General features: G+C 33.4%; 59 protein-coding genes and 11 pseudogenes (2 of these 70 running past the window's edge). 23 read left to right on the top strand and 47 right to left on the bottom strand.

Annotated elements, in window-relative coordinates:
* The 22 genes and pseudogenes from ACZZ95_RS15980 to rpsF all read right to left on the bottom strand — a co-directional run.
* A protein-coding gene (locus tag ACZZ95_RS15980; protein WP_463469782.1) for an OmpA family protein crosses the window boundary here: on the bottom strand, nt 1–1,034 show its 5' portion. It extends 904 nt beyond the left edge of the window; the window shows 1,034 of its 1,938 coding nt (coding positions 1–1,034); it begins with the start codon at nt 1,032–1,034; the stop codon falls past the left edge of the window.
* Nucleotides 1,035–1,045: 11 nt separating this feature from the next.
* Nucleotides 1,046–1,979: pseudogene (locus tag ACZZ95_RS15975) on the bottom strand (PorP/SprF family type IX secretion system membrane protein).
* A 47-nt stretch (nt 1,980–2,026) separates the two neighbouring features.
* Entirely contained in the window at nt 2,027–2,923 is an 897-nt protein-coding gene (locus ACZZ95_RS15970) for a T9SS type B sorting domain-containing protein (RefSeq protein ID WP_463469781.1), read from the bottom strand.
* Nucleotides 2,889–3,614, bottom strand: coding sequence for a hypothetical protein (locus ACZZ95_RS15965; protein ID WP_463469780.1), 726 nt, complete (start codon nt 3,612–3,614; stop codon nt 2,889–2,891). Before ACZZ95_RS15965 ends, ACZZ95_RS15970 begins: the two co-directional genes overlap by 35 nt.
* Entirely contained in the window at nt 3,568–4,188 is a 621-nt protein-coding gene (locus tag ACZZ95_RS15960; protein WP_463469779.1) for an Ig-like domain-containing protein, read from the bottom strand. The genes ACZZ95_RS15965 and ACZZ95_RS15960 overlap by 47 nt, the downstream gene beginning before the upstream one ends.
* Entirely contained in the window at nt 4,154–4,909 is a 756-nt protein-coding gene (locus tag ACZZ95_RS15955) for an Ig-like domain-containing protein (RefSeq protein ID WP_463469778.1), read from the bottom strand. Before ACZZ95_RS15955 ends, ACZZ95_RS15960 begins: the two co-directional genes overlap by 35 nt.
* Nucleotides 4,875–5,150 (bottom strand): hypothetical protein, encoded by a 276-nt coding sequence (locus ACZZ95_RS15950; protein ID WP_463469777.1) that lies wholly within the window; start codon nt 5,148–5,150, stop codon nt 4,875–4,877. Before ACZZ95_RS15950 ends, ACZZ95_RS15955 begins: the two co-directional genes overlap by 35 nt.
* Nucleotides 5,134–5,697 (bottom strand): Ig-like domain-containing protein, encoded by a 564-nt coding sequence (locus tag ACZZ95_RS15945; RefSeq protein WP_463469776.1) that lies wholly within the window; start codon nt 5,695–5,697, stop codon nt 5,134–5,136. Before ACZZ95_RS15945 ends, ACZZ95_RS15950 begins: the two co-directional genes overlap by 17 nt.
* The gene (locus tag ACZZ95_RS15940) at nt 5,607–5,888 is read right to left on the bottom strand and encodes a hypothetical protein (protein WP_463469775.1); all 282 of its coding nucleotides are present in this window, start codon (nt 5,886–5,888) and stop codon (nt 5,607–5,609) included. Before ACZZ95_RS15940 ends, ACZZ95_RS15945 begins: the two co-directional genes overlap by 91 nt.
* Nucleotides 5,839–7,653 (bottom strand): immunoglobulin domain-containing protein, encoded by a 1,815-nt coding sequence (locus tag ACZZ95_RS15935; protein WP_463469774.1) that lies wholly within the window; start codon nt 7,651–7,653, stop codon nt 5,839–5,841. Before ACZZ95_RS15935 ends, ACZZ95_RS15940 begins: the two co-directional genes overlap by 50 nt.
* Nucleotides 7,654–7,687: 34 nt before the next feature.
* On the bottom strand, nt 7,688–8,467 hold the full coding sequence (locus ACZZ95_RS15930; protein WP_463469773.1) for a hypothetical protein: 780 nt from the start codon (nt 8,465–8,467) through the stop codon (nt 7,688–7,690).
* A gap of 60 nt (nt 8,468–8,527) precedes the next feature.
* Nucleotides 8,528–8,584, bottom strand: a pseudogene (locus ACZZ95_RS15925) (hypothetical protein); the annotation flags it as partial.
* Nucleotides 8,585–8,618: 34 nt separating this feature from the next.
* On the bottom strand, nt 8,619–8,897 hold the full coding sequence (locus ACZZ95_RS15920) for a hypothetical protein (protein WP_463469772.1): 279 nt from the start codon (nt 8,895–8,897) through the stop codon (nt 8,619–8,621).
* The gene (locus ACZZ95_RS15915) at nt 8,881–9,336 is read right to left on the bottom strand and encodes an immunoglobulin domain-containing protein (RefSeq protein WP_463469771.1); all 456 of its coding nucleotides are present in this window, start codon (nt 9,334–9,336) and stop codon (nt 8,881–8,883) included. The genes ACZZ95_RS15920 and ACZZ95_RS15915 overlap by 17 nt, the downstream gene beginning before the upstream one ends.
* Nucleotides 9,266–9,562 carry an Ig-like domain-containing protein gene (locus tag ACZZ95_RS15910; protein WP_463471696.1) on the bottom strand — a complete coding sequence of 99 codons (297 nt, stop codon included), beginning with the start codon at nt 9,560–9,562 and terminating at the stop codon, nt 9,266–9,268. Before ACZZ95_RS15910 ends, ACZZ95_RS15915 begins: the two co-directional genes overlap by 71 nt.
* The gene (locus ACZZ95_RS15905; RefSeq protein ID WP_463469770.1) at nt 9,447–9,839 is read right to left on the bottom strand and encodes an immunoglobulin domain-containing protein; all 393 of its coding nucleotides are present in this window, start codon (nt 9,837–9,839) and stop codon (nt 9,447–9,449) included. Before ACZZ95_RS15905 ends, ACZZ95_RS15910 begins: the two co-directional genes overlap by 116 nt.
* Nucleotides 9,839–10,630 carry an immunoglobulin domain-containing protein gene (locus ACZZ95_RS15900; RefSeq protein WP_463471695.1) on the bottom strand — a complete coding sequence of 264 codons (792 nt, stop codon included), beginning with the start codon at nt 10,628–10,630 and terminating at the stop codon, nt 9,839–9,841. The genes ACZZ95_RS15905 and ACZZ95_RS15900 overlap by 1 nt, the downstream gene beginning before the upstream one ends.
* Entirely contained in the window at nt 10,587–11,633 is a 1,047-nt protein-coding gene (locus ACZZ95_RS15895; RefSeq protein ID WP_463469769.1) for an immunoglobulin domain-containing protein, read from the bottom strand. The genes ACZZ95_RS15900 and ACZZ95_RS15895 overlap by 44 nt, the downstream gene beginning before the upstream one ends.
* A gap of 1,324 nt (nt 11,634–12,957) precedes the next feature.
* Complete coding sequence (locus tag ACZZ95_RS15890; protein ID WP_463469768.1) at nt 12,958–13,431, bottom strand: DUF6495 family protein; 474 nt, start codon at nt 13,429–13,431, stop codon at nt 12,958–12,960.
* A gap of 123 nt (nt 13,432–13,554) precedes the next feature.
* On the bottom strand, nt 13,555–13,995 hold the full coding sequence (gene rplI, locus ACZZ95_RS15885) for a 50S ribosomal protein L9 (RefSeq protein ID WP_095954778.1): 441 nt from the start codon (nt 13,993–13,995) through the stop codon (nt 13,555–13,557).
* Nucleotides 13,996–14,060: 65 nt separating this feature from the next.
* Nucleotides 14,061–14,357, bottom strand: a complete 297-nt coding sequence (gene rpsR / locus ACZZ95_RS15880; RefSeq protein ID WP_002987043.1) for a 30S ribosomal protein S18 — start codon at nt 14,355–14,357, stop codon at nt 14,061–14,063.
* Between the two features lie 5 nt (nt 14,358–14,362).
* Nucleotides 14,363–14,704, bottom strand: coding sequence for a 30S ribosomal protein S6 (gene rpsF / locus ACZZ95_RS15875; protein WP_007810575.1), 342 nt, complete (start codon nt 14,702–14,704; stop codon nt 14,363–14,365).
* Nucleotides 14,705–14,883: 179 nt separating this feature from the next.
* Here rpsF and ACZZ95_RS15870 point away from each other — a divergent pair, with 179 nt between their 5' ends.
* Nucleotides 14,884–15,582, top strand: coding sequence for a LytR/AlgR family response regulator transcription factor (locus ACZZ95_RS15870; RefSeq protein ID WP_095954777.1), 699 nt, complete (start codon nt 14,884–14,886; stop codon nt 15,580–15,582).
* Nucleotides 15,583–15,590: 8 nt separating this feature from the next.
* On the opposite strand, the gene priA is transcribed toward ACZZ95_RS15870, so the two are convergent.
* The 7 genes and pseudogenes from priA to nadC all read right to left on the bottom strand — a co-directional run bounded on the left by priA (nt 15,591) and on the right by nadC (nt 21,886).
* Nucleotides 15,591–18,038, bottom strand: a complete 2,448-nt coding sequence (gene priA, locus ACZZ95_RS15865) for a replication restart helicase PriA (RefSeq protein ID WP_463469767.1) — start codon at nt 18,036–18,038, stop codon at nt 15,591–15,593.
* A 49-nt stretch (nt 18,039–18,087) separates the two neighbouring features.
* A complete protein-coding gene (locus ACZZ95_RS15860) occupies nt 18,088–18,489 on the bottom strand; it encodes a PIN domain-containing protein (RefSeq protein WP_463469766.1) in 402 nt (133 codons plus the stop codon).
* Complete coding sequence (locus tag ACZZ95_RS15855) at nt 18,489–18,725, bottom strand: hypothetical protein (protein WP_095954774.1); 237 nt, start codon at nt 18,723–18,725, stop codon at nt 18,489–18,491. Before ACZZ95_RS15855 ends, ACZZ95_RS15860 begins: the two co-directional genes overlap by 1 nt.
* Nucleotides 18,726–18,804: 79 nt before the next feature.
* Complete coding sequence (bla-B1-FLAV, locus tag ACZZ95_RS15850; protein WP_463469765.1) at nt 18,805–19,551, bottom strand: subclass B1 metallo-beta-lactamase; 747 nt, start codon at nt 19,549–19,551, stop codon at nt 18,805–18,807.
* Nucleotides 19,552–19,563: 12 nt separating this feature from the next.
* Nucleotides 19,564–19,944 (bottom strand): DUF2147 domain-containing protein, encoded by a 381-nt coding sequence (locus ACZZ95_RS15845; protein ID WP_463471694.1) that lies wholly within the window; start codon nt 19,942–19,944, stop codon nt 19,564–19,566.
* Between the two features lie 54 nt (nt 19,945–19,998).
* A pseudogene (locus ACZZ95_RS15840) lies at nt 19,999–20,916 on the bottom strand (YihY/virulence factor BrkB family protein); the annotation flags it as partial.
* A 112-nt stretch (nt 20,917–21,028) separates the two neighbouring features.
* Nucleotides 21,029–21,886 carry a carboxylating nicotinate-nucleotide diphosphorylase gene (gene nadC / locus ACZZ95_RS15835; RefSeq protein ID WP_463469764.1) on the bottom strand — a complete coding sequence of 286 codons (858 nt, stop codon included), beginning with the start codon at nt 21,884–21,886 and terminating at the stop codon, nt 21,029–21,031.
* 314 nt (nt 21,887–22,200) lie between these two features.
* Between nadC and ACZZ95_RS15830 the strand changes: the two genes are divergently transcribed.
* The 8 genes and pseudogenes from ACZZ95_RS15830 to rlmH all read left to right on the top strand — a co-directional run bounded on the left by ACZZ95_RS15830 (nt 22,201) and on the right by rlmH (nt 27,931).
* Nucleotides 22,201–23,325, top strand: coding sequence for a DNA alkylation repair protein (locus ACZZ95_RS15830; protein ID WP_463469763.1), 1,125 nt, complete (start codon nt 22,201–22,203; stop codon nt 23,323–23,325).
* Nucleotides 23,326–23,592: 267 nt separating this feature from the next.
* Nucleotides 23,593–24,475, top strand: a pseudogene (locus ACZZ95_RS15825) (pirin family protein).
* A 3-nt stretch (nt 24,476–24,478) separates the two neighbouring features.
* The gene (locus ACZZ95_RS15820; protein WP_463469762.1) at nt 24,479–24,874 is read left to right on the top strand and encodes an OsmC family protein; all 396 of its coding nucleotides are present in this window, start codon (nt 24,479–24,481) and stop codon (nt 24,872–24,874) included.
* Between the two features lie 6 nt (nt 24,875–24,880).
* A complete protein-coding gene (locus ACZZ95_RS15815) occupies nt 24,881–25,165 on the top strand; it encodes a GNAT family N-acetyltransferase (RefSeq protein ID WP_463469761.1) in 285 nt (94 codons plus the stop codon).
* 236 nt (nt 25,166–25,401) lie between these two features.
* The gene (locus ACZZ95_RS15810) at nt 25,402–26,379 is read left to right on the top strand and encodes a hypothetical protein (RefSeq protein ID WP_463469760.1); all 978 of its coding nucleotides are present in this window, start codon (nt 25,402–25,404) and stop codon (nt 26,377–26,379) included.
* The gene (locus tag ACZZ95_RS15805) at nt 26,310–26,816 is read left to right on the top strand and encodes a hypothetical protein (protein WP_463471693.1); all 507 of its coding nucleotides are present in this window, start codon (nt 26,310–26,312) and stop codon (nt 26,814–26,816) included. Before ACZZ95_RS15810 ends, ACZZ95_RS15805 begins: the two co-directional genes overlap by 70 nt.
* A gap of 216 nt (nt 26,817–27,032) precedes the next feature.
* On the top strand, nt 27,033–27,335 hold the full coding sequence (locus tag ACZZ95_RS15800) for an antibiotic biosynthesis monooxygenase family protein (protein WP_463469759.1): 303 nt from the start codon (nt 27,033–27,035) through the stop codon (nt 27,333–27,335).
* Nucleotides 27,336–27,457: 122 nt separating this feature from the next.
* Nucleotides 27,458–27,931, top strand: a complete 474-nt coding sequence (gene rlmH, locus ACZZ95_RS15795) for a 23S rRNA (pseudouridine(1915)-N(3))-methyltransferase RlmH (protein WP_026982293.1) — start codon at nt 27,458–27,460, stop codon at nt 27,929–27,931.
* Nucleotides 27,932–28,018: 87 nt separating this feature from the next.
* Here the strand turns inward: rlmH and ACZZ95_RS15790 are convergent, their stop codons facing one another.
* Together ACZZ95_RS15790 and folP are read right to left on the bottom strand one after the other, a co-directional pair.
* A complete protein-coding gene (locus tag ACZZ95_RS15790) occupies nt 28,019–28,669 on the bottom strand; it encodes a hypothetical protein (RefSeq protein WP_463469758.1) in 651 nt (216 codons plus the stop codon).
* A 136-nt stretch (nt 28,670–28,805) separates the two neighbouring features.
* Nucleotides 28,806–29,629 (bottom strand): annotated as a pseudogene (folP, locus tag ACZZ95_RS15785) (dihydropteroate synthase).
* A gap of 223 nt (nt 29,630–29,852) precedes the next feature.
* On the opposite strand from folP, the gene ACZZ95_RS15780 reads away from it, so the two are divergent.
* From ACZZ95_RS15780 to tpiA, 4 genes and pseudogenes are all read left to right on the top strand, one after another.
* On the top strand, nt 29,853–30,395 hold the full coding sequence (locus tag ACZZ95_RS15780; RefSeq protein ID WP_053473476.1) for a DUF1599 domain-containing protein: 543 nt from the start codon (nt 29,853–29,855) through the stop codon (nt 30,393–30,395).
* 96 nt (nt 30,396–30,491) lie between these two features.
* Nucleotides 30,492–31,592 (top strand): BT_3928 family protein, encoded by a 1,101-nt coding sequence (locus ACZZ95_RS15775; protein WP_463469757.1) that lies wholly within the window; start codon nt 30,492–30,494, stop codon nt 31,590–31,592.
* A 463-nt stretch (nt 31,593–32,055) separates the two neighbouring features.
* On the top strand, nt 32,056–32,550 hold the full coding sequence (locus ACZZ95_RS15770; RefSeq protein WP_095954761.1) for a TlpA family protein disulfide reductase: 495 nt from the start codon (nt 32,056–32,058) through the stop codon (nt 32,548–32,550).
* Nucleotides 32,551–32,637: 87 nt separating this feature from the next.
* Nucleotides 32,638–33,391 (top strand): annotated as a pseudogene (gene tpiA / locus ACZZ95_RS15765) (triose-phosphate isomerase).
* Nucleotides 33,392–33,513: 122 nt separating this feature from the next.
* Here tpiA and ACZZ95_RS15760 read toward each other — a convergent pair.
* The 4 genes from ACZZ95_RS15760 to ACZZ95_RS15745 form a co-directional block, all read right to left on the bottom strand.
* Nucleotides 33,514–34,182 carry a hypothetical protein gene (locus tag ACZZ95_RS15760; RefSeq protein ID WP_463469756.1) on the bottom strand — a complete coding sequence of 223 codons (669 nt, stop codon included), beginning with the start codon at nt 34,180–34,182 and terminating at the stop codon, nt 33,514–33,516.
* Nucleotides 34,183–34,186: 4 nt separating this feature from the next.
* Nucleotides 34,187–35,377 (bottom strand): hypothetical protein, encoded by a 1,191-nt coding sequence (locus tag ACZZ95_RS15755; protein WP_463469755.1) that lies wholly within the window; start codon nt 35,375–35,377, stop codon nt 34,187–34,189.
* A gap of 493 nt (nt 35,378–35,870) precedes the next feature.
* A complete protein-coding gene (locus ACZZ95_RS15750; RefSeq protein ID WP_463469754.1) occupies nt 35,871–36,218 on the bottom strand; it encodes a hypothetical protein in 348 nt (115 codons plus the stop codon).
* The gene (locus ACZZ95_RS15745) at nt 36,199–36,921 is read right to left on the bottom strand and encodes a hypothetical protein (RefSeq protein WP_463469753.1); all 723 of its coding nucleotides are present in this window, start codon (nt 36,919–36,921) and stop codon (nt 36,199–36,201) included. Before ACZZ95_RS15745 ends, ACZZ95_RS15750 begins: the two co-directional genes overlap by 20 nt.
* 133 nt (nt 36,922–37,054) lie before the next feature.
* On the opposite strand from ACZZ95_RS15745, the pseudogene prmA reads away from it, so the two are divergent.
* From prmA to ACZZ95_RS15695, 10 genes and pseudogenes are all read left to right on the top strand, one after another.
* Nucleotides 37,055–37,889, top strand: a pseudogene (gene prmA / locus ACZZ95_RS15740) (50S ribosomal protein L11 methyltransferase).
* Between the two features lie 37 nt (nt 37,890–37,926).
* A pseudogene (locus ACZZ95_RS15735) lies at nt 37,927–38,203 on the top strand (ATP-dependent Clp protease adaptor ClpS).
* Between the two features lie 64 nt (nt 38,204–38,267).
* Entirely contained in the window at nt 38,268–39,539 is a 1,272-nt protein-coding gene (locus tag ACZZ95_RS15730) for a sterol desaturase family protein (RefSeq protein ID WP_463469752.1), read from the top strand.
* 36 nt (nt 39,540–39,575) lie between these two features.
* Nucleotides 39,576–40,226 (top strand): lysoplasmalogenase, encoded by a 651-nt coding sequence (locus tag ACZZ95_RS15725; protein ID WP_463469751.1) that lies wholly within the window; start codon nt 39,576–39,578, stop codon nt 40,224–40,226.
* A 49-nt stretch (nt 40,227–40,275) separates the two neighbouring features.
* Nucleotides 40,276–40,722, top strand: a complete 447-nt coding sequence (locus tag ACZZ95_RS15720) for a 2-dehydro-3-deoxyphosphooctonate aldolase (RefSeq protein ID WP_463469750.1) — start codon at nt 40,276–40,278, stop codon at nt 40,720–40,722.
* A gap of 635 nt (nt 40,723–41,357) precedes the next feature.
* Entirely contained in the window at nt 41,358–42,176 is an 819-nt protein-coding gene (kdsA, locus tag ACZZ95_RS15715) for a 3-deoxy-8-phosphooctulonate synthase (protein ID WP_463469749.1), read from the top strand.
* Between the two features lie 19 nt (nt 42,177–42,195).
* The gene (locus ACZZ95_RS15710; protein WP_463469748.1) at nt 42,196–43,092 is read left to right on the top strand and encodes a hypothetical protein; all 897 of its coding nucleotides are present in this window, start codon (nt 42,196–42,198) and stop codon (nt 43,090–43,092) included.
* 99 nt (nt 43,093–43,191) lie between these two features.
* Nucleotides 43,192–43,866: a YiiX family permuted papain-like enzyme gene (locus tag ACZZ95_RS15705; protein ID WP_463469747.1), complete on the top strand. Its 675-nt coding sequence runs from the start codon at nt 43,192–43,194 to the stop codon at nt 43,864–43,866.
* 86 nt (nt 43,867–43,952) lie between these two features.
* Nucleotides 43,953–44,405 (top strand): hypothetical protein, encoded by a 453-nt coding sequence (locus ACZZ95_RS15700; protein ID WP_463469746.1) that lies wholly within the window; start codon nt 43,953–43,955, stop codon nt 44,403–44,405.
* Nucleotides 44,406–44,409: 4 nt separating this feature from the next.
* Nucleotides 44,410–44,649 (top strand): hypothetical protein, encoded by a 240-nt coding sequence (locus ACZZ95_RS15695; RefSeq protein ID WP_463469745.1) that lies wholly within the window; start codon nt 44,410–44,412, stop codon nt 44,647–44,649.
* Nucleotides 44,650–44,787: 138 nt separating this feature from the next.
* Here ACZZ95_RS15695 and ACZZ95_RS15690 read toward each other — a convergent pair.
* The 12 genes and pseudogenes from ACZZ95_RS15690 to ACZZ95_RS15635 all read right to left on the bottom strand — a co-directional run.
* Nucleotides 44,788–46,183: pseudogene (locus tag ACZZ95_RS15690) on the bottom strand (M20/M25/M40 family metallo-hydrolase).
* Between the two features lie 168 nt (nt 46,184–46,351).
* Nucleotides 46,352–47,062: a discoidin domain-containing protein gene (locus ACZZ95_RS15685; RefSeq protein WP_463469744.1), complete on the bottom strand. Its 711-nt coding sequence runs from the start codon at nt 47,060–47,062 to the stop codon at nt 46,352–46,354.
* Nucleotides 47,043–47,801: a family 43 glycosylhydrolase gene (locus tag ACZZ95_RS15680; RefSeq protein WP_463469743.1), complete on the bottom strand. Its 759-nt coding sequence runs from the start codon at nt 47,799–47,801 to the stop codon at nt 47,043–47,045. Before ACZZ95_RS15680 ends, ACZZ95_RS15685 begins: the two co-directional genes overlap by 20 nt.
* The gene (locus ACZZ95_RS15675) at nt 47,764–48,273 is read right to left on the bottom strand and encodes a hypothetical protein (protein WP_463469742.1); all 510 of its coding nucleotides are present in this window, start codon (nt 48,271–48,273) and stop codon (nt 47,764–47,766) included. The genes ACZZ95_RS15680 and ACZZ95_RS15675 overlap by 38 nt, the downstream gene beginning before the upstream one ends.
* 27 nt (nt 48,274–48,300) lie before the next feature.
* A complete protein-coding gene (locus ACZZ95_RS15670; protein WP_463469741.1) occupies nt 48,301–49,074 on the bottom strand; it encodes a glycerophosphodiester phosphodiesterase family protein in 774 nt (257 codons plus the stop codon).
* Between the two features lie 98 nt (nt 49,075–49,172).
* Nucleotides 49,173–51,474: pseudogene (gene bglX, locus ACZZ95_RS15665) on the bottom strand (beta-glucosidase BglX).
* 51 nt (nt 51,475–51,525) lie between these two features.
* Nucleotides 51,526–51,771, bottom strand: a complete 246-nt coding sequence (locus ACZZ95_RS15660) for a prolyl oligopeptidase family serine peptidase (RefSeq protein ID WP_463469740.1) — start codon at nt 51,769–51,771, stop codon at nt 51,526–51,528.
* Nucleotides 51,710–52,201 (bottom strand): carboxylesterase family protein, encoded by a 492-nt coding sequence (locus ACZZ95_RS15655; protein WP_463469739.1) that lies wholly within the window; start codon nt 52,199–52,201, stop codon nt 51,710–51,712. The genes ACZZ95_RS15660 and ACZZ95_RS15655 overlap by 62 nt, the downstream gene beginning before the upstream one ends.
* 6 nt (nt 52,202–52,207) lie before the next feature.
* Nucleotides 52,208–53,582: pseudogene (locus ACZZ95_RS15650) on the bottom strand (glucoamylase family protein).
* A gap of 69 nt (nt 53,583–53,651) precedes the next feature.
* Complete coding sequence (locus ACZZ95_RS15645) at nt 53,652–55,115, bottom strand: RagB/SusD family nutrient uptake outer membrane protein (RefSeq protein WP_463469738.1); 1,464 nt, start codon at nt 55,113–55,115, stop codon at nt 53,652–53,654.
* A gap of 4 nt (nt 55,116–55,119) precedes the next feature.
* Entirely contained in the window at nt 55,120–57,363 is a 2,244-nt protein-coding gene (locus tag ACZZ95_RS15640; protein ID WP_463469737.1) for a SusC/RagA family TonB-linked outer membrane protein, read from the bottom strand.
* Nucleotides 57,335–57,671 carry the 3' end of a TonB-dependent receptor plug domain-containing protein gene (locus ACZZ95_RS15635; protein ID WP_463469736.1) on the bottom strand. The gene runs 455 nt beyond the window's last position, so only the last 337 of its 792 coding nucleotides appear in the window; the start codon falls outside the window, past its right edge — the gene reads right to left on this strand; the stop codon is at nt 57,335–57,337. The genes ACZZ95_RS15640 and ACZZ95_RS15635 overlap by 29 nt, the downstream gene beginning before the upstream one ends.

Genomic DNA, 57,671 nt, shown 5'->3' with positions numbered 1-57,671 from the left:
TTTTGATAAAATGGAAACACTTCGTTACCAATAGTATTAATTTTTGGTCCTAAATTTTGAGGCGAACTCATCGTTCCATCAGCGACAATTTTTACTACATACAAATCTGTTTCACCATATCCGCCCGGCATATCTGATGCAAAGAAAAGCCATTGCCCGTCTTCGCTTAATGATGGATGTCCTACGGAATAATCATCGCTGTCAAAAAATACTTTCTGCGGATTTTCTAATTTATTATCAACAATTGATCCCTTGATAATCTGGAAATTATTGACTTTAGCATCATCCACAACCAATTTATTTTTCTTTACAATATTTGTTGAATAATAAATGGTTTTTCCCTGAACATCAAAACTTGCAGTTGCTTCATGATATTTGGTCATTACATTTGGAAGAAATACACTTTCATTAAATAAACTTCCATCGGCTGGATTTCTTTCTGCTAAATACAAGTTCAAAAAAGGCTGATTGTTCCAAGTGTACAGTTTATCGATGAACTTTGTAGTATCACGAGCCGAAGTAAATACAACATTGTCTTTGAAGAAAGTTGCGCCAAAATCTGATTTACTGGTATTAATATCTAGATTTTTAATGGTATAAAGCGGTTTTGCTTTCGCTACGCTGTCCATATATTTCTTTTGGGCAACATATCTATTAATCTCCGCTTTATCTCCTTTTTTATCCAAATACTCTCTTGTGGTTTTATCTGCTTCGTCATAATCCATAACTGCTTTCATGGATTGGATGTAACGCAGATAGTAAATATCAGTCAAATTGTTACCTTGAACTTCATACAGTTTTTTATACCATTTAAGTGCATTTCTGGAATCAGAAATAAAATAGTACGAGTCTGCCGCGTTTTTAAGAGTCTGAGCTGAAGGGTCTTTTATGTTTTGCAAACATTCTTCATAGGCTTTAGAAGCATCTAGATAAGAAAAGTTTCGAAACAAAGCATCCGCTTTCTTCAAGTTTGTTTTTTGAGCGAAACTAAACGTAACGCTCAAAATCAAACATAGGATATATAGTTTTTTCATAGGTTTTATTTTTAGAAGAATCGAGGAGATTTAATTTTGCTTTGGTTTTTGACAAATTGATAACGCAAGATGATTTCGTGAGAACCATCATTGTATTTATTCAATTGGCTTACAGTGTAATCAAAAGAATATCCGAGATAAAAACTTGGTGAAATTTGAAAACCTGCCAGTATACTTACAGAATCATCTGTTCGATACGCTCCTCCTATAACAAATTTTTCCTGAATCATAAAATTTGCCGATATGTCTGCGGTAAGTGGTGCCCCGCTTACTGCTTTTACTAAAAATGCTGGTTTAAATTTCAAATTTGGATTCAAATCGAAAACGTAACCTCCCATTAAAAAGTAATGCAGACGATCATAATCAATAGATTCCTGAACATCGTCATAGTAATCACTTCTAATAAAACTTGGAACAGAAAGCCCTACATACCATTTATCTGTATAATAATAAACTCCGGCTCCTACTGCTAATTTCATTTGGTTGTTAATGTTCTGATTTAACAAAACATCATCATTGTCATAATATCTTCCTTTAGACCAATCAATGTTTAACATTCTCATTCCTGCTTTTAAACCGAAAGCAAGTCTTTGCTCATATCCCAATGGTATAGAATAAGAGAAGTTTCCATCAAGGTATAATTCATCTGAAGGACCAATTTTATCATTTACAACGCTCAATCCTAAACCGATTTTTTTCATTTCGAAGAGGAGAATGAATGGAAAATGACTGCGTTTCTGGTGCACCATCAATTCCAATCCATTGTGAGCGATATAAAAGTGTCGCTTCTATGGTGCCGGTAGACCCAGCATAAGCTGGATTTACCGCCATAGTATTGTACATATACTGGGTATATTGAGGATCTTGTTGTGCTGTGGCACAAACCGTGATAAAAGAACATATTAAAATGAAATATGTTTCTAATGATTTTATATATAGTTTCATAACGATACTTATTTAGTTTAATTAATTAGATGATTAATAGAAGTGGATTATCTCATAATAGACAACCAGCCTTTTTTAACCGTTCCATCTCCAATGGTTATCACATAAAAATAAGTACCTGTTGGCAAGATATCTCCTCTATTAACAACTCCAGATACATTTGCAGTTCCGTTCCAATCATTTTCATAATGTACTTTGCTGTACACTAATGCTCCCCATCTGTTGAATACTTTCAACTCGTTGTTTGGATAAGATTCGATACAATCAATTCTGAACAGATCATTTTTCCCGTCATTATTTGGCGTAAACTCATTGTAAACAGTCAAACAAATTGGCACTAAAGTTACTGAAGCTGAATTGTTTGATGCATCAACATCTAAAGGCGTTGAAATTTCGACAGTGGCCACACTTGTATAGTCGCCGCTTGGTAACACTTCTGCAACAATCGTCAATGTTACACTTTGACCAGCAACTAATGTCGGTATTGTCCAAATTTGTGCTATTGGATCGTATACTCCTGCAGATGTAGATGAACTTACTAATTCTAAACCACTTGGAATTAAATTACTAACATTTGTATTTATGAAATCTCCTTCGCCAACATTGTTAACCGTTATAGTAAATGTTACTTGATCACCAAAATTTGGAGTCGGGTTATCTACTGTATTAGTGATAGTTAAATCTGAACAGCTTGTTACACTAACATTTAATGTTTTAACTGTTCTTTCGTCACAATTGTTCACATAAGCAACAGTAACTGTTCCAGGACCAATATCAGACCAAGAAACTGTAACAGATCCATCGGCTGTACCTCCTCCTGTAACGATTGTTCCTCCATTAACTGTCCAAACATAATTCGATTTTCCATTTGCAATTGAATAGGTCACTCCTTTAAATACACATGGAGTATCATCTGTAGTTGCAATTTGAACAGCAAGCATCATTTTCGAATGTAACTATTATTCCCAATCTTGGTCCGTTATCACATCCATTAAATGTATTAGTTAATGAACTTGCATAGTAAGTTGTTGCAGTAAGCGACGTGTTCGCGACTAATGGTGTTCCGCCAGTTGCACTGTTATAGAAAACTACATTTGCTTCATTTACTAAAATATTAGCTAATGTTGGAGCTGCAGATAAGCAAAATGATTGCGTAGTTCTTGGAGTTGTAACTACACTTGGTGTATTTACATTTACCGTAACTGCTAATCTAACTGGATTTTCACAGGCAATTGCACTAGAAACTGCACCATAATAAGTACCATTTGCGAGAGCAGTTATCGCTGGAATTGCTGTTCCGCCTGTCGCTGTACTGTACCAAACCACATTTGCTTCATTTACTTGAATATTTGCAACTGTTGGTGAATTTAAAGTACAGAAATTTTGAGTTGTACTAGTCGTAGTTGGTGTCGGACTTGGATCACCTACTGTAACTGTTACCTGTAAACGTGTTGTGCTTTCACAGCCTGTTACAGGATCTACAATATTTCCGTAGTAAATTCCAGAAGTAAGAGCTGTAGTTGCCGGAATTGCTGTTCCGCCTGCGGCAGATGCAAACCATGTTACATTGCTCTCATTAACTTGAATATTAGCAATTGTTGGTGCATTTGCCGAACAGAAACTTTGAGCAAGCATTGTTCGTTGTTGGATTTATTGTGTTTCCAACTGTAACCGCTACCTGTAATCTTACACTGCTTTCACAGCCTGTTGCTGGATCTTTTATTGCTCCAAAGTAAGTTGCTGTTGTTAAAACTGCTGTTGAAGCTAAAACTGTTCCACCAGTTTGCGTTGTGTACCAAACCACATTACTTTCATTCACTTGAATATTAGCAACTGTCGGATTTGTTCCTGAACAGAAAGTTTGTGCTAACGAAGTAGTTGTTGGTGTTGCTGGATTGGTAACAATTACATCAACTGTTAATCTTGTTGCACTTTCACATCCAGTAGCTGGATCAGAAATCGCCGCAAAATATTGTCCTGTAGTTAAAGCCGTTGTTGATGGAATAACTGTTCCGCCTGTTAAAGCTGTATACCAAACAATATTAGTTTCATTAGTCTGAATACTCGCAAATGTTGGCGCGTTTACCTGACAGAAGTTTTGTGTTCCTGCTGTTACCAATGTCGGTGTTGCAGGATTATTCACAATCACGTCAACTGTTAATCTTACTGCACTTTCACAACCAGTAGCGGTGTCTGAAATTGCTCGCAAAATACTGTCCTGTGGTCAAGGCAGTTGTTGACGGAATGACTGTTCCGCCTGTTAAAGCTGTGTACCAAACAATATTACTTTGAGTTGTCTGAATACTCGCAAACGTCGGTGCATCGTCCTGACAGAAATTTTGTGTTCCTGCTGTTACCAATGTCGGAGTTCCCGGATCGTTTACAATTACATCAACGGTTAATCTTGAAGCGCTTTCGCAACCAGTAGCAGAATCAGAAATTGCCGCAAAATATTGTCCTGTTGTCAAGGCTGTTGTTGATGGAATAACTGTTCCGCCTGTTAAAGCTGTATACCAAACAATATTAGTTTCATTAGTCTGAATACTTGCAAATGTCGGTGCATCTTCCTGACAGAAGTTCTGTGTTCCCGCTGTTACCAGTGTAGGTGTCGCAGGGTTATTTACAATAACATCAACTGTTAATCTTACTGCACTTTCACATCCAGTAGCTGGATCAGAAATTGCCGCAAAATATTGTCCTGTAGTTAAAGCTGTCGTTGATGGAATAACTGTTCCGCCTGTTAAAGCTGTATACCAAACAATATTACTTTCATTAGTCTGAATACTCGCAAATGTCGGCGCGTTTACCAGACAAAAGTTTTGTGTTCCTGCTGTCACCAATGTTGGTGTTGCAGGATTATTCACAATCACGTCAACTGTTAATCTTACTGCACTTTCACAACCAGTAGCGGTGTCTGAAATTGCTCGCAAAATATTGCCCTGTTGTCAAGGCTGTTGTTGATGGAATAACTGTTCCGCCTGTTAAAGCTGTGTACCAAACAATATTACTTTGATTTGTCTGAATACTTGCAAATGTTGGTGCATCTTCCTGACAGAAATTTTGTGTTCCTGCTGTTACCAATGTCGGAGTTCCCGGATCGTTTACAATTACATCAACGGTTAATCTTGAAGCACTTTCACAACCAGTAGCAGAATCAGAAATTGCTTGCAAAATATTGTCCTGTTGTCAAGGCTGTTGTTGATGGAATTAAAGTTCCGCCAGTTAAAGCTGTATACCAAACAATATTAGTTTCATTAGTCTGAATACTTGCAAATGTCGGTGCATCTTCCTGACAGAAGTTCTGTGTTCCTGCTGTTACCAATGTTGGTGCAACTGGATCATTTACAATTACATCAACTGTTAATCTTACTGCACTTTCGCATCCAGAAATTGGATCTGAAATCGTCGCAAAATATTGTCCTGTTGTTAAAGCTGTTGTTGATGGAATAACTGTTCCGCCTGTTAAAGCTGTATACCAAACAATATTAGTTTCATTAGTCTGAATACTCGCAAATGTCGGCGCGTTTACCAGACAGAAATTTTGTGTTCCTGCTGTTACCAGTGTTGGTGTTGCAAGATTATTAACGGTAACTGTTACCGCTAATCTTACACTACTTTCGCAACCTGTTACAGCATCTGTTGCATCGCATAATAAATACCGTTCACTAAAGCGACAGTTGAAGCAACTACATTTCCTGCTGTTGGTGCATCGTACCAAACAACATTACTCTCGTTTACTTGAATACTAGCAACTGTTGGTGCATCTGCCTGACAGAAATCTTGAGTATCATCACCAGTTGTTGGTGTATTTGGATCACTAATCATTATTACTGCATCTTGTAATGTACCTGCAAGATTTTCACAAGTGTTTGTGCTTGAAACAGCCACATAATAAGTAATCGGACTCATTGCTTTTGTTAAGCCTACAGCAGTCAATACACCTGCAAGCATCTATCGTATAAGTAACAGAGTTTATAGTTGCTCCACTTGTAATTGGCTGTGTTTTAGCCGCATCTAAATACCAAGTAAATACTGGACTAGATAAAGCTGGTGCGCTTGGTGTTAATGATACTGGCAAACTATGACACACTGTTACGTCATCTACTAAAATATCATTTACAGTTGAAGGAGGCAAAATTGTGAAAGTAATTTGTTTTCTATCTGCTACTGCAGTTTCACAAAATTGATCTGAACTCACTCCAACATAGTATGTATAAGTTCCTGGAGCTAATCCGTTTACTACTAACTGTGCAGTTGTTTCACCTGGAATTAACTGACTTGTAGTTCCATTAAAACTATACCAAGAATAAACTGGATTTGTTACAACTGGTGTTCCGCTTAAACTTGTTGCTAATGTTACATTTCCAGAAACAGAACAAACTGAAGTTGCTGTTCCTCCATTTAAAGTAATATCTGTTAAAGCATTTATTGGAGCAGAAGCTTTAACTTCAACAGTTACTTCTCCTCTTGCAAATGTTGCACAACCGTAACGTACCGGTTGTACGTAATATTTATAAATTCCTGTTGCTAAATTTGCCGGAACTGTAAAAGTAGGACCAGTAGCAACTGAGTTTCCTCCTGTTTCAGCATCATACCATATATAAGTTGAACATCCATCTTCAGGAATTTGAAGAGTAATATCGGTTCCTGGACAAACTATAATTTTATTTTGAGGATCTGCTCCAGTAACAGTTGTATTTGCAGTTCTTTCTACAGTATGAACTCTTAAGAAATCCAATACACTCGCAACTCCTCCAAATCGAATTCTAACTCTATCGTAAATTTCTGTTGGTGAAGAAACTAAAACCACCGCCAAAGAATTTCCCGGCAATAATCTTAAGCTTAACAATTGACTTGTATTTTGAATTGGATCTCCTACAGCTATATTTCCTAAGTAACGCTGAATAGTAAAACCAGTAAGTAAATTAACATCTAAAAGTGCTCCTGGTTTAGAAATTACTATTCTTAAAGAATCACTTATTACTGATGGTGTTTTAAACTGGACTGTTAAATCTGCAATTGCTAAAACTCCTGCTCCACTATACATTGTAGCGAAAGTAGAAATATCATTATCTGCCACATTAAAAGCATCACTAACACCAACCAAAGCAGTAGCCGCTCCTATTCCAATATCTGTAGCTCCATAAAATACATCTTGAATATCTCCTGGAGTACAAGTTACACTTGTAACAGATCTGTTATAATAAGCATCAAACACTTTTGTATTTTGAGCTAGACTTAAAACGGAGGCAGACTGAATTCTAATTCCGTCATAATCTTGAGGTCCTGATGCATCTGATGGAACAAAAGTAAACTCATACGTATTATCTCCAGAGATTAGGTTTAATAATGAACCCGATACAGATTGCATGGTTCCAATATCAACTCCTGCTTTAGTTCCAATAACTGATAAATTTTGACCAACAGCTAACAAACTGTATTCTGATCCTAATTTTACCGTTACTGGAGTTCCTTTTACGATATTAGCTGGCCAAGTTAAATTCTGCCAAGTTGTACCAACACCTAATAATCCTAAACCTGTTGTAATTGTTGAAAATGTTTGAGGATTTCCGTCAATAGCATTTCCAGGATTAGAAACTCCCCCTGTAAGTATATTTCCAGCTGACTGACCATTTGCATATACTCTTTCGTTCAAAGATTGGCAATTGCTCAAATCAATCACATTTATAATTTTTGTTGCAGTTGCACTACAAGAACCAGCCGCTTACAACCACAGTATAAGTATAAACTCCAGGAGTGTTTAATTGTCCTGTTGAAAATACTGGTCCTGCTAAAGCATTTCCTTGAGGGTCAAACCATGCAATCGTCGCTCCTGTTGGCGTTGGCGTTGCAACTAAAGTAACGGTTGTTCCAATAGCAACTGATTCTGAAGGATCTGTTACAATCACGCTTGGCAAAGCATTAATTGTAACATTGACAACAGCTTTCTCCGAAGTACAAGTATCCCCATTTACTTGCGATGTTATAAAGTAATCACCAGCAACAGTAATATTTGTCTGCTGCATTGCAGATATTTCTACATCTGTCGCATTATAAAACTTATATGTTGTATTTCCTGATGTATCAAAACTTGTAATAGCATCTGCTAAATTAGCACTTCCACAACCCACTAATGTCGCATTTACAGCTGGCGCAGGAGTAGTAGAAGGGAAAGTAACAGTAACTTGTTTTAATGTTCCGTTTATATTTTCGCAAGTCCCTCCATTTAAAGTCGCTATATAATAATTATATGGTGCACCTGAAGTTGCTAAACCAGAAATAGTAAGTGCACCTGTTATTGCATCTTTTGCAAATGATGCTGTCCCAATTATAGTTCCATCTACAATTTCTGTTGTTTTTACCTGATCTGTATAATATTTAAATTGAGCTCCCGCAATATTCGACGTAGGTGCTAAAACCGCCCCGCCAACACAAGTAGCCGTTACTGAATTTGCAATATTAATATCTGCATCTGTTGGAACTTGCAATACTGTAACTGTAACAGGTTGACGAACACTATTAGTACACAGACCTCTTACTTCTTCTATATAGTAAGTTGTTGTAGCTGTTAAATTACCTGTATCATAAGTATTTGTATTGGCGACTAAAGCTGTTCCTCCACTTGGGACACTATACCAGCTAAGAGTACCTCCAGCCGTCGTTGCTTGCGACTAATGCTGTTGACTGTCCAGAGCAAATTGGCGTAGCAGCACCTGTAATAGTCGCTTCTTTAAATTTAAATGAAGCTCCATAAATATCTAACTCTGTTAAAAGTGAAACAACTCCTCCCAAGCGTATTTGAACTCCTGAAAAATTGGCTCCAGCTATAAAACTAGCTCTAAATCGATTACCGCCTAATAGCTGTACATTCAAAATATTATTTATCGCCCCACCATCGCCATTACTTGCTCGCTCCATTATAACTCTCTAAAGAAATATAAGAAAGAGCACTGATATCCAAAGCACCTGGTAATCCAAGTTCAACTTCAATTACATCTCCTGCAAATCCTAGATTAGAAAAATCAAGTTTTTGTTGTACATAAGCTCCTAGCCCAATAGTGTTTTGAAGTCTGGTTGCTGTATTATAATCCGCATCAACAGAAAGTCCCTCAGTACCTGAAACTGCTCCACATAATGCACACAAACCTCCACTATTTGAGATCGTTTGAGTAAAAGGTCTTAAACATGACGTAATTGTAACTGCTGGTGTAATAACAACAGTAATTGCTGTCCTTACAGTACTTACACAATCTGAGTTATTTCTAGCAGAAATATAATATGTCGTATCAGTTGTTAAAGCAGGTGTAGTATAACTTGTTCCAGTAAATAAGAATGTTCCGTCTGTTGCAAGCATCATACCAATCATAAACTACTCCAGCAACAGGATTCGTAACTTGTAAAGTCACGATTTGTCCAGAAGGAATAACAACTACAGAAGAAGCTACCGTAGGAACTGAAGGTACTGGATTAACATTTACTGAAGCTTGAAAACGTGTACTGGAACAATTTCCAATAACAGCTTCCACATAATAATCCGTAGTTGTTGCTAATGGTGGCGTAGTAAATGAAGTACCTGTAAATATTAAATTTCCACCTGTTGCAAGCATCATACCAATTATAGGTAGTACCAGCAACTGGAGACTGAACAGTTAAAGTAGAAGTTTTTCCACTGCAAAGATTTAATGGAAGAGCGGTAACAGAAGGCGCTACAGGATCAGTAACTAATACCTGAACTGGATTTCTCTCGCCGTTAACGCATCCATTTCTTGTTATTTCAGTATAATAAGTTGTATCTGCTGTTAGAACAGGAGTAGTAAATGTTGCGGTAGTCGCTAACGAAGGTCCTCCCGTTGCAAGCACTATACCAATTTACTGTTTCTCCTGCGAGCAAGAGCGACAGTTATTGCCGCAGTTTGTCCACTGCAAATAGTTGTATTACCCGAAATAGCTGGGGCTTTATATCTGTATGAAGCTTGATAGATAGTAACCCTTGTCAATAACGTTGCTAAGCCGCCTAATCGAACTTCTACACGATCAAAATTAGCTCCAGCAACTACACTAGCTCTGTAGCGGATTCCGCTTAATAATTGTAGATTAATTAAACTATTATTTACTGGTGTTCTATCATTATTAAAAGTCGCTCCATTATACGTTGCTAAACTAACATATCCAATTAAAGAGACATCTGCTAGTCCGCCTGGAAATTCTAGTTCAACATCTACAATATCACCGGCTCTTCCAGGATTTGCAAATTGTAAGGTCTGCTGAACAGATCCTGTAAGCAAACCAATAGGAACACTAAGTCCACTTCCCGTCGCAGGATTTCCATCAACAGCATTATTTGGATTTTCAAAGTCGCAAGCTAGACATAAACCATTTACAAGAGTCTGCTCACTACCAGCCTCAAGACATCCAACAAGAGATGCTGGCTGAACATTTACTATCACTGGTACTCTAGTCGCGCTCACACACCTTCCATTTGGACTTTGTGCTTCAACATAATATGTTTTTGTAGCCGTTAAAACGGGAGTTGTAAAAGTTGCTGTATTTGTTGCCACTGGTGCACCTCCTACAGTAGTTTCATACCAATTTAATTGCGCTCCTACTTCAGAAGTTGTTGCATTTAAAGTCGCATTTTGACCTGATTGAATTGTGACACTTTGAGTTAGAACTGTAGGCGTTTCCGGAACCGCTGTCGAAACAACACTTATTCCTGTACGTGTACTTGTACAGCTTCCAATCGATGCTTCTACAAAAAATGGAGTAGTTCCTAAAGGCACCGTTGGTGAATAAGTCGTACCAGTTGCTAATGCAGTTCCACCCGTTGCAAGCAGAATACCAAGAATAAGTAGTTCCTGGAACAGGATTTAAAACTGATAGATTCGTTTGCCGCGTAGCTCCCGTAGAACAAACATTTTGACCCGTGTTATTAATTGCTGGAGCAACGGGATTAGACACATTTAAAACAACTGGTACACGAACATTTCCTTCGCATCCAGCTGTTCTTGAGATTCCAATGTAGTAAGTTGTATTAGCAGTCAATGCAGGAGTAGTAAAAGTATTTCCTGTTGCTAATGCGGTTGTAGAAAATTCTGAACTATACCAAGCAAGTGTAGTTCCTGCTGCTGGAGCCGCAGTAAGAGTAGTTGGAATACCAGCACAAACTGTTTGTGTTAAACCTCCAGCTACTGTTGGCTGTGCAAATTCTAAACGGATATCATAAATCCTTAAGTTCACCAGCAGACTTACTAGTCCACCGACTTGAACTTGAATTTGATTTGCATCTCCACTCAAAGTGTATCTCGCCACTGCAACTGTATTACCACTTAATAAATTTAAGTTCAGAAGCGGACTGTTTAACGATACTCTGGAACCTACATCGGCACCCGAATTTTTTGCTTGAACAGTTGCGTTCGATAACAAGCTAACATCCAGCAGGCTATTACCTGTACCAAAGTAAATAGCAATTTGATCACCGGCCCTCGCCGTCTGATTCAAGGTTACTGTTTCTTCAGCAACACATCCTAGCAACCCAATACCATTTGTTAAGGTTGCAAAAGTAGATAAGCCAGCACTGTCAAAAGCATTGGCCGGATTATTAACATCTACTCCTATACACAAAAGTCCTCCTCCCGCACTATTTGTCTGAGACACAGGTCTACAAATAGTTTGAGAAAATGCATTAGTGCATAAAAAGAATAAAGTTAAAAGTCCTAATAATCTCATTCGATGTTTGAGATTACAAAAAGTAAAATTTTTTTTCATAATTTGGAAGATTAGAAAATGGACAATAAAACACCTCTCGCAGTAAGTGCAAGCACCTACGCAATTAAACAATCAGTTAAAAATCAAATAGTTAAATCAAAATTTAAAAACTAAGAAATCAGTCTTTAAACTACGTTTATTAAAAAAATTTATGTTGAATTCGGCATATCGAAATATGCCAGAGAACAAATCCTATCTAGAGATAAAAAAAGTTCCAGTTTTTGTGAGGAAAAATGATTGTAGTCATTTTTCCAAGAGGAGTGATTTGATGCAGGTCTAATTTTCATAATGAAAATTTTTAGTTGACGTAGAATTGGGGGAATTCTCTTTTTATATATTTAAGTTCAATATTCTAAAGAAAGGTGATTAATCATTCTTTACAACCTTTTGTAATAAGATACTTAAGACTTGAACAATACTTATTGTCAATATAAAAGATTACGGTTCTTTATCAACTTCCGAAACGGGCTGAAAAAGAACGGTAAAATAAAAATGAAAATATCAGATAAAAAATTAGATTTAGTTATCACATAACCAGAAGGCTCATTATTGAGACGAAGTAAGCTTAATAGAATAAATAATAAAGCTAAAATAAAATGAACAACTAAAGTAAATTTGATGAAGAAAGTAATTGTCAATTCCATACGCAGATTTATTAAATTATTTTATAGTTTAAAAATTTCAATCTCAATAAACATACTTTGAAATATGAGTTTATAAAAACTATTTTAAGCCATTATGTTTTTGAAAAATACTAAGCAAAACTTTGTTTAACTTTCGTATTTTAAAATTAGAAAAAACACAAACACAAAACAAGAATAAAATTCCTATAATTTATTTCTTAAATAAAAACATACATCTTTGTAACCTCTGAAAATATCAGAAAAACCTACAGTTTTAACAAAATTAAGACGTAAATAATTTCTTAAATAAAAGTTCAACAAAAAGTGTTAAATAGAACAAAATAAAGTATAATCCTACATTACAACAAATTTTATCGACCAAATTATCCGTAATCCAGACCAAATACATCATAATTGTAAATTTTGATATTTATTTTTAAAAACATTGAAAGATTCAAAAAAAACAAGTATAAATACGGGGTAAAACTTTAATTAAACTTTAAACAAAAGTTAAAAAAATAAAAAAAAGGCAAACAATTAACAATCAATTGTTTGCCTTTTTAAAAGTAAAAAAGTGAGTTTTTAATAAATTATGACTCGATAATTGTATTGATCTGATTAAATAACTGTCCGTCGCTTAAAAATGCTCCCTGTTTAATCAATTCAAAAATGGAACTATTTCTCTCTTCTGTAAATACTTTCTTTCCAACTTTCATTTCGATAGTATCTGTAAACATATTATCGCTTAACCATTGGAGTCCTTCTTTTGTTAAAAAATCAGTCTCAGGAGAAAGCGATTTCAAAACAATTGATTGGATATAGGTATCAAAACAATGAAACAAAAAGATATGATTTTTAGAAAAATGCTCCAGATATTCTGCCCTGTTTAACACGCCTTCCCAAATTAAATCTGAAAAAACATCTAACTCCTGCTCAGCAACCTCTGGCTTATTCACTTTAAGCTCTTCCCATTCTTTTCTATCAATTGCCTGCGTCGCCAAAAAACTTGCAAATTCAGCATGCAATTCATCAAACTGTTCTTTTGTTAATCTTGCGTATTTCATTTCTTTTCAAGCTTTACGCTGTAAGCTATAAGCAGTATATGGCTTAATAACTTAAAGTCTAAATTATTTATTGTAAAAAAAATCCCGATTTGCATCGGGATTTAAGTATAGATTTTAAAACTATTACTTTTCAGCAACAATTTCGTATGGTAATTCAACAATTACATCTCTGTGTAAACGGATGCTAGCGCTGTATTTTCCTGTACGTTTAACAATACCACTAGTGATGAATTTTCTATCGATAGCATTTCCAGATTTCTCTAAAGCTTCAGCAATATCGATATTAGTGATAGAACCAAAAAGTTTCTCTCCACCAGCTTTTGCAGTAAGTTTAATTTCAAGAGCTTTTAAAGTTTCAGCTAATGCTTTTGCATCAGCAACAACTTTAGCTTCTTTGTGTGCTCTTTGTTTTAGGTTTTCAGCCAAAACTTTCTTTGCAGAAGGTGTAGCTAAATGCGCGAATCCTTGAGGAATTAAAAAGTTACGACCGTAACCAGCTTTAACTGATACTACATCATCTTTAAATCCTAAGTTTTGTACGTCTTGTTTTAAAATAAGTTCCATGTTGTTGTCCTTATATTTTAGAAGTTAGGTTCTGCATAACAGAAACCAGCGACTAGAGTTTTTAATTATTTTAATAAATCGGCCACGTATGGCATTAAAGCTAAGTGACGAGCTCTTTTTACAGCTACAGAAACTTTTCTTTGGTATTTTAATGAAGTTCCAGTTAAACGACGAGGAAGAATTTTTCCTTGCTCATTAACGAATTTCAATAAGAAATCAGCATCTTTATAATCGATATATTTGATTCCTGATTTTTTGAAACGGCAATACTTTTTAGTTTTGTTAGTTTCAATGTTTAAAGGCGTTAAATATCTGATATCTCCGTCTTTTTTTCCTTTTGCAGATTGCTCTATTGTAGACATAATAATTAAGCTTTAGTAGATTTTAATTTTGCTCTTCTTCTTTCCGCCCATGAAATAGCATGCTTGTCTAAACTTACAGTTAAGAAACGCATAACTCTTTCGTCACGTCTAAATTCAGTTTCAAAAGCAATTAGAACTTCTCCAGCTACTTTGAATTCGAATAAGTGATAAAAACCACTTTTTTTGTTTTGGATTTCGTAAGCCATTTTTTTCAGACCCCAATCCTCTTTCGACACCATTTCAGCTCCTCTACTAGTAAGAAATTCTTCAAATTTCGTTACTGTTTCCTTCACCTGAACCTCAGATAAAACGGGATTTAAAATGAAAACAGTTTCATAATGATTCATAAATACGATATTTATTTGTTAAAATTGGGTGCAAAAGTAATCATTATATTTAAATACACAACACTTTTTTACTTTTATTCGTCATAATACAAAAAATGTGCGTTCATTTTAGTTTTTTTTTCCAAAAAAATAATACATTTACTACTGCTATCCTGAATTTATTCTAAATTTAAAAAGTTATGAAACTAAACTGTGTTGTTGTAGATGATAGTTCTATACAAAGGACAATTATTGCCAAACTGGTTAATAATCACCCAGGCTTGCATTTAATCGGTGACTTCTCTAATGCTATTGAAGCAAAAAGCTGTATCTCATTAAATAATATTGATCTTATATTCCTTGATATAGAAATGCCTGTTATTAACGGTTTTGACTTCCTTGACGGACTAAAAACAAAACCGCAGATTATATTTATTACTTCTAAAGCTGAATATGCCTTGAAAGCTTTCGACTACGACGCTACAGATTATCTGCAGAAACCAATTGCGGTTGACCGCTTTAATGCTTCTGTTAAAAGGGCTATCGATATGCATCTTCTTAAAAAAGATGTCAAAGAAGAAGAAGGCGAACATATTTTCATCAAAAGCAATCTTAAAAAACTTAAAATTTTCACTTCAAAAATAAAATGGATTGAAGCTTTTGGAGATTACGTAAGAGTCGTTACAGAAGATGACAGCAACCTTGTTCTTTCTACAATGAAATCTTTTGAAAATGACTTATCAAAAGATAAGTTTATTCGTGTACACAAATCATATATTATTAATATAGATAAAGTAGAGCGTTTCAATAGCAAATTTGCTGAAATCGGTATTACTAAAATACCGTTAAGCCGAAACAAAAAAGAAGATTTAGTAAGAGCACTTTCTACGTCTTCTTAATTTTACAATTAATAGAAATCTACGTTAATCACAACTTTTATAGCTCTGTATTGAGCAACAGCTTCAAAACTATTCAATATTTTCTGAATAGTTTTTTTTGTGTTTCCTAAATGCAGGTTATTCGGAATCTTAACCAGGATAGTTCTTATATATTCATTCCTGATTCTGCTTATTGCAGGTTCTTCAGGTCCTAATACAGGCATTCCAAGGTTTTGACTCAAAACTTGATACAGCCACATCGATCCTTCTTTGAGCTTCTCAAATTCTTTGTGTTTTAAAGTCAGTTTTATAATTCTGAAATAAGGCGGATATTTATAGATTTGTCGATCGTACAACTGCTCCTTATACATACCTATATAATTATGGTTTGTAACTTGCTGAATTGTATTATGATCTGGATTATAGGTTTGAATAACAACTTTTCCTTGCTTTTCAGATCTTCCAGCTCTTCCTGCAACTTGTGTCATCATTTGAAAACTGCGTTCAAAAGCCCTAAAATCGGGATGATGCGGCATATTATCTGCATTCATAATTCCAACCAGACTAACATTATCAAAATCCAAACCTTTGGCCAGCATTTGTGTTCCGACCAAAATATCGATTTCTCTATTTTTAAATGTATCTATAATCTTTTCAAAACCATATTTTCCCCGGGTTGTATCCTGATCCATTCGCGCCGTTTTTGCCTTTGGAAAAAGAGATAACAACTCCTGCTCGATTTGTTCCGTTCCAAAACCTTTTGTAGTCAAATCTATACTCGAACAGCTGTGACAGTTGGTAGGCTTTGCAATAGAATAACCGCAGTAATGACAACGAAGCTGATTTTTGTGTTTATGATACGTTAAACTCACATCGCACTGCTGGCAATGCGGCACGTGTCCGCAAGTCAAACATTCTATTATAGGCGAATATCCTCTTCTGTTTTGAAATAAAATTACCTGCTCGCCCAAAGACAAAGCTTCTGCAATTTCTTCAATCAAGAGGTCACTAAAATGCCCTGTCATCCTTTTCCTGAAATGCTTGTCTTTCAAATCAACCAAAAGAACCTCGGGCATGCGAACATTTTTATAACGTTCTGAAAGTGTAATTAGCCCATATTTTTCATTTTGAGCATTAAAATATGTCTCAATACTTGGAGTTGCAGAACCTAATAAAACTTTAGCATTATGAAAATTAGCCAAAACAATTGCCGCATCTCTGGCGTGGTATCTCGGCGCAGGATCTGTCTGCTTAAAAGTCTGTTCGTGCTCTTCATCAACAATCAATAAACCCAAATCATTAAAAGGCAAAAACAAAGCAGACCTTGCTCCTATTACAATTTGTGCTTTTTCTGAATTTTCGAGCGTTTGCCTCCAAACCTCAACACGTTCATTATTACTGTATTTAGAATGAAAAACAGCCACTTTATCTCCAAAATGAAGTCGTAAACGAGAAACCAATTGCGTTGTAAGTGCAATTTCAGGAAGCAGATACAAAACTTGTCTTCCTGTCTGCAGATATTCTTCAATTAATTTGATATAAATTTCAGTCTTTCCGCTTGAAGTTACGCCATGAAGCAAAGAAACTTCTTTCTCTAAAAAACTCTCTTTTATGGCGACAAAAGCATTTTCCTGAGCTTCACTTAACCGAAGTTCTTTTTCTGTTTTCTCTCCGTTAAATGTAATTCGGTCTTGCTGTAAATAATATTCTTCGAAGATTTCATTCTTAACCAAAGTTTTGATGACAGCCGAAGTACATCCTGAAACTTCTGCCAATTTTTTATCAGTGATAGGTTTCTTTTCGGAAGCACTGAGTTGAAAGTAATTCAAGACAATTTCCTTTTGCTTATCTTTTTTTAGTACTTCCAGCAATTCTTGCAAGCCTTGATCTGTTTCGTATTGCGAATGTAATTTTACATATCGAACCAATTTCGGCTTATAAACTTCTTTTATTTCTTCTTCTAAAACAATAATATCTTTCGCTATTAATTTTTGAAGAATAGGCAGAATGTTTTTTCTATTTAAAATGGAAGCAATTTCCTGAACCTTAAGCGAACTTTGATGCTGTAGTGCTTCATAAATCAAAAACTCGTCATCAGAAAGTTCAGAATCATTAACGAGAACTTCTGATTTATGCGAAACAATTGTTTCACTTTCCAATAATAATCCTGTTGGAAAAGCACCGCGATAAACATCGCCAATACCGCACATATAATAATTGGCAACCCAAAGCCAGTGTTTAATCTGAATTTCGGTTGCTATTGGATTTTCATCTAAGATTTGATGAATTTCTTTTGCTTCATATAATGTTGGTGCGTTCTCATGTATATTCAACACAAGAGCCGTATAAATTTTGTTTTTACCAAAAGGCACCGCAACCCTCATCCCTTTTTTAATATAATGGAATTCGGCCTCAGAAACGCGATATGTAAAGGTTTTTGCTAAAGAAAGCGGTAAAATAACTTCGATAAAAAACATGTTGATATTTATAAAGATTGAAGAAATGAATTTGAAAAATCAAAAATATTTACCTTTCAAACCAGTTCTCCATTTGAATTCCGTCCAAAAGCTTAAAATCTTTAGTATTATCGGTAACTAAAATTAATTGATTTTCAATCGCAGTTACTCCAATTAAAAGATCGAATTCATCATTGATGGGCTTTCCTAACTTTCTAAGTCTTACTTTCTCAACAGCATATCTTTTAATTGAACCAAAAATTGGCAGTATAATTAATCCTTTTAAGAAAACATCAACAGCTTTATTAGATTTTACGGGATCATCACTATTTTCTGCTCCAAAGCGTAGTTCAGCAACTGTTATTTCAGAAATATAACAATTCTCCAAACCAATCTCCTTTAGCATTTTATCAAGATTAAGTTTTCCTCTAAGAAAGAAAACACAAATACTTGTATCTAGTAAATATCCCATTAAAACTTAATTTCCTTATTCTTAAAGTTTCTATTAGCTTTTATTTCAGAAACAATTTCTTCTGCAGATTTTTCGGATGCAAAAGCTCCAAAAGATTTATAAAAATTATTCTCTTTCGATTTATTACCTTTAATAGATTTTGTCAGTCTTTCTATAAGCTCAATCTTATTAGAAAAACTAAGCCCCTCAAATAAGCTTGAGTAAGCCTCCAGGATATTTTTATCTGTTACAGTCATTCTATTTCTCTTTATTATTTTGAATTACAAAATTAAACTATTTTTAGACTTTAAAACATGAATAGTTAACATTAAAAAGTTACTTTTTTTCTGAAGATTTTTGAGCCAAATACGAATTAACTAATTCCAAAGTATGATTTAAAGAATTCGTATTTTTCCAATCATCATGACCTGCAATAATATAAATTGGATTTTTAAATTTTGATTTCACTTTACCAATCGATTGTTTCCATTCTTTCACATTAGAATCACCCAAATACCCTAAATCTTTTGCTTCGGCACTTTTTATAAAACAACCTCCATAAAGCACTTTTTCTTTATCAAACCAAGCCACAATATTATCTGATGCATGTCCTTTTCCTGGATAATACACTTCAAAAGTATGTTGTCCAACTGTAAAAGTTGTGTCATTCGGAATTATAAATTCGGCTCTCGGTTTCTTTTCTTTTTTAAGAATATCATCTGTCAACTTAATCGAATAGGTTTTCACACCTTTCTTTCTGTAAAAATCAAATCCGCCGGCACGATCATCATGCGAATGCGTGGCAAAAAGCATCACAACTTCTTTATTATGTTTCGCTTTTATACTGTCTAACAATGGCTGAAACTGTGTTTTGTCCCAAGGTGCATCAAACAAAACAACACCTTTATCTGTAACCAGATACATGGCATTGGCAGAAATTTTAGTGCCTTTGTAATCGCTAAAAGTTCTATAAACATAAAAGTCACCCGTAAGATGACTTATTTGTAATGGCGAATTCTTAGATTGTCCAAAACTATTTGAAACTAGGACTAAAAATAAAATTATCGAAGCTAATTTTCGCATGTATTATTTCAATTAATTTTTTACTCGAGTCCAGTATTGTGTTCTTCCCATTATAGAAACTCCCACATAACCGCGAAGTTTTAATTTGTCTGCAGATTCTAATGCGATATAACATTTGTATTTTTTCCCGCTTGTTGGGTCTAAAATTGTTCCGCCGTTATATTCTGAACCGTCTTTTTTAAGATCGTTGATAATTACCATTCCTAAAATCGGCTTATTTTTATTTGCCCCTTCACATTTTACACATGCATCTTTTTTGTGGTTTTCGCGAAGAATTTCTATGACCTTACCATATATTTTTCCAGACTTTTCGTAAATCTCTACAATAGATTTTGCTTCACCTGTTTCATCGTCAATTGTTTTCCATTTTCCAATTACACTTTGACTTTGCATGGTCAAGGCAAAGAAGAACACTCCGATAGTTAGCATCAAATTTTTCATATTATTTTTCTTTTTTTGTTTTAATTTTCTGATAGAAGCATTCAATTCGAACCCTAAAAGCAGAATCATACAGTTTATCCAAATATAAAACATTAGAATTAATAATGTTCCAATAGAACCATAAAGTTCGTTATATTTCGAAAATTTTATAACCCAAATCCCAAAAAAGAACGAAGATATAACAATTAAGATCGTCGTAAAAACAGATCCAATACTTATAAAAGGAACTTTATTATACTGTTTTGTACCATAACGTAATAATATTGAAGACGTTATCAATATCATCAAGATAACAAACAAATATCGACCCAAAATAATCAACGGAATCCTGTCGCTCAACACATCCTGAATAATTGTTTTTTGAATAAATACCTCAAAGACCACAATTGTAGCTACTGTGACAAACAAAATAATAGTCATAACAAGCGAAATGGCAAGCGCCACAAGATATTGACTAAAAAAACCACGTTTATCAAAAACATGCTTAGACGATTCAAAACCACTCAAAATTCCATTAATACCATTTGCCATTAAAAAAATGGAAAGTAAAAATCCAGATGATAATAACCCGGAGTGACTATTATTCAAGATATCACTGATAATTTTACTAATTGCATCATATGTATTTGGAGGTACTCCCTGCTGTACAAACTGTAGAAAATCTTCTTGAAAATTATCTATCGGAATAAACGGAATTAAGTTTAAAATAAATAAGGCAAAAGGAAACAAAGCCATAAAAAAACTGAAAGAAACCGCACTGGCATGATACGAAAATGCCCCTTCAAGAATCCCTAAAGTATACATTTCAAGCAAATCATACAAAGAAAATCCCTCTAACCAAGGGAGTTTTATTCTCTTTAAAAAGCGAGCCAGGTTGCGTATTACAGGCAGTTTTTCAATCCGAGCTTCTATCTCTTTCGACATATTTTTTTGATTTTAGTCCCGAATCCTCGGGATTGAGAGTTTAGATTATAGCTTTTAAGAGCTTTGAAATAGAATTTTTAAACTCAAAACTTACAACTCACAATTACTCATTTTAAAACGCTTTAAGACTCAAATCCATGTTGTAGACAGAATGTGTTAACGCTCCAGACGAAATATAATTTACACCGCACAAAGCATATTCGCGAATGGTTTTTTCATTGATATTTCCTGAAGATTCTGTCTGGCATTTTGAACCAATTAGTTTTACTGCCGTTTTGGTATCTTCATAATTAAAGTTGTCAATCAGGATTCTATGAACGCCGTCGCTCAATAAAATCTCTCTTATTTCATCTAAATTACGAGCTTCAACAATGATTTTTAAATCAAGATTATTTTCTTTCAGATATTCTTTTGTTTTCGAAATAGCACGCGTGATGCCGCCGGCAAAATCGATATGATTGTCTTTTAACATCACCATATCATAAAGTGCAAAACGATGGTTTTCGCCTCCTCCTATTTTTACAGCCCATTTTTCTGCCGCTCTAAAATTTGGAGTTGTTTTACGAGTATCTAATATTTTAGCGCCAGTTCCTTCTAAAAGCTGTACGTACTGATTGGTCTTTGTTGCAATGGCAGACATACGCCGCATCGTATTTAAAACCACTCTTTCTGCCTTTAAAATAGATTGAGAACTTCCTGAAACTTCAAAGACAACTTCTCCGAATTCTACATGCGTTCCGTCTTCGATAAAAGTTTTTACTTTCAATTTCGGATCTACGTATTCAAATATCATTTTGGCAACTTCAACACCAGCAATAATCCCTTGATCTTTTACCAATAATTTTGCCTGACCATGAGCAGTTTCTGGAATACAGGCCAGCGAACTGTAATCGCCTGTACCAACATCTTCTCTAATGGCATTGCTTATCAAAAGTTGTAATTCTGCTTGAAATTGGGCTTCACTAATCATTTTTCTATTTTTATAATATGCTAAATTAGGATATATTTTATGGATTTGAAAGTTTACTTTCTGCAAAAAGTTTCTTATTAACTTAAATTTATAGGTAAAACGCGTATTTTTTTTAAAACACATAGAAGCATAGATTTTGTAAACTTCTAAGAGGCGTTTACTTGTATCAATGCACTAAGTTGAACAGGATTAGCTATGTGTTAAAAGCTATATTTTTAAAATCACCTTCATTACTATAATTTTAAAACCTATGTTTCTATGTGTTTAAAACTTCACACAAAAACTATAATTTTAATTGTAAACATTAAATATCTTTGAAATTCAATCAAGCAAAATTTATGGGATTAATTAAAGACATTTATTCGGTTTCTTTTTACGAAAAATTTAGTCAAGCTGTCGCCGAAGTGCATCCGGCATTCGACAAACAAAAATTTATTGAGACGATTTACGAAGGTGATTTTGCACAAAAAGAATGGAAAGAAAGAATGAAACATACAACCATAGTGTTTCACCAATTTATGCCTCAAAGTTTTCCCGAAGCCGTTGCTTTAATTGATAAAATCATTGAAAATTTAAAGAAAAATAAATTTACAGAAGGAAATCTGGCTTTCATATTCTTTGCTGATTATATCGAAATATATGGTTTAGACGATTTTAAAACTTCGGCGAAAGCCTTTGTTTCTATAACCCAATTTATAAGCTGTGAATTTGCCGTCCGTCCTTTTATTCTAAAATATAAAGAACAAATGATTGCCGAAATGGTAAAATGGTCTTTACACGAAAATCATCACGTGCGCCGTTTAGCGAGCGAAGGTTCGCGCCCGAGATTACCGTGGGCAATGGCAATTCCATTTCTCAAAAAAGATCCCGCTTCTATTCTTCCTATTTTAGAAAATCTAAAAAACGATCCTTCAGAATATGTTCGTCGAAGTGTTGCCAATAATCTCAATGATATTGCAAAAGATAATCCGCAGATTGTTTTAGAAATCGCCAATAAATGGAAAGGGCAAAGCAAAGAAACTGACGGAATTATTAAACACGGATCCCGAACTTTACTAAAACAAGGTCATCCTGAAATTTTAAGTCATTATGGTTTAGAAAGTAACAATATTGAACTTTCTAATTTTGAAATTAAAACGCCTGTTGTAAAGATTGGTGATTATCTGCAGTTTCATTTTCACTTAAATAATAAAAATGAAGAAGCAAAAACCATTCGTTTAGAATATGCCGTTCATTATAAAAAGGCAAAAGGACATTTGGCTAAAAAAGTCTTTAAAATTAGTGAGAAAATCTATCAGCCAAATCAATTAACTAAAATTGAGAGAAATCAATCTTTTAAATTGATTACAACGAGAGTTTTTCATACGGGAGCGCATCAATTGTCGATTATTATTAATGGATCTGAGAGTGAAGTTTTGGATTTTGAATTGATTGAGTAATACTGCAATTTCAAAGGATAAATAATATTCATCAATTGTCAGACTGAGCGAAGTTGAAGTCACTCATGCAGAATCACTTTGCGGGACTTCGACTTCGCTCAGTCTGACAAAAATTACACTCATTTTACAATAACGAAAATGAAATGAATTATTCGTTATTTTCCTTACTTTTATAATTCAGAAAAATCCAAAAACAAGTTTCTTAATCTAAATTAAGTTACAGACACGCACGCCTGCTGTAATTTTGTTTTCAAATCAAATATAACCATGTCAAATATCAGTTTAATAATCGAAGAACGTGCTCGCCAATATTGGCAACTTTATGGTGGGGCGTTTATTGCCTTTCCGTGAAAAAAGAGCCGTTGGACCATTTGTATTTATCGACCATATGGGGCCAGCGCATTTAAGTGATCATGAAAATATGGATGTTCCTCCGCATCCGCATATCGGACTTTCAACACTTACTTTTTTGTTTGAAGGAAGCATTATGCACCGCGATAGTTTAGGAACAGAATTAGAAATAAAACCAGGTGCCGTAAACTGGATGACGGCCGGAAAAGGAATTGTACATTCTGAAAGAACTCCAGAATATTTACGACATTCAGACAAAATGCTTCACGGATTGCAGATTTGGGTGGCGCTTCCGAAAGAGTTAGAGCAAATGGATCCGAATTTTACGCACGTTGAGGCAGATGATATTCCGGCTTGGGAAGAAGACGGCGTTTCATACAAATTAATTGCAGGAGAAGCTTTTGGCAAAAAATCTCCAGTTCCGGTTTACAGTCCGTTGTATTTTATTGAAATTAAAAGCACTGAGGCTAAAAAAATCAACATCGGACATCATTTATTTGGCGAAAGCGGTTTGTATATTTTAGAAGGAAGTATCAAAAGCGGTGAACACGTTTACGATCCGAAACAAATTTTGATTACAAACGACAGTACGCTTTGTGAGTTTGAAATTGTCGCAAATTCTACGGTTTATATCTTCGGAGGACAGCCATTTCCTGAAGAGCATTTTATCTTTTGGAATTTCGTTTCTTCGGATAAAAACCTAATCGAAAAAGCCAAAACAGACTGGACAGCGCAGACTTTTCCAAAAGTTCCCGGCGAAACTGAATTTGTTCCATTACCAGAACCAAGAATCAAATAATTTATGGATACCATTAAAGCAACAATCGATACAAGAAAATATCGTACTGAAATAACATCTAAAACGGGAAATATTCTTATCTCAGATGAACCGCAGGAAATGGGCGGAAAAAATTTAGGTTTTAGTCCGTTTGAACTTCTCGCTTCATCTCTGGCTTCCTGCACTTTAATCACATTGCGAATGTATATTGACCGCAAAGGCTGGGATGTTTCAGAACTTAGTATCTGGGTAGATTTTGACAAAAATGAAGAACATACCGTTTCATTGTTTTCAACGAAAATTTTAATTAATGGAAACGTAGACGATGCTCAAAAACAACGAATTTTAAAAATTGCAAACAGTCGCCCTGTTCATAAAACACTTGTAAATACAATTAAAATAGAAACTTCATTAGTATAAATTATCATGGAAATAAATCAAATAAACGACATAAAAAGAGGCTATTTTGAAGCCACAGAAGATGGGAAAGAAGCTGGAAAAATGACCTACACTTGGGCTGGAGACTCAAAATTCATAATTGACCACACAGAAGTTAACGAAGAATTCAGCGGAAAAGGAGTTGGAAAAAAACTACTTATGGCAACAGTAGATTATGCGCGAAATAACAATCTAAAAATTATTCCGCTTTGTCCTTTTGCAAAAAGTGTTTTTGATAAGAATGAAGATATTAGGGATGTTTTGTTTTCCTAAAGGTTCTAAGGTACTGAGATGCTAGGTGCTAAGTTTTTTTTTTACCGCAAAGCACACAAAGAATTACGCAAAGTTCGCAAAGTTTTTTAGGCAAAGCTTTGCGAACTTTTGCATTTGTATTAATCTATGTCTGGGATAAAACCTTGCGTTCTTTGCGTTAAAAAACAACACAAAGAAATTCGATTTTCAAATCTCCTCGAAAACTCGTATATTTGCATGTAATTTAAACTTAGAGTATGACAAGGATAATTACGCTTTTCTGTATTTTTATAGCACAAATCGGCTTTTCTCAATCGGCTGAAAGTTATTTAGAAAAAATCAGAAATAATGAAGCTCTCTTAACAGCTTTTTTTCAACAAATGCCAAAAGGAGGCGATTTACACCATCATTTTTCAGGATCAGTTTATGCAGAACCTCTTTTAGAAAGAGCCATTGCAGAAGACTTTTATTTGAATTTAGAAACCATGGCTGTTTCTAAAACCAAACCTGAAAACGGAAATTGGCAAACCTTCTCTTCTCTTAAAAACAACGGAAAATTAGATTATTACGAACAACAGATTATGCAGACTTGGTCAGTTAAAGATTATAACGGTTCTGTTCCGTCTGATGATCAGTTTTTTGATTCTTTTATGAAATTCGAACCTACTATTGCAGGTCATTTTGCCGAAGGAATGCTCGAATTAAAAAAACGTGCCATTGCAGAAAATGTTACTTATATCGAAACGCAATTATCTACGATTCCTTGCGACATGAATGTTTCTGATTTGACTGATTTTAATGCAAAATTGCGTCAGGCATCTGCTCAAAAAGACGAAAAAGCGGTTTTGAAACTTTTAGACGATTTATATAAAGCACTTCAGAAAAAAGATGCTAAAAAATATGCTGATGATTTCAATACCAATTTCTTAGCAAAACTTCATAAAGATTTAAAAATTGATGATGAACGCTTTACGATGCGTTATCAAAACTTTGTTCTTCGTTTTATGGAACCGGTTGATCTATTCAAAAACTTAGTGATTGCTTTTATTTCTTCTAACGAAAGTAAACTTACTGCCGGCGTTAATATTGTTTCTCCAGAACACGGATCAACTTCAATGAAAGATTATTGGCTTCACATGGTGATGTTCAAATACTGTCACTTTAAATTTCCAGAGGTAAAATATACGCTTCACGCAGGCGAATTGGCATTAGGTTTGGTGCGACCGAAGATTTAACGTGGCATATTAACGACGCCATTTATATTGCAGGGGCTAACCGAATCGGACACGGGGTTGATATTGCATATGAAGCCAATTCATATGATTTATTGAAATACATGTCAAAAAACAATATTCCTATTGAAATCAATTTAGTGAGTAACGAATTCATTTTGAAAGTAAAAGAAAACAGACATCCGTTTACACTTTACAAAGAATTTAATGTGCCAATTGTAATCAGTACAGACGATGCGGGAATTTTAAGAAGCAACATGACGGAACAATATGTTTTACTGGCTAAAAGATATCAGGATGTTTCGTATGCAACCATAAAGCAATATGTTTACAACAGTATTAATTACAGTTTTATTCAGGATGAAGCGGTTAAAAAGCAATTATTGAAAGATTTGGATGCGAGGTTTAAAACTTTTGAATCTAAATTTTCTAAAAACTAAGTGTCTTATCTTTGCGAAATTACACGCAGATTTTAAACAGATTTAAGCAGATTAACGCAGATTTTTATGGTAAAATGTCAAAAATAATATCTGCAAAATCTGCGTAAAAAATACACTTCACGGATTTTAAAAAAAAATAAAAAAATCTGTTAAATCTGCGAGAGATAATTCTTTTCCCGCAGATTAAGCAGATCAAGCAGATAAAAAAATCACATTATGATTCTAGAAGCCGCATTCCTATTTATAAAATCAGAATTAGCAAATCAATTTGAAAATGATTTTGCAAAAGCAAGTCAATACATTTCATCAATTGATGGTTATTTAGGCCATCGTTTAGAAAAATGTTTGGAAGTCGAAAACAAATATCTTTTATTGGTCGACTGGAACAAACTTGAAGATCATACCGTAGGTTTTAGAAATTCTGAAGCGTACTTGGAATGGAAAAAGATTTTACATCATTATTACGAACCATTTCCTATTGTAGAACATTTTGAAACTGTTTTTGAGAATAAAAAATAGTGTTTTAGTCGCCACAGATTTTACAGATTAAAAAATCATTTTAAATCCTATAATCTGTGGCAAAAAAAAATAAACTTAAATTCGTGCAAATTCGTGTGATTCGTGGCAAAAAAATATAATCAATGAATATCAAACTTATCGCCATAGGCAAAACAGATAATAAATCGCTTCAGACTTTGATAGACGATTATACCAAACGTTTATCATTTTACATCAAATTTGATTTGGAGATTATTCCCGATATCAAAAACGTAAAAAACTTATCTGAAAGTCAGCAAAAAGAAAAAGAAGGCGAATTGATTCTGTCTAAACTTTCTCCAACCGATCAATTGATTTTGTTGGATGAAAACGGAAAAAACTTCTCCAGCGTAGGTTTTTCAGAAGAACTACAAAAGAAAATGAATTCGGGAATCAAAACGCTTGTTTTTGTAATTGGCGGACCTTACGGATTCTCTGATACGGTTTACAGCAAAGCGCAGGGAAAAATTTCGCTTTCGCTGATGACATTTTCACATCAAATGGTGCGTTTATTTTTTATCGAACAATTGTATCGCGGGTTTACGATTTTACGCAATGAACCTTATCATCATCAGTAACGTTTAATTGGTTAATCGTTAAATCGTCGATTTCGTTAATTGGTTATTGGTTAATTGGTTATTGGTTATTGGTTAATTGTAAAACTGTTAGTAGATATACTCTTTTCCTTCATTTATAAAAACGAATGGAATCTTTTGATCAACTATCGTTTTGACCAAGATTTTACATTGAATATAATCTCCGTAAAGCATCTTTTTATCATAAGAAAATATAATTTCAGCTTTTGGATTTATTACTAGACTATCTAAAAAAGGTTTCAAATTATTTTTAGGAAAATCATAGGTTTTTCTGCCTCTATATTCTATCATTCCGTTTCTTCTAAAATACAATTGACTGAGATTTTTACTGACATTTTCCATTTTATAATACACTTTCGTGAAAGGTAAAAACGCCAAATTCTTCCCGATGGAATCTGCATAGGAATAATAATTTTCGGCATTTTCGTTTTTGTGGGCGCTGTCGGCTCTCTTTTTTTCCTGCAGTTTCATTACCTCCGGAATTACCAGTTTTAATGGCAGACGTTTGTCAATATTCAAAATCCAATTGGTTGAAATGATACTGCTTTTTCGATTTACATCAGCAATTGTATCTTTTCCCTCAGTTTTAAAAAAGATGTAAATAGGCGAAAGATCCTGTACATCTTTTACAATTGTTACGTTTGATTTTGGAAGTAAAACGTCTTCTTTTTTACCGCAGGAGAATAAAAGACAGATTATAATTAAGCTTATGTATTTCATATTTATTTATTTTTTGAATGAAGTTTGTCATTTCGACGAAGGAGAAATCACACTAGTATTCCTTAAGAAAATCGGCAATCTTTGCAGAGTTTCGAGTGTGATTAGTCGAAATGACAAACCAAGCGATTATTTATTATTATAAATATAGTTTATCAAACAAAGTCACACATTCCACAGCCTCTTTCACATCGTGAACACGTAATATTTTCGCTCCTTTTGTCAAAGCAATTGTATTTAGAAAAGTTGTGCCATTTAAAGCTTCTTGTGCCGTAGTATTAAAAGTTTTATAAATCATCGATTTTCTTGAAATTCCAGCTAAAACAGGTAATTCTAAAATATTAAAAAGTTCCATTTTTTGCATTACTTCATAATTCTGATCCGTTGTTTTGGCAAAACCGAAACCAGGATCTAATATTAAATCATTAATCCCTAAAGCTCTTGCTTTTTTAACTTTTTCAGAAAAATAAAAAAGCATCTCTTTTATAATATCATCATAATGCGTCAAACTCTGCATCGTCTGCGGATTGCCACGCATGTGCATCATTATATATGGGACATTATATTTTGCAATTACCTCAAACATTTTATCGTCAAGTTCTCCCGCCGCAATATCGTTTATAATCGCCGCACGCTTTCTATGCTTGCTTTTGCAACTTCGGCTCTAAAGGTATCAATCGACAATAAAGCTTTGGGAAAATGCTTTAAAATCAATTCAATGGCAGGAACAATTCGGTCAATTTCTTCTTGTTCCGAAACAAATTCTGCGCTTGGTTTGCTTGAATAGGCACCTATATCTATAAATGCCGCGCCTTCAGAAAGCATTTTATCAACCTGAGAAATAATTTCGTTTTCGTTTTTATATTTTCCTCCGTCAAAGAAGGAATTTGGCGTAACATTTAAAATTCCCATTACTTTAGGAATCGATAAATCTATAAGTTCGCCTTTGCAGTTAATAAACATTTTGTTTCAAGTTTTATTTGTTTCAAGTTTCAAGTTGATTTAGATTGCGTAAGTTCTCCCACTTGCAACCTGAAACCTGAAACTTGAAACATAATTTTCAGTTTCAAGTTATCTGCATTAACACTTTGTTTAGAAAAAACTTGAAACAAAGAAAACCCGAAACTTGAAACTCTTTAATTTAATCCTTATTTTTGAAGAAATTTTAGCAAATATACAGCAATAAATGAAGAATACTTCCCTTGAATTTGATAATGTAATCACGGTTTGCAGAACCTTATTTATCAATAAAATGAAAGATTACGGCAGTGCATGGAGAATTTTAAGGCTTCCGTCATTGACTGATCAAATTTTCATAAAAGCACAAAGAATCAGAAGCTTACAGGAAAACGATGTTCGTAAAGTTGATGAAGATGAAAAAGGAGAATTTATCGGAATTATCAATTATTCTATCATGGCTTTAATTCAATTGGAATTGGGCGTTGTTGACCAGCCAGATTTAGATGTTGAAAAAGCAACCGAATTATATGATGCTAAAGTAAAGTTAACCAAAGACTTAATGGAAGCTAAAAATCATGATTACGGTGAAGCATGGCGCGATATGCGCGTAAGTTCATTAACCGATTTGATTCTGCAGAAACTACTTCGCGTAAAACAAATTGAAGATAATAAAGGCCTGACTTTAGTTTCTGAAGGCATTGACGCTAATTATCAGGATATGATTAATTATTCTGTATTTGCTCTAATCCTAAATCCTATAAACAAATAGAAATTCCAAATTCCAATTCCAAATTCCAATTCTCCCACGAGATTTTGGAATTTGGAAATTAAAAAAATTGGAAATTAAAATTTTAATACTTTCCCCATGAAAAACATCATTACTCAATTCTCCCGCTTATTTGTCGGTGTATTATTTATCATTTCTGGATTAATTAAACTAAACGATCCCGTTGGTTTCTCTTATAAATTAGCAGAATATTTTAGCGAACCAGTTTTCAATATGCCATTTTTAGAGCCATTGGCTTTAGGTTTAGCAATTTTCTTGGTTATTTTAGAAGTAGTTTTAGGTGTAATGTTATTGGTTGGATACAAATCAAAATTGACAATCTGGGCACTATTGCTTTTAATTGTTTTCTTTACCTTCCTTACCTTCTACTCCGCTTATTTTGATGTAGTAAAAGACTGTGGTTGTTTTGGTGATGCTTTACATTTAACACCTTGGCAGTCATTTACAAAAGATGTTGTTTTACTTTTCTTTATCTTGATTTTATTCATTAATCAAAAATTAGTAAAACCTTTATTTTCAAAATTAGGTACCAATATCATCACTTTGATCAGTATCGTTTTATGTGTGTTTATGGCAGTTTGGGTTTTAAATCACAATCCGATCAAAGATTTCCGTCCGTATAAGGTGGGAACAAACATTGAAAAAGGAATGGAAATTCCAGAAGGCGCTCCAAAGTCTGTTGTGGAAATGATTTTTATCTACAAAGTAAATGGCGTTGATAAAGAATTTACAGAGAAGGATTTAATGAATATTCCAGAAGGCGCAACTTTCGTTGACCGTAAAGACAAAGTAATTATAGAAGGTTACGTACCACCAATTCATGATTTTACAATGACAAAAGATGATTCTGATTATAAAGAAGAATTATTAAAAGAACCTAAATTGTTGATTTTTGTTACTTACGATTTAACTTTGTCAAATCCTGAGGGAATGAAAAAGTTAGCAAAAGTAAGCGCAGATGCAAAAGCAAAAGGGTATAAAGTAATCGCGATGACAGCGTCTGGAGCTGATGAAATTGCAAAAGCTAAAAAACAATATAATCTAGATACAGACTTCTATTTCTGTGACGGAACAGCTTTAAAAACGGTTGAAAGAGCAAATCCAAGTATTGTTGTAGTGCATGACGGAACAATTATTCAAAAAGTTCATTATAACGATGTGGATGATTTGAAATTGTAATACATAGATTAAAGTCTTTATAAAATATATAAAAAGCTGTAATATAATTGCGGCTTTTTTTACGAAAAGAAATTATTCCCTTACGAAACAATCGAAAATTTTAATTTACTTTCTACTACTCTTTTATTGCGTTTTAAAATTTTAAAATAAAAGGCATTAAGACCTTCGATAATATAAAATTTATTGAAGGCTTTTTTATTTAAATCTGACTTTTTTTTGCCTTTAAAATTAGTCTTTCATCCAAAAAATCAATTCTTTTTTTGACACTAAAAAAATGCATTCAAAAAAAGACCCTATTGTAGAGCCAACTATTACGATTTCATTCGTTATTTTCTAACCGAAAATCTTTGTTTTGTTACAAAATGAGTGACTCTTCAAATTTTGTTAATCTCCATTTGGCTTTCAATTTGTTTGTTTAACTTTGTGAATTCAGTACTTAATAAAAAATTAATTTAATTTACATATGAAACAAATTGCTCTTGCTGTAATTGCATTTATCACTTTCTCATGTTCACAAGCTCAGAAAACAAACTTTTCTAAAGAAGCTTTATCTGAAAAACTATTAGGAACAGACGATAGTCAGACCACTTTTAAAAACATCTTAAAAAAATACAAAGGAAAAACATTAGTAATTGAAGTTTGGGCTTCTTGGTGCGGCGACTGTGTAAAAGCAATGCCGAAATTAAAAGAATTACAAGCCAATAATCCTGGTGTTTCTTACTTATTCATTTCTGCTGATAAAACTGCTGATAAATGGAAAGCAGGAATCGAAAAACATGAACTAAAAGGAGATCATTATATGATGAATGATGGAATGAAAGGTCTTTTTGGAAAAGCCATAGATTTAGACTGGATTCCGAGATATATCGTTGTGGACAAAACTGGAAAAATTGTGCTTTACCGCGCCATAGAAACTGATTTTGCTAAAATAGAGGAAACTTTAAAAGGTTTAAAATAAAACAACAATAGCAATGACAACTTCAAAATTAAATGTCCATGCTATATTCAAAAAACAAAAATTAAAAAAATAATAAAAACTACCAAAATGAGAAAATCGATTGTTGCAGGAAACTGGAAAATGCATAAAAATGTCGCTCAAACTGAAGAATTATTGAACGAATTAATTGCTAAAATTCCAGCAAAAACGAATGCACAAGTAATTGTAGCTCCAACATTTGTAAACTTACAAGTCGCATACTGCAAAATTAAAAAATACAACTATCGGTGTTTCTGCACAAAACGTTCACCAAGCTGAAGGCGGTGCTTTTACAGGAGAAATTTCTGCAGATATGTTAACAAGCATTGGTGTTAATACAGTAATTTTAGGTCACTCTGAGCGTAGAGCTATTTTTAATGAAACTGACGCTTTAATCGCAAATAAAGTGGATACTGCATTGAAACATGATATGACTGTAATTTTCTGTTTTGGAGAAGAATTAAAAGATCGTCAATCTGATAATCATTTCAATATTGTTGAGAATCAATTACGTGATGGAATCTTCCAAATCGCAAAAGAATCTTGGTCAAAAGTTGTTTTAGCTTATGAGCCAGTTTGGGCAATTGGAACTGGAGAAACTGCTTCACCAGAACAAGCACAAGAAATGCACGAATTCATTAGAGAAACTATCCGTAAAGCTTTTGGAGCTGAAATCGCAGACGAAGTTTCTATTTTATACGGTGGTTCTGTAAAACCAGAAAATGCTAAAGAAATCTTTGGTAAACCAGACGTAGATGGTGGTTTAATTGGAGGTGTCGCTTTAAAAGCAGATGATTTCTTAGCAATTGTAACTGCTATCTAATTTTAGATTTTAGTCCCGAAGCCTCGGGATTAGATTTTAGATTTTAGATTTTAGATTTTAGATCTTAGATTTGAAATCTTGCTTATATAAAAAAGCGTTCGCTGTGCGAACGCTTTTTTAGTTTAATTTAAAAACTCCCTTAACAATGGACAATCATATTTTTTAAAAGTTTCAGTTGATTTATAGATGGAATAAAAATTACTTAATTCCTCAATGCCTTTAAATTTTTCATTTTTCTCAGTATCAAAATGATCTCTATAATAAAATTCATAATAAAAAGGATAATGAGTTTGAATAAAATTGTAAACAGGGAAATAATTCATCTCATAAGAATTGAAACCTGAAAAGTTATATCTGTAGTAATTGCATTCGAAAATCATTAAACTTGCCAGTGCTTTTTCTTCATTAGTTTTTGCCATTTTTAAAGCTTTTTGATAATACATTCTGGCCGTTGTTAAATTGTAATAATTTCCGTTTTGATATTTAGCTTTCAATTCTTGATTATTATCACGATATTCATATCTGTGATTATAAACACTGAACTTATCATAAGCAATCATTGCCCAAGAATTTCCAAAATAAGAAGTATTATAATAGGCATTTGCCAATTGCATGTTACTCGCGACAGTATTCTGCTTTTTTAATTGGATAATTTTAGATACAAAATCTGCTTTGTTAAAATTGTAATTGTATATCCTCTCTTTTGGTTTTACTAGAACTTTAGGGTGGAATGGGTTTTCATTCAAAAGTTCTTTAAATATTTCATTTTTACTCCAAAAATGTCGTGGCATAGATTTAAATACTTTCGCAGACAAATTCTAAATCATTATTTCTAAAAGCAATTGTTCCTAATAAATCCTTATATAGATTCACATCTTTTTTCATTGTTTGTGAAGTAATGAGTTTTTCAAAAGATGATTTTTTGTTTTTTTGATGTAATGCAATTAAGTAATTCACGTTTTTTATATCGGCATGGCGCTCAAAATAACCAATATAATCGAAATCAAAATCAAAATAATCAGAATCATCATTCGCTAATTTTGCTTTGATAAAAAGTAATCCTGCAATGGCTTCTTCGCCTTGTTTTGAAAATTCTTCACTTGCGAATGAATATAAACTATAAAGACATTTAGAAAGTTTTACATCTTTTTTTACCAAATTTTCGACTGAGCTAAAATATACAGCAAGTTGATTTTGAACCTTTTTATCACTCAAATCATTTTGCTTTAAAGAGATAAGAGCTAACTGAATACTTTTTTGCATTTGAATAGATGCATTTGCATTCTCTGTAATCATACTAGTAAATGCCTTGCCTTTATCAATTTCATTATCAATAAAATAAAGCTGTGCAATTGTCGCTGCTATAAAATCTTTTTGTTCACCAGAAGTTCGGTTACGCAGATCAATTAAAAAGCTTCTGAGCTTTCTTAAATATAAAATATCTTTTACGTAATTCTCTTTTTTTGCTTTTTCGTAATCTCCATAAGCATAAACAACACTGGAAATATAATTTGTATATTTAGGTGTAAAAATCCAATCTTCAATTTTATTTACTTCTCTTCCAATTAAAAATGCTAAAAGAAAGTTATTTGGACTTAATCTCGCTATTTTTTTTATTTCGTTTAAACACTGCCCAGGATTACGAAAATTATCAATTGCTATATCAACACTTTCCACACTATTATTTTCGGCTAACGAAACCTCATGAAGAGTTGCTTTTACATCCTTATTATGTATAATCATGGAGGGTTTATAGCGGTAAGAAATTAAAAAATCATATAACGAATAATAGCTAGAACTTGTTTCGTTTAATGTTTGAGGACTATAATCCAAGGCCCAAAACTCTAAAACTGTATTTAGATTTTTTCCAAAATAAGTATTGTATAATCGTGATACTTCCTTTGAATTTTCCTTATAGAAATAATACTTTAAAAGTAAGAAAGCATATCGATGCCTTAAAAATGTATCTTTAGTATTCAAAAGCATTTGTTTACTTTTTGCAATATCAATGGAATACGTTTCAAAACCCCAACGGTTATTACTATATTCTATTTTTTTTGCAAATAGAACACATTCTAAAAATTCTCTATTTTCGTGTAATAGCAAATTATTTATAAAAGTATTTCTTTTAAATTTTTTACCTAATGTTTTTGTTTCATAAGCTTTTATAAATTCATTTGAATCTGTTTTATATAAAATAATATAAATATCATTTTCCTTAATTTGATTACCTAATTTTTTTCTCCATTCCTGACAATTTAAATGCCGAAGTTCGCTGAAAGAATCGTCAGTAAAAAAATCTGAATCTGGAAAACCAGATCCCGAAGTATAATAATAGAGGTCTGCTGAATAATAAAAAGGCGAAAGACCTGAAAACCCAGCACGTTTTGCCTCAAAAAGTGCTATTCTTACATTTTCAGTTACATTGTAGCCAATGCAGGCAAATGAAAACTGAAAAGTCAACATTAAAATTAAACTACTAAAAACGCGCATAATATTTTGATACATTTTGAATTCCGTAATCGTTTATAAATTTTTTATCAAATGAGAAAAATGTGATTTTGGTTTGATTATCAACTTCAATTTTATTTTTTACTATTGAAATCATTTTTTCTAATTCTTCGTCTGAAATTTTTTCGATTCTAATGGCATCTCCATTTCTTAAATATGTTTTACCGGCCACAACATCTTCTTTTAAAACATATTTATTCGCTGATAACTTCTTATGCTTTATACTATCATTTATTAATTTGCCGTAATCAGATATAATTCCTTTATATTGATTTCCTCTAAAAACAACAGCCCAACTATAAATTGGCGTACGCAATATCTAGTTTGAGTTTATATTTATTGTGCGTTATATATTGAGCTAATTCACTACTGGTTCCTATAGAATTTTCAGTTTTAATATCATTTGGCTTAGTGATATTGTAACACATTAATAATCCTTTATCAACTGGGGGAGTTCCTGCTTTTGTAGCATATTTATATTGCCAAAGTCTTATAGTTGCAGAGATTTTTTTATTCGGTAGCCTTTTTTTGATTTGTTGTAATAAGTAAAAATAATTGTCTTTTGATTTTGGAGACCAATCACAATCGATTAAAATCTCTTTAAAATTAACTTTAGAATAATCTGCTTTTTTAATGCCCTCATTAATTCTGTTTTCTGCTATTTCTTTTATGCGTCTTATAATACGAGCCGCTAAAGTGTCTAATTGACCTTTGTTTGTTTTTAAGAAAACTTCATTCGTAATAAAAACACTTGGCGTAACTTCGAGATGACTTTTATTGAGATTAATATTTCGAATATTTGCAACTGGAAGGGACTCATTTTCATATGAGTTCCAATCGACATCGAAAAAACGAATGTACATATGCCGCACATTTATTTTTTCGATTAAAGAATCATCTTTCTTATCAAAATTTAAATCCGTTTTCCAATAACAAAAAGATCGGATTACTTCATTCTTCTTACCACATGAAAGCAGTAATAGAAAACTAAACATCAAGATAAAACCGATTTTTTTCATTTGATCAAACTAAATAAAATAAAATATTTTCCTACAAAAATATGAAGAAATCATTAATTTTATGTAAATCATTCTTATTTTATTTTTAACGCAACTTTTGCTTTGTATTCTTACCTTTGCAAAAAAATTATTTATGTCGAATATATATTTAGGATATCATTTTACGGTTGAGCCAAAAGAACCTGGTTCAGAAATTTTAATTGCTGAATTAGGCGAAAAAGCGTTTGAAACTTTTACAGAAACAGAAAACGGAATTTCGGCTTTTGTGAAGAAAGATTTATGGGATGAGAATATTCTGGATGATATTTATATTTTACAATCGGAAGAGTTTAAAATTGAATATACTATTGAAGAGATTGATCAGGTAAACTGGAATGAGGAGTGGGAAAAGAATTTTGAACCTATTGATGTTGATGGAAAATGCCACGTTCGTGCTCCATTTCACCCAAAAACTAATGCAGAGTTTGATATTGTAATTGAACCAAAAATGAGTTTTGGAACTGGACATCACGAAACAACTCACATGATGATTCAGCACTTACTAGAAATGGATGTTAAAGGTCTTAAAACCTTAGACATGGGATGCGGGACTGCAATTTTAGCAATTTTAGCTGAAATGAAAGGTGCAGAACCAATTGATGCTATTGATATTGATAATTGGTGTTATTTAAATTCTATCGAAAATGCCGAACGCAATAATTGCAAGCACATCAGCGTTTATGAGGGCGATGCTCGCATTATTAGCAGGCAAAAAATATGATTTAATTATTGCAAACATCAATAGAAACATTTTATTGAATGACATGCAGGCCTATGTTGATTGTTTAAATCCAAAAGGGATTATACTTTTTAGCGGTTTCTATGAAGAAGACATTCCATTTATTGATGCATCTTGCGTTGAAAAAGGATTGACCTATGTTAAAAAGTTTCAGAGAAACAACTGGGTGTCACTAAAATACGTAAATTAGTTATTAATAATTACATCAGTACAAAAACTTAAAAAAAATGAGTACTAAAGAAAAAGTTAGAGAAAGAACTCGCGAAAAAAGAAGCAACGGGTTTCAATAACGAAATTATCGTTTACAATGATGACGTAAACACTTTTGATCACGTAATTGATACTCTTATGCGTGTATGCGACCATACGGCTGAACAAGCAGAGCAATGCTCTTTGATTGTACATTACAACGGAAAATGCACTGTAAAAACAGGCCCGATGGACAAATTGAAACCTCAATGTACACAACTTTTGGAAGCTGGACTTAGTGCCGAAATCGTTTAGTTGAAAATATTTTAAAAAACATTCTATTTTATTCTATATTTGAATGAAATAGAATGTTTTTTTTATGGAGGAATATGGAAAAATATTGATTATTGCGATGCCTATTTTTTTGACCTTAATTATCATCGAAAAAATATACGGCATTTATACAAAAAACGATACAGTTCCTCTCATAGACAGTGTATCGAGCATTAGTTCTGGAATAACCAATTCTGTAAAAGATGTTTTGGGCCTCAGCATTACTTTTCTCTCTTACGAATGGCTGGTTTCTAAAATTGCATTACAGCATTTAGAAGTTAATGTACTCTCCTACTTCATCGCTTTTTTTGTAATTGATTTTTATGGTTACTGGAGCCATCGACTGGCACATCAAATAAACTTTTTATGGAACAAACATGCTATTCATCACAGCAGTGAAGAATTCAATCTCGCCTGCGCGCTTCGGCGACCTGTTGCGAGTTTGGTCAATCTATTTACCTTTTTACTAATTCCTGCAGCTTTATTGGGCGTTCCTGCTTCTGTAATTGCAATCACGCTTCCTATTCATTTATTTTTACAGTTTTGGTATCATACCAAGCACATCAAAAAAATGGGTTTTGTGGAGCATATTTTGGTCACTCCTTCACATCATCGCGTCCATCATGCGATTAATCCAGAGTATTTAGATAAAAATCATTCGCAGATTTTTATTTTTTGGGATAAACTTTTTGGAACTTTTCAGGAAGAATTAGATGATGTTCCACCAGTTTTCGGAATCACCAGACCGGCAAATACTTGGAATCCGGTAAAGATAAATTTTCAGCATTTAAGTTTATTAATTAAAGATGCCTGGCGCTCTCCTAAATGGAAAGACAAATTAACAATCTGGTTTAAACCAACTGGCTGGCGTCCTGAAAACTTTGAAGAAAAATATCCTGTAAACAAAATTGAAAATGTTTTTGATTTTGAAAAATACGGTACACATAATTCGAAAAGATTAATTTACTGGTCTGTTATTCAAGTCTTAATAACGTTGTTATTTGTGAGCTTTTTGTTTGAAAATATTGCCAAAATTGGTCTTCCAAATATGTTTGTTTATGGCTTTTTTATTTTTGTGACGATATACAGTTATTCCGAATTAATGGACAAAAGCAGATTTGCTTTTCTATGGGAAGGTATTCGATTAGGAATGGTAATCTGTATTATTGGATATTTGGGCGATTGGTTTGGCTTAAATCGTGTAATTCCAATTAGTAATTATATTATTTTTACGTATTTAATTCTATCTTTTGTACTATCAGTATATTTTGTGAATTTTGAATTCAAAACCAACCAAAACCAATATATCAATTCATAACCCCTATTATGAGAAACACTTATTTTTTTAAAATTTATGCGGCTGTTCAGCATAGTATACCTGATAATATTGTTATTAGGTTATGAGCGTTTTGATCTTTTTTTAAAACCCATTTTAATACCAATTATTGGGTTTGGAGCTTATTTTTTTAGAAAATTTCCAACTAAAAATACGTTGTTAACCGCACTTCTATTTTCGTGGATTGGAGATGTCATTTTGCTTTTTACAGATCTTGGTGAAATCTATTTTATTCTGGGTTTAGTCGCTTTTTTAATAGCTCACATTATCTATTGTATCTTGTTTAATAAACAGGATAAAATAAGAAAAAAACAAAATAAGTCCATTTTTGTATTTGGAAGTATTTTAATCGCATTGTATTTAATCGGAATGGTTTCTTTTTTAATGCCGTATTTAGGAGATCTTGAGATTCCGGTTACTATTTATGCTTCTATAATTTCTATTATGCTTTTATTTGCTTTTAACGGATTATTGGTGTGGGATAAACCAGGCAATTTGCTCGTTTTTTTAGGTGCATTTTTCTTTGTTGTATCGGATAGTATTTTGGCAATTAACAAATTTTACAGTCCAATTCCGAAAAGCTCATTTTTTATTATGCTGACTTATCTTCTGGCACAATATCTGATTGTAACTGGTATTTTAAAACTAAATCCTAAAAAAGTACAATAATAAACAGAATCACCAGACTTAAACTAACTTTACCACAATATTATAACTCATGAAAAAATTAGCTCTTTTTATTATTCTATTACTAACTGCTTCTTCTTGCGTAAGTACAAAATCGACTTTAAAAAACGTAGATGATTACGCTCCCGATTTGGTTTTGAACAAGAATAACACGTTTGTAATTACAGAATTTGCAAAAGACAAAAAATACGGTTACGACCCTGATTATCCCATTAATCTTTTCTTTCAAAACACCAATAATGAAACTTTAAATGAATCCCGTTTTCTGAATGCTCTAGCAGGGCCGAGCGGTGAAAAAATCACGTACACAAAATTAGAAACCTGTTGTCCGTTTCCATCTAAAAGGAGCAATATGGGCGCTGGATTTTTAAATGTGTATGAGCTGAAATGGGAAGGACAAAAAAAGCCGGTTAAACTTTATTTGAATATTTACGAGAAAGGAATTTTAATGGTTCCTATGGGATTGAGACTGAAATAAGGATTTTGTTATGATGAAAACAAAATCTGCTTTTATAATCTTCTTAATTTTGGGTATAGTGATTTTTCCGTACCAAATTACTATTCTTATCAACAATTCTGACTTATTATCATCTATTGTTCCTGGCTGGAATACAACTATTATTCCAGGCCAGATTATTTCTAATTCCATTAGGTTTTTCAGTCTGGCTGTAACTGTAATTTGTTATTGGAAACTTTCTAAAATTTTTAATCAAATATTACTTAAGAATTTTCTAATTCATTTTTCACTTACTATTCCAGCGGTATTAATTGGAAAGATAAATCTTTATGAAATTATTTTCTCTAGCGCTTTTAATCCAGAAGATTTAACAAATAGAATTTTGATAATAGTGCTTATAAATACTTGCTTAAATGTTTTATTTTTTACGGGACAAATTATTTTTTGGAGGTTTTATTTTAAATCGAAAAGGCAATTTTTAAAAATTTAACTGGAACATATTAGATAATTCAAAGTTTTATAAATTAACTTAATTTTTCCAAATTTGGCTAAACTCTATGGAAGCGGATAGCAGGATTGGCTTCATAAAATAATCTTAAATCTTCATCTGGTATTCATAAATCATGACTACCTTTGCACTGTCAAAAAATCATATTATGAATTTACAACATATTCCACAAATTAAGCATACTGACAGCGGAAATTTCTTTTTATTGGCGGGGCCTTGTGCCATCGAAGGTGAAGAAATGGCTCTTAGAATTGCTGAAAAATTAGTTGGTATTACCGACAATCTTCAGATTCCTTACGTTTTCAAGGGATCTTTTAAAAAAGCAAACCGTTCTAGAATTGACAGCTTTTCTGGAATTGGTGACGAAAAAGCTTTAAAAATCTTAAGAAAAGTTTCAGAAACTTTTCATATTCCAACTGTTACAGATATCCATACTAACGAAGATGCTGATATGGTCGCGCAATATGTAGATGTATTGCAAATTCCAGCGTTTTTAGTTCGTCAGACTGATCTTGTTGTTGCTGCGGCAAATACGGGAAAAGTGGTAAACTTGAAGAAAGGACAATTTATGAGTCCAGAGAGCATGAAACATGCGGTGCAAAAAGTATTAGACTGTAATAATGAGAATGTTATGGTTACAGATCGTGGTACTATGTTTGGTTATCAAGATATGATTGTTGATTTTAGAGGTATTCCTACTATGCGGCAATATGCTTCTACAGTTTTGGATGTAACGCACTCTTTGCAACAGCCAAATCAAACTGCCGGTGTTACAGGCGGAAGACCAGACATGATCGAAACCGTAGCTAAAGCTGGTATTGCAGTTGGTGTTGATGGAATTTTTATCGAAACACATTTTGAACCTGCTAATGCAAAAAGCGATGGTGCTAATATGCTTCATTTAGACTATTTTGAAGGTTTGATGAACAAATTGGTAGCTATTAGAAAAACGGTTAACGCATTTTAATTTTATAATACTAAGTTCTTTGAAAACAAAAATTTTATTTTTCCTTCTGACTTGTGTTTCGTTAAACACTTTTGCTCAGGAAGAAATACCAGTACAAAAATATGTCGCGCATAATAAAGGAAAATTCTTTGTAATGTGGGGTGGAAATAGAGAAAGTTACTCTAAATCTGATGTAAATTTCAGAGGTAAAGATTACAACTTTACAGTAGAAGACATGAGAGCTCATGATAAACCTAAAGGCTGGCATGTTGACTATATTAATCCTGTTAATATGACTATTCCTCAAACTAATTTGAGATTAGGTTATTTTTTTAGCGATCATTATAGCGTTACAGTTGGTGTTGACCACATGAAATACGTAATGTCACAAAACCAAATTGCAAATGTAAATGGAAACATCAATTTGCCCGAAAATGACCCTGGTTATATCTACAATGGAGAATACATTAACAGACCTGTAGACATGTCTCAAGGTGGCGCTATGGAAGGCGGTATGCCAGAAGGTAGCACTACTACTCCATTTTTAATTTACGAGCATACTGATGGTTTGAATTATATTAATACTGAAGTGGCTAGATTTGATGATGTTTCTAAATGGTTTGGCTTACCAAATATTGATAAAGTTCAGATAAACTTAACTGAAGGTTTGGGCGCAGGTGTTTTATATCCTAAAACCAACACAACACTTTTAGGAAAAGAACGTCATGATGATTTTCACATATCTGGTTATGGTGTTTCTGCAAAAGCGGGTCTGAATATTACTTTTTTCAAACATTTCTACATTCAAGGAGAGTTAAAAGGAGGTTACATCAATATGCAGGATATTAGAACTACTACAAGTAGTGAAGATAAAGCTTCTCAGCATTTTACCTATTTTCAGCGTATTATTGCTGTTGGAGGTATATTTAGAATCTAATATTTCGTAAAATATATTTATAAAATAGCTGTCATTTTATTTGGCGACTATTTTTTTTATTATTTACTTTGTACTTCAAAGTACTTTAATTTATACTTTATGAAAAGCAAAAAATATTTATTTCCACTAATCACTTTCGTTATAAGTTTTGGATGTGCGCTGTTTGTTTCGTTAAAGGTTTTTCCGAACAATCCTTTTACGGGAACTGCACCCGAAAAAACTACAGCGAGTAAGTATAAAGATGGTGATATTATTTTTCAGACTTCGGAATCTAAACAATGTGAAGCGGTTCGTATAGCAACTAAATCGAAGTTTTCGCATTGCGGTATTATTTATGACATTAACGGAAAATGGTTTGTTTTTGAAGCAGTTCAGCCTGTAAAATTGACACCGCTTGAGGATTGGATCAAACATGGACAAGACAGTAAATATGTGGTCAAAAGATTAAAAAATGATGCTGTTTTGACACCAGAAGTTTTACAAAAAATGAAAGAGTACAGTCAGCAGTTTGACGGAAAAGAATATGATGCCTATTTTGAATGGACAGATAGTAGAATTTATTGTTCGGAATTGGTTTGGAAAATATATAAGAATGTCGCCGGAATTGAATTGTCTACACTTAGGGAATTGAAAGATTTTAATCTGACAGATATAAGAGTTCAAAAAATATTGAAAGAGCGTTATGGAAATGATATTCCGTTAGAAGAAAAAGTGGTCGCTCCTTCTGACCTTACAGATTCTAATTTACTAAAAACAGTAATAAACACCTACTAAAAAACAAAAAAGCTAGTGATTATTGTTTCTAGCTTTTTTATTTACCATTTAACTTTGAAATTCAAAGAACTTTTAAAAAATATTTTATGAGAGATTTTCTAATTGAAAGATTATACGAATGTTCCAAAAAGCCCTATCAAAAATATTTCAAGAAAAATGAGCCTTGGAAAATTGATAAGGACAACTTGATGCAATATCCGGAAGAAAGTTTAGGATTTGGTTTGGGAAATTTTCTCCATAAAAATCATTTTGATATTCAGGAGAAACTGGAAGATCATGATATTATTCATGTTTTGACTAATACTGGAGTTTCAGTATATGAGGAAATCGGAATGCAGTATTACCTTTTCGGAAATGGAAAAAAAAGTTTGTATTTGTATATGGTTATTTTATCCGGAACTATTTTTTATCCCACACGTATCCATTACTTCTTGCGACAATATAAAAGGGGAAAAAAAGCGTTGCCGTTTCATTATCTGGATTTCTCCAAAATGCTTTTTATGCCTGTCTACTCTATTCAACAAACATTTAATATCTAATTACATGAAAGCAATTAATCGTCAGCCTTTAAAAGAAAAACAATCGATTGAATTAACAATTGGTTCATTTGTAATCATTACAATCTTGTTTGCATTGTATATTATTTCAAATGAAAATTCGACTGTTTTAGTTGTAGCGTGGCCGTTTGCTTTAGCAACCGTAATCGTAAATATAATAATGCTGGCTCATTTAACAGAAAGATTTTTTTATTTACCACAGCAACTGAAGAGAAATTGGTTTTAAAATTTTGATGTCGCTTTCAAATATTCCGATCACATTTTTGTACTATTTGATAGTGATGAAATCTTGATTTTGAAGGTTTCATTTATAAAAAAAGTCGCAAGTTTACACTTGCGACTTTTCAAATACTATAATTTAATCTTAATTTGCTTTTTTGATGTCGATTCCGTTTTGATCTAACAAATACATTAAAGTCGTCATAGTTGCGACTCCAAGCTCTAACTCTCTTTTATTAATTGCATCAAATGTATCATTTGCTGCATGATGATAATCGAAATAACGCTGTGAATCTGGTTTTAAACCTGCTTTAACAATTGCCTGAGAAGTTAAATGACTAATATCTGAACCTGCATGGCCAATTGTAAAACTGTGTACTAAATACGGCTCGAATAAGTCTTTGTATCCTTGAATTTTTTTCAAATTAGCATCGTCAGCCTCAATTGAGAATCCACGTGGTGTAAATCCGCCTGAATCACTTTCTAAAGCAAAAATATGATTCTCTTTCTTTTGTTTTGATACTTCTTCATATTTCGCACCGCCTTTTCCACCATTCTCTTCGTTCATAAACAATACAACACGAATAGTATTTTTAGGCTTGTAATTTAAGTTTTTCAAAATACGGATAACTTCCATACTTTGTACTACTCCTGCTCCATCATCGTGAGAACCATCGGCTAAATCCCAAGAATCTAAGTGACCTCCAACTACCATGATATTTTCTGGACTTACTGTTCCTGTCAATTCTCCAATTACATTATACGATAATGCATCTGGCAAAGTCTCGCAAGATTGTTTGAAATAGAATTTTAAAGCAGGATTTACTTTTAAAGATTTGCTCAACAATTCAGCTCCATTTGTACTAATTGCTCGCTGTTGGAATATACTGTTCTTTAGGAAGATCACCATAACTTTGTGCACCTGTATGAGGAAAATCGTCTAATCTTAAATTCATAGAACGAACGATTGTTCCAACAGCGCCTAATTTCGCCGCTTCTTTTGCTCCAGCATATCTCTGATCTACACAAGCTCCATAAGAAGTAAAAGTTTCGATATTTTCGGGATTCATTGGTCTGTTATAAAAAACAATTTTTCCTTTTACTTTATCAGCTCCTAATTCTGCCAATTCTTTAATTCCTTGTACTTCAATAATTTCTGCCGTAATACCTGTTTTAGGAGTTGCAACAGAACCACCTAAAGCACAAATTGGCACTACCGTTTTTGTTTTTCCGTCTACAATATAAGCTGTTTCTTTTTCACCACGAACCCAATGAGGAACCATAACTTCCTGAAGATAGACTTTATCTAATCCCAGCGCTTCTAATTGTCTTTTTGTATAATCTACCGCTAGTTCAGCTCCTTTAGAACCAGATAAACGAGCTCCAATATCATTAGATAAATATTCTAACCAAGTGTAGCATTTTGCCTCGGTTAAGGCTTTTTTGTAAAATAATTTAATATTTTTTTCATCGTTTGTCTGTGCAAAAGATGAAGTCAATCCGTTTAAAACTAAAGCAATTAAAAGAATCGTTTTTTTCATAATTTCTATAACATTTTTGGGGTTATGTTCCGTTTTTGGCTTATCTCACAAAGAAACAAAAATTCTATAGAAGTGTCAGGGTTTTTCAATATCCTTTTCATAAAAAAAGCTCTAATTACAAATTCTTCAATTTGCAATTAGAGCTTTTAAAAATTCAATAAATAAAGACTATTTTACTTCTATAATCTTATTTTTTGCACCAATTCCGTTTTCATTAAAAGGTTCAATAGTGAAATAATATTTTGTGCCTTTATCCAAACCTCTAAAATCATACGAATTGTCGCCGTAAACCATAATACTGTTATATAATTTATCTGGAGTAATTCCGTAATAAATATTATAACCAATCGCATCATTTTGTTTTTTCCAAGAAATCATCGCATTTCTTGAATCTGCTTTATTTCTATCCACTTTAAAAGAAGCAACAGCTTTTGGTTTTGCCGCTAATCCGTTTCCAAAAACCCTGAAATCAGAAATAGCAAACAATCCAGACGCATTGTGTATATTTTCCATTTTAATATAACGCGCTTTAATTGCTTTTGTAAGCTCTACATAATCATGTGGTACATCTTTATCGTTTTTAGATTTATCTACAACCAGAGTCCAATTTACAGCATCATCAGACATGAATATTTTATATTGGTAATAAATATCCATTGCTTTATTGTATTGCGTTGCTTTATGATCTGCGTAATTAATCTGGATTGCATTTATCTCCATTTGTCTGCCTAAATCCATTTGAAGCCATTCTCCTGGATTACTTGTTTTAGCAGACCAATAGGTTTGAATATTTTCATCTGTAAGATTCTCAGGCCCGTAACAGAATTTCTCATAGACTTTTTTCCCTCCGTTATCCATTCTATGTGTTTCTACTTCCATGCATTCTTCTGAAGAAGAAACAGTTACTGGCTTTTTGTATGAAAGCAACGATCCAGCCAGATGAAGCGCCTTTTGTCTGGTCACGCTCACTCGTTGGAAGCACAATTGGAAAGTCGCCGTAAGAAGTAATAGAATACATTACGTCATCTTTATCAAATCCGGCAGGAAACATATCGATGCGACGCTCAAAGCGGTCTTTAATGGAGATTTTGCACGTTCCTGTATTCCAATAATTTCCGTAATTATCTGCAAACGTATTTCCGTGTCCAGCTCCAATAACAAATCCGCCTGGTTTATATGACATTGGATTGTGTTTTTGGTACGTAAAAGGCCCTAAAGGATTATCGCCCACGTGAACGCCATTTGCGTATCCTTTAAATTCGGTTGCCGGCGCACCGTATTGCATATAATACTTACCATTGTGTTTGGTCATCCAAGCTCCTTCAATAAAATTCCCCCAAGGTGCTGGTTCCATATCATTATTTGGTCCAAAACGTTCCCAGCCATGAGCTGTAGGATCTAAACCTACAACTTCTTTAATTTGACCATAAGGACGCTGAATATCCTCTACTTCTGTTGCTTTGTATAATTGCGCATAATCTGCTTGATTTCCTTTTGGAAGCCACGTATTATAATCTACTTCAACGCCTACAAGCGGCAATTTTCCACTTGAACCGTAGTACATATATACTTTTTTATCATCATCCTGAAAAATAGCAGGATCCCAAGTTGGAAGCATTGCTTTGTCTACGTGACGCGTCCATCTTCCTGATTTTGGGTCGGCTGTTTTCCAGATTGGGTGATCCCTTTTCCAAGTTGAACCAACGTAAAATAAGGTATCGTTTACCACCCATCGTCGCAGGTGCACATTGGTCATCGTCGCCTGGCTCTCTTTGAAAACTTCCGTAAACAAAATTCCAATCTGACATATCTTTACTCCAAAAGAAACCTGCCTGATTAGTTGCAAACAAGTAATATTCGCCTTTGTAAGTTATAATTACAGGATCTGCACTAGAACGTCGTGATTCTGGAATTCTATTGTGATTGTGAGTTGTATAATTGTAACCAATATTAATTGGATTACAAAATGTAGTTGCTGGTCTGTTAGGATCAAACCACTCTGTTTTTCCGAGATTTTGTGCCAAAAGATTGTGACTGAAAAGTATCACAAATAAAATCGGCACCGTCAAGAGTTTATGTATATTTTTCATTGTTTGATTGTTTTGTTAAGTCCAAGATTATTTCTTAAGATTTATTCTTTGCTCTAAAAGTTCTGGCTCATTTGTAGTGATGTAATTGAATTTATGATCAATAATCCAATCCATATCTGCCGCTTCATTTACTGTCCATGCGTTCAAAATAATCTTGTTATCTTTCGCTTCTTGTATCCATTCCGGATGCTTTTTAAAAACTGAATAATGATAATCGACTCCATTAATTTTATCCGCTTTTACTTCTTTAGGTGATTTATTTCCTTCTAAATATTGTAAAGAAGTTTTCGCGTCGACCATTCTAATTTGTTTTAGAATCTCGTAATCAAAACTTATGTAACAGGTGTTTTTATCTGCTTTCAGCTTTTTAATAACTTCAATCGACATTAATGCTGTTTTTTGACCTCTCTCTTTACTTATTTCTGATGGCTTTATCTCGCAAACCAAAAGAGTGTGTTTGTTGTTTCTTTTTCCTTCTGAAATATATTCCCGCGCTGTTGGAAGTTTTTCGCCATTCGAAAGCTTAAACTTGATTAGATCGGCATAATTTGTCTCTTCAATAAGCAGTTTGTTGTAATGTGCATCATGATTGATTACCAGCGAATCATCTGCGGTTCTCCACACATCAAATTCTGAACCAGGCAGTTTTAGATCAATTGCATGCCTTAAAGCTGCAATTGAGTTTTCTGGCAGATTATTTTTTTTCCATGCACCGCGATGTGCTACAATTGCATTTTTTTGTGCATTGCAAGATGAGAAAGCAATAAGAAATACTAAACTCGATATTTTAAAAATATTCATAATAACGTAGTTAAATAATTACAAAAAGTATTTTTGATTTTAAAAAAAAGCCCTTCGCTAACCAAACGCGAAGGGCTAATTACTAATCAATAAACCAACTATTTAGTTAACTCAAAACTAACTTTCTTATCGGCATTTGAATTACCTCCAATGAAGATATCAAACTGCCCAGGCTCTGCTGTGAATTGTAAATCAGAGTTATAAAATTTTAAATCTTCAACAGTAATATCAAAACTTACTGTTTGTTTTTCACCTTTTTTAAGTGCTATTTTTTGGAAACCTTTCAATTCTCTAACTGGTCTTGTTACTGAACCAACTAAATCTCTAATGTATAATTGAACTGTTTCTTTTCCGTCAAAATTTCCAGTATTTGTTACATCAACCGTTACTTTTAATTTACCGCTATAGTTCATTTTATCAGAAGAAATTTTCAAGTTTGAATAATCAAAAGTCGTGTAACTTAAACCAAATCCGAATGGGAATAAAGGTTCGTTTCTTTCGTCAATATAGTTTGATCTGAATTTTTCGAATTTCCCTTCAGAATTAGAAAGCGGTCTTCCTGTATTTTTGTGTGCGTAATAAATTGGTAACTGTCCAACGCTTCTTGGGAAAGTTGAAGTTAATTTTCCTGAAGGGTTTACATCTCCAAATAAAACATCAGCAATTGCATAACCTGCTTCTGTACCCGCAAACCAAGCATTTAAAATTGCTGGAACTGTTTTTTCTTCATCTGTAATCACTAATGGACGACCGTCAAATAAAACTAAAACAACTGGTTTTCCTGTTTTTAATAAAGCGTTTAATAAATCTTTTTGTGCTTGTGGAATTTCCAAGTTCGTACGGTCGCTAGATTCTCCGCTCATTTCTGCAGATTCTCCAAGTGCCGCTACAATTACATCAGATTGCTGAGCCACTTTTAAAGCTTCTGCCAATAATTCTTCTTTTGAACGCGCATCGCGGTGTAATGTTTTTCCAAACATTGTTGCGTTAGTTTCAAAAGTTTCATCGTAATCTAAGTTACTTCCTTTAGCATATAAAACTTTAGTTCCTGATCCTGCAACTTCTTTGATTCCTGCTAATAATGAAACAGCATTTTCCATTTTAGTAGCCACACTCCAAGTTCCTGGCATATTTTCTTTAGCATCTGCTAATGGTCCGATTAAACCAATAGTTCCTGACTTTTTAAGCGGTAATAATTGGTTTTGGTTTTTTAATAAAACCAATGATTGAGAGGCAATTTGACGTGCTTCTTTTCTGCTGTCTGTTGTGAAGATTTCAGTTTTAGCTCTTTTTTCATCACAATATTTATATGGATCTTGGAACAATCCTAAATCATATTTTGCTTCTAAAATAAGTTTTACAGCATTATCGATTGTTTCGATTTTTACTTTTCCTTCATCTAAAGATTTTTTCAGCGTTCCTAAGAAACCTTCTCCAACCATATCCATTTCAACACCAGCATTTAAAGACAAAGCCGAAACTTGCTGTAAATCTCCCATTCCGTGTTCGATCATTTCAGGAATTCCCGTAAAATCGGTTACCACAAAACCTTTGAAACCCCATTGTTTTCTTAAAACATCTGTCATTAGCCATTTGTTTCCAGTTGCTGGAATTCCGTCAATTTCATTGAAAGATGCCATAACCGAACCTACTCCAGCATCAACAGTCGCTTTATAAGGCGGGAAATAGTCGTTAAACATTCTGATATGGCTCATGTCTACCGTATTGTAATCACGTCCACCTTCTGGTGCACCGTATAATGCAAAGTGTTTTACACAAGCTAAAATTGAATTGTTTTTAGAAAGATCGTGTTGTTGGTATCCATTTACCATTGCTTTTGCAATTTGGCTTCCTAAATATGGGTCTTCTCCTGAACCTTCAGAAACTCTTCCCCAGCGAGGGTCGCGCGAAACGTCAACCATTGGAGAGAATGTCCAGTTAATTCCGTCTGCACTTGCCTCTTTTGCTCGCTATTTGTGCACTTCTTTCAATTAATGCCATATCCCAAGTACAAGACAATCCTAACGGAATTGGAAATGTTGTTTCGTAACCGTGTATAACGTCCATACCAAAAAGTAATGGAATTTTCAAACGGCTTTTTTCAACAGCAATTTTTTGTACTTCTTTAATTTTTTGAACTGATTTTATATTAAACAAACCGCCCACTTTACCCTCTGCAATGTTTTTTGCCACATTTGAGCTGTTTGCCTGCCCTGTAGTGATATCACCAGATGTAGGCAAGTTTAACTGACCCAATTTCTCGTCTAAAGTCATTTTTGACATTAACTCCGCCACAAATTCAGACTTTGGTTTAATTTTCACTGTATTTTTAGTGTTCTTTTTTTGAGCGTAACCCAAAACAGCACATCCTAAAAAAAGTAAGACTAATTTGTTTTTCATTCTATTTAATTTATTTGTTTGTATTTGTTTTTTTCTGCTTGCAACATCCACTCATAAATTGCGAGCATTATCATAAACTCTTGTCCAGCTGTCGTGATTTGCGTCATCAAAAATGGTCAGCTTCACATCTTTGGCATTGCATTTTTTTAATTCTTTGTAAATCGTTATCGCATAATTAACATTTACAACATCATCTAATAATCCGTGGTAAATTCTGGTTGGAATATTGGCTATTTCACAAGCGTGCTCTAACTGAATTAAATCTACAAAGCCAGCGACAGGTACGTTTGCTTGCAAATAGATCCGGATGTGCAAAAGCCAAATTCCACGAAGCCCAGCCTCCTGAGCTCAAACCAGTAACATATATTCTTTCTGAATCAATTTTATTTTCTTTCTGGATTTTTACAATCAGCTGATAAATGGATTCTATATCCCAGTTTTCATCTTCTTTACATTGCGGAGCCAGAACGTAAGCATCTAATTGATGTGTTTTCAAATATTTTAATGGCCCGTTAATTTTAACCTTTTCGAGATCTGTTCCTTTTTCACCATCTCCAGAGATAAAAACTATTAAAGGCTTTTTTTCTTTTGTATTAGCCGGACGATGTAAAACATAACCCAATTCATACTTTGCCATTATGACTGTATTAATCTTTCCAGTAGTTTCACTTTGGCTATAACCAAATGCTGAAAACAGCAGGGATAAAAAAACTAATTTATAATTCATGCTGTTTTATATCCCGTATTTCCCAGACTTAAATCCAAGTTTGGTTAAACCTTGTTTTACTTCAGGTGCATTCATAAATAATTTCCACAATAAACCCGTTCTGTAGTTTTCAATCATTACTACTTCTGGTCCCTGATCTATTGCTAAATAGCGTTTTGCCACCCATTTATTTTGTAAACTAAGGGCATCATAAAATCCTGCATTTCCCCAAGTTTCTTCTTTGTGATTGTCGTATAGATTACGAATTACAGCCATAGATTCTTTTGGAGTATATACAATTGAACTTATTGCCGCAGTTGGCGAAATAACACCTTGATCATTGCTTGGCATATGTGCATTATATCCCACAGAGCCATCAGGGTTTCTGGAATATGATGCTGTTAGTCCCCAATAATCAGCACCATATCCCTCAACCTTGTTTGGATTCTCAACACAATATTGATAATTTATTTTTGTCTGATTTACGTTTAAATCCCAGTAATTAGCATATTTATCTGTTAACTGATTTGGATCTAAACCAACATACGAATAATGCGCCCAGAATAAAGGCCCGCCAAATTCTTCTGCACCGTTATGTTTTAAAATTAGAGGAATGTTATATTTTGTTTTAGCAGAAACGATGTCGTCGCTTCTTGCCCAGCCTTCATGATAGGCTTTTGCATCTATTGTATGTGTTGGCGAAGATGCTTGCCATTACGTAAGTGATTAAACATTCGTTATATCCTTGTAATGGGAAATTCATTTGCCATGCGTAGTTAGGCGACCAATGCCAGTATAAAACGTTTTTATTATTAGTGTACCAATTCCACTCCACGCCTTTCCAAAGTGCATCGAATTTTTGAGCGACAGCTTTTTCATTTTCAGAACCATCTTTAAGATATTCACGAACTGTAATCATTCCCGCAACCAAAAATGAAGTTTCGACTAAATCGCCGCCATTATCCTTGGTTCCAAAAGGTTTTACTTTTCCTGTATTTCCGTCGATCCAGTGCGACCATGCTCCATGAAAACGCTCTGCCTTGCCTAAAAAGTCTGCAATTTTGTTTAGTCTTTCTACACCTTGTTCTTTGGTAATGTAACCTTGAGACATTCCAGAAACCAATGCCATTAAACCAAAACCAGAACCGCCTGTTGTAACAATATTCGAATCATTTTCAGGATAATTTCCATCTGGATGGTAACGTTCTCTGGCTAATCCAGAATTGGGCTCTGCGTAATCCCAGAAGTATTTAAAAGTTTGTTTTTGAACAGCATCCAAAAGCTGTTCATCTGTTAATTTTACAGTTGCAGTATTTTCTCCTTCATTTTCTTTTGATTTTTCGGAATTAGATCCGCAACCAAAAAAGCTAAAAACTAATAATAAAACTGAAATTCTAATCATTATAAAAATTTAAAATTTAATAATAATCACTTCCTTCAGAGTTTGAAGGAAGTGATTTTAAAATATTAATTAATAACCACCAGGGTTTTGAGTTGAGTATCCAACTGATTCTCTGATAAAAAATGTAGGTATTGGAAATAATTCATGTTTACCAACTACAAATGTTTTTCCATCAGCGACCATTGCAGCAGGAGCCTGACCAGTTCTAACAATATCAAACCATCTGTCATGTTCAAAAGCTAATTCTACTCTTCTTTCTTTCCAGATAGCAGTTCTAACAGTCGCTTGAGAAACAGCAGGAGTATCTCCTAAGTTAGCTCTGTGTCTTACTTGATTTAATAATGGAGTAGTCGCGCCAGTTTGTCCTAACTCATTTAAAGCTTCTGCTTTCATTAATAAAACTTCAGCATATCTTAAATATCTAAGGTTAGTATCTGTAAATTCTACATTGTAAAAATCAGATGAGTATGCTTTGTAATTATACATTGGATTGGTTACCGTTGATGCAACTACACGTCCGTCATATAAAACTGATCCTCTAAAAATAATTGTAGTCGCTCTTCTAACGTCACCTGCTTCATAAGCATCAGCTAAACCTTGTGATGGTGTATTGAAACCCCATCCCCATCCTCCAGCACCTCTAGGCGCTTGAGAAACAGTATAATTACCAATTCCTAATTTTAAATCTGAAGTTGGTGAACCAACACCATTAATTTCAAAAATAGATTCAGAACCAAACTCTCCGTCTTTTTTAAACTGTAAAGAATAATCTGAAACTAAAGAATAACCTGTTACTTTATCACAGTTATCAATTACTTCCTGCCATTTCTTTTGGTATAAACTAACTTTTGCAAGTAATGCATAAGCTGAACCTTTAGAAACTCTTTCTTTATCGTTACCAGAATAAGTCGATTTCTCAGGCAATAATTCAGTTGCCTCAGCTAAATCTTTTTCAATAAAAGTATATACCTCTGCGGCTGTTTTACGCGTTAACTGCATTACTTTATCTTCTTCAGATAATGGTGTATTTGCTAAACGGTCAACAATTGGAACACCTCCATAACCTTTTACTAAAGTAAAATACATGAAAGCTCTCATAAATTTAGCTTCACCAATTAATCTATTTTTTAATGCTGGCGTAACTTTATCGAGTTGAGGAAGGTATGTTAATGCTTGATTACATCTGTTTATTCCTGCATAATTTGCTTTCCAAACACTTTCAAATGATGGAGTTGAAGCATTGTAAGTCAAAGCATCAATAACGTCTTTATCTGTTCCTGTATCTCCAGGGTCAGAACCTTTATCAGCATCATCTGAGATTATACTTGTAACAGCATTCCATCCAAAAGATGACATGTCCCAAGATAAAAATTGGTTGTAGATAGATGTAACCAATTCAGTGGCTTTAGTATCTGTATTAAGATATTCGACATCAACGGGGATTTTATCCGTTTGATCCACATCTAAAAAATCATCTGAACATCCTGAAAAGAAAAGTCCAGTAAGTAAAAGTGATATATAAAGTCTTTTCATAATATTAAAATTTTAAATTAGCTCCAATAACAAATGATCTCAATGAAGGGTAAGCATCAAGCTCAACACCTTGAGTACCTGTTACTAATTCACCGTCTCCTAGAGCTTCTGGTGAAAATCCTGAGAATTTCTGAGTAATAAACGGATTAACCGCATTTACATAAAGTCTACAGAAACTGATAAAACCATCTTCTTTTAAAGGAAGTTTGTATCCTACAGTAATGTTGTTAATTCTAAAGAAATCTGCTGATTCTAAGTAATAAGTTGAAGCAACTGGAACGTAATTAAATGGTGCTGGATTTGAAGCTGTGGTATTAGTTGGAGTCCAGAAATCTCTAGTTAAAGAAGCTTCTATATTTTCACCTGAAAAACGCTGTGCTTTTTTACCATTATAAACTTTTGCTCCTCCTGTTCCATAACCGTCAACAGAGAAATCAATGTTTTTATAGTTCAAACCTAAAGTAACACCGTAATTTAAAGTTGGAAGAACCGATCCAACATATTTTTTATCATTAACCTCATTTAATGCTCCTTGAGCAACTTTGTCTCCACTAGCATTATAGTACAACATTTGACCATTTACAGGATCTACTCCCGCATATTCATACATGAAGAAACTACCTAATGGCTGTCCTACTGATGTATCATATAATAATTTGGTGTTTTGTCCATTTCCTAAATTACCTCCAACAATCTGTGCAATTGATGGATTATTTAAACTTGATAATTTATTTTGATTATGAGAAAAGTTACCACCTACCCAATAGCTTAAATCATCATTAATTTTATCATCCCAACGCAAAGAAATCTCGTAACCTTTGTTAGAAACTTCACCAACATGCGTAGCAGTTCTTTGTGTTAATCCTGAAGTTGAAAGCGGAATTACATATAAAATTGCATTATCAGTGTTTTTATCATAAACATCAAATGATCCTTTTAATCTGTTATTAAATAATTCCACATCAAAACCTGCAGAAAGTTCCTCTACAACTTCCCAAGATAAATTAGGGTCAATAGATGAATCTACACTGATTCCCTGACCTGAATCTGGTCCATAATTTAAGCCTGATGTAAATGTTTGATTATTTAATGGAACATTTTGATTTCCTAATTTTCCCCAAGAACCTCTAATTTTTAATAAATTAATTGTTTTTGAATCTTTCAAAAAGTCTTCTTTAGATACGATCCATCCAGCTCCTAATGATGGGAATGTTCCCCAACGATTTCCGTCAGAAAATTGAGATGATCCATCACGTCTCACAGTTCCTGTCAATAAATATTTATCCATTAATTTATATTGGAAACGAGCAAAATAAGATGATAATTTTCTTTGGCTTAATGCTACATCATTATATCCTACAACACTTGGCGCATATTGAACATTGTCTAATGCCCAATAATTAGAATTAGCTTCTACATTTTTTCTGGTAACTGTTAATTTTTCTCTTGTACCAATTACATTCGTTTCTATACCTGCTGTAACTTCTACATCGTGAATTTCTGCAAATACTTTATTATAAGTGAAATAGTTAGATAAATTCCAGTTGAAGTATTGATCTCTATTTCTAGTTAAAGTATTTGTATTTAAACTGCTTGTATCATAAGCTGATGCAACTCTGTTTGGGTCTGCGACTAACCATAGAGCCAGATTATCTACGTAATTGTATTGCTTGTAAGTATAAAATTCTCCGTTAAATTGTGATGTAAATTTTAATGATTTTGTAATATCATAATCTAATTTTAAACCTCCTTGAAGAATAACCGTCTGCTGTTTTTCGTCATTATAATCTACAGCACTTACAGGATTTCCAACTGAATTAAATTGTGAACCTGTTTCAGTTGCTACTCCATTATTAACAAATGGAACACCATATTTTCCGTCAGCAAAACGAACAGGAATTATTGGCGATTGTCTGTAAGCTGTAGTAAATGCAGATAATGGTTTCGGTGTGTTTTTAATAGAAGTAACACTGAAATTTTGACTTAATTTAAGTTTGTCTGAAATTTTATACTCATTATTATTTCTAATAGAAGTACGAGAATAATCCGTTCCATTCAAAATTCCTTTCTCTTCGTAATTTGCGACACTTAAAAAATACTTAACACTTTCTGATGATCCAGAGATAGCAATGTTATTTTCTGAAAATGTACCTGTTCTTGTAATTGCATCATACCAATTTGTATTAACTGGCTGATTTAAAGAGAATTTATTTGGATCGTTAAAAGCAAGCATTACTATAACGAGCAAATTCCTCGCTGTTTGCCATTTTTACTTTTTTCAAAGCAGTTTTAAAACCACTGTAACTATCAATATCTACAGTAAGTTTTCCTTTTCCTGCTTTTGTGGTAATCATGATAACTCCATTTGCACCCCTTGTACCATAAATAGCAAGTGCAGAAGCATCTTTCAAAACTTCATAAGAAGTAATGTCATTTGTATTAATATTATTGATATTATCCGTTGGCATACCATCAACAACATATAAAGGATTTCTTCCTCCTAATGCGGTTCCAACCCCTCTAATAACAACAGAAGGTGTTCCTCCAGGAGTGTTT

The organism is Flavobacterium sp. AC267, from assembly GCF_979258715.1.
Note: the sequence above shows the minus strand (reverse complement) of the source record. Positions and strands in the feature narration are given on the sequence as shown.

Excerpts from the sequence above, each read along its gene's own strand:
- ACZZ95_RS15685 (WP_463469744.1), bottom strand. The coding sequence starts at position 47,062 with ATGGAAGTAGAAACACATAGAATGGATAACGGAGGGAAAAAAGTCTAT.
- ACZZ95_RS15670 (WP_463469741.1), bottom strand. The coding sequence starts at position 49,074 with ATGAATATTTTTAAAATATCGAGTTTAGTATTTCTTATTGCTTTCTCA.
- ACZZ95_RS15655 (WP_463469739.1), bottom strand. The coding sequence starts at position 52,201 with ATGAATTATAAATTAGTTTTTTTATCCCTGCTGTTTTCAGCATTTGGT.
- ACZZ95_RS15790 (WP_463469758.1), bottom strand. The coding sequence starts at position 28,669 with ATGAAATACATAAGCTTAATTATAATCTGTCTTTTATTCTCCTGCGGT.
- ACZZ95_RS15820 (WP_463469762.1), top strand. The coding sequence starts at position 24,479 with ATGGATACCATTAAAGCAACAATCGATACAAGAAAATATCGTACTGAA.
- ACZZ95_RS15760 (WP_463469756.1), bottom strand. The coding sequence starts at position 34,182 with ATGCCACGACATTTTTGGAGTAAAAATGAAATATTTAAAGAACTTTTG.
- ACZZ95_RS15860 (WP_463469766.1), bottom strand. The coding sequence starts at position 18,489 with ATGGGATATTTACTAGATACAAGTATTTGTGTTTTCTTTCTTAGAGGA.
- ACZZ95_RS15845 (WP_463471694.1), bottom strand. The coding sequence starts at position 19,944 with ATGCAAAGTCAAAGTGTAATTGGAAAATGGAAAACAATTGACGATGAA.
- ACZZ95_RS15720 (WP_463469750.1), top strand. The coding sequence starts at position 40,276 with ATGAAAAAATTAGCTCTTTTTATTATTCTATTACTAACTGCTTCTTCT.
- ACZZ95_RS15810 (WP_463469760.1), top strand. The coding sequence starts at position 25,402 with ATGACAAGGATAATTACGCTTTTCTGTATTTTTATAGCACAAATCGGC.
- kdsA (WP_463469749.1), top strand. The coding sequence starts at position 41,358 with ATGAATTTACAACATATTCCACAAATTAAGCATACTGACAGCGGAAAT.
- bla-B1-FLAV (WP_463469765.1), bottom strand. The coding sequence starts at position 19,551 with ATGCGAAAATTAGCTTCGATAATTTTATTTTTAGTCCTAGTTTCAAAT.
- ACZZ95_RS15780 (WP_053473476.1), top strand. The coding sequence starts at position 29,853 with ATGAAGAATACTTCCCTTGAATTTGATAATGTAATCACGGTTTGCAGA.
- ACZZ95_RS15725 (WP_463469751.1), top strand. The coding sequence starts at position 39,576 with ATGCGGCTGTTCAGCATAGTATACCTGATAATATTGTTATTAGGTTAT.
- ACZZ95_RS15855 (WP_095954774.1), bottom strand. The coding sequence starts at position 18,725 with ATGACTGTAACAGATAAAAATATCCTGGAGGCTTACTCAAGCTTATTT.
- ACZZ95_RS15680 (WP_463469743.1), bottom strand. The coding sequence starts at position 47,801 with ATGCTTCCAACTTGGGATCCTGCTATTTTTCAGGATGATGATAAAAAA.
- ACZZ95_RS15755 (WP_463469755.1), bottom strand. The coding sequence starts at position 35,377 with ATGCTTTTGAATACTAAAGATACATTTTTAAGGCATCGATATGCTTTC.
- rpsR (WP_002987043.1), bottom strand. The coding sequence starts at position 14,357 with ATGTCTACAATAGAGCAATCTGCAAAAGGAAAAAAAGACGGAGATATC.
- ACZZ95_RS15705 (WP_463469747.1), top strand. The coding sequence starts at position 43,192 with ATGAAAAGCAAAAAATATTTATTTCCACTAATCACTTTCGTTATAAGT.
- nadC (WP_463469764.1), bottom strand. The coding sequence starts at position 21,886 with ATGATTAGTGAAGCCCAATTTCAAGCAGAATTACAACTTTTGATAAGC.
- ACZZ95_RS15800 (WP_463469759.1), top strand. The coding sequence starts at position 27,033 with ATGATTCTAGAAGCCGCATTCCTATTTATAAAATCAGAATTAGCAAAT.
- ACZZ95_RS15775 (WP_463469757.1), top strand. The coding sequence starts at position 30,492 with ATGAAAAACATCATTACTCAATTCTCCCGCTTATTTGTCGGTGTATTA.
- ACZZ95_RS15920 (WP_463469772.1), bottom strand. The coding sequence starts at position 8,897 with ATGGAGCGAGCAAGTAATGGCGATGGTGGGGCGATAAATAATATTTTG.
- ACZZ95_RS15965 (WP_463469780.1), bottom strand. The coding sequence starts at position 3,614 with ATGCTTGCTCAAAGTTTCTGTTCGGCAAATGCACCAACAATTGCTAAT.
- ACZZ95_RS15815 (WP_463469761.1), top strand. The coding sequence starts at position 24,881 with ATGGAAATAAATCAAATAAACGACATAAAAAGAGGCTATTTTGAAGCC.
- ACZZ95_RS15870 (WP_095954777.1), top strand. The coding sequence starts at position 14,884 with ATGAAACTAAACTGTGTTGTTGTAGATGATAGTTCTATACAAAGGACA.
- ACZZ95_RS15890 (WP_463469768.1), bottom strand. The coding sequence starts at position 13,431 with ATGAAATACGCAAGATTAACAAAAGAACAGTTTGATGAATTGCATGCT.
- ACZZ95_RS15745 (WP_463469753.1), bottom strand. The coding sequence starts at position 36,921 with ATGAAAAAAATCGGTTTTATCTTGATGTTTAGTTTTCTATTACTGCTT.
- rplI (WP_095954778.1), bottom strand. The coding sequence starts at position 13,995 with ATGGAACTTATTTTAAAACAAGACGTACAAAACTTAGGATTTAAAGAT.
- ACZZ95_RS15940 (WP_463469775.1), bottom strand. The coding sequence starts at position 5,888 with ATGAGTCCGATTACTTATTATGTGGCTGTTTCAAGCACAAACACTTGT.
- ACZZ95_RS15970 (WP_463469781.1), bottom strand. The coding sequence starts at position 2,923 with ATGATGCTTGCTGTTCAAATTGCAACTACAGATGATACTCCATGTGTA.
- ACZZ95_RS15695 (WP_463469745.1), top strand. The coding sequence starts at position 44,410 with ATGAAAGCAATTAATCGTCAGCCTTTAAAAGAAAAACAATCGATTGAA.
- rlmH (WP_026982293.1), top strand. The coding sequence starts at position 27,458 with ATGAATATCAAACTTATCGCCATAGGCAAAACAGATAATAAATCGCTT.
- priA (WP_463469767.1), bottom strand. The coding sequence starts at position 18,038 with ATGTTTTTTATCGAAGTTATTTTACCGCTTTCTTTAGCAAAAACCTTT.
- ACZZ95_RS15730 (WP_463469752.1), top strand. The coding sequence starts at position 38,268 with ATGGAGGAATATGGAAAAATATTGATTATTGCGATGCCTATTTTTTTG.
- ACZZ95_RS15915 (WP_463469771.1), bottom strand. The coding sequence starts at position 9,336 with ATGATGCTTGCAACAGACGGAACATTCTTATTTACTGGAACAAGTTAT.
- rpsF (WP_007810575.1), bottom strand. The coding sequence starts at position 14,704 with ATGAATCATTATGAAACTGTTTTCATTTTAAATCCCGTTTTATCTGAG.
- ACZZ95_RS15700 (WP_463469746.1), top strand. The coding sequence starts at position 43,953 with ATGAGAGATTTTCTAATTGAAAGATTATACGAATGTTCCAAAAAGCCC.
- ACZZ95_RS15675 (WP_463469742.1), bottom strand. The coding sequence starts at position 48,273 with ATGAAAAATATACATAAACTCTTGACGGTGCCGATTTTATTTGTGATA.
- ACZZ95_RS15770 (WP_095954761.1), top strand. The coding sequence starts at position 32,056 with ATGAAACAAATTGCTCTTGCTGTAATTGCATTTATCACTTTCTCATGT.
- ACZZ95_RS15645 (WP_463469738.1), bottom strand. The coding sequence starts at position 55,115 with ATGAAAAGACTTTATATATCACTTTTACTTACTGGACTTTTCTTTTCA.